Here is a 41,311-nt window from a genome sequence, read left to right as displayed (position 1 = left end):
GCTGCTGGCTCGCCGGTGGCTATGCAGAACAGACAGCCTAGTTGCGCCTTGAAAACAAGAAATGAGGGTAATAATGCAAAAAATGATGCGATTCAGGTAAAAATTGGGCAAATTATCGCAATATTACATAATCACTCGGCTTGATCTCTACTGCGCGATGAATTATTCAGCGTTTCCATAAAGTTTTTTTTAGCCAAATTTCAAAAGCCTGGTGATCCTTCAAATCGTATTGCCAGCACTGAAAACCGAGTGCTTTACCCGATGCAATATTTTGTGGCTGATCATCAATGTAAATGGTTGAAACTGGATTAAGCTGATACGTTTTGATTGCGTATTGATAGATTGCAAATTCTGGTTTAAGAAAACCGACTTTAAATGACAATATTTTATGTTTAAAGTAAGAAAATTCGGGGTATGCAGTAAATATCCAGGGGCAGTGGATTGCATTGATATTTGAAATCAGAATTAATGAGTGATTATTGCTGGCAAGTTGCCGAACACAGCGCCACATGGGTTCATTTGTGGTGAAAATTTGTTGCCAGGCCTGATAAAACTGTGGCAGTGTGGCATCGCTTTCGAAGATCTTCAGTGCCCAATTCGCATAGCTTTCCGGGTCGATTAATCCGGCTTCTAATGCATCTTTCTGCTCAAGTACTTGTAGAATCCGCTCTTTGTGGTTATTAATCCTTTCGGGTATCAACTTTAGCAGGGATGATTCAAAATCAAAATCGAGTAGAACACGGCCAATATCAAACAAGAATGTTTTATGGAAGAAGGTGAGAGGAGCCTTGATGCCTTGTCGCATGTGAAATTCATTGTTAGGAACAAGTAGTAAGCGAAAAACTAAAAAGGACAAGAAATTTTTACTAAACATTTCTTGTCCTGTGATAGCTCCCCACGTATGCCGTCAGATCTTCATCTTGAACCATGAGGTCCAAGGCGGTTGCTTCACGGATACATCAGGCACATCCAGTATATCGGTGCGCACAACAGTATCACTAAAGTCCACAACCATTTTCTAATACTTGGTTCAAAGAATATAGATCTTAACAAACACCGCAGGGATTAACTTTATTTGTACAACAATTCTAACTTTCTGTCTTGATCATTTCTTCATCAACTTTCTTTATTAACGAGTTAATTCTACGCCTAAATTCATTCATGTCAAAGCCAGTTCCATTACGTAGCATGAGTAATTCATGCGTGATGCTCAGTGCTGCAATAATTGCAATACGATCAGAATCAATAACTTTTCCTTCTGCTTTGATTTCTTGAATTTTTCTGTCTAAATAAGCAGCTGAAAGTTGAATTTCTTCTCGCTCTTCGTCGGGGCAAACAACACAAAATTCACGCCCCATGATATCAAGATTCAGCGGTTTATTGTTCATTATCTGGCATATTTAAAAGTAGTGTTTCGAGCCGACCAGCTGCAACATGTATTTTCTCATTTAGTTTTTCACATTGGGCGTGCGTGGCTGCAAGTTCTTTACGTAACTTTTTATTTTCTATGCGAGTATCCTGATACAAGCGTAAAAGCAGAAAAACTTTTTCTTCTAAAGATTTCAGTTCTGTTTCCATAGAGACACTACTTTTTGAACTATTAAAAGGCTAATGAGTAACCAAATTTTAAATTCTGTTGACGTGCCTCAGTACTTGATCGCAGTCGCGATGATTGTTTTTGTTTTATGAAAGTACAGTGCCTATTTATTATTTACAGTTTGAGATGAGTACCATCACAAAAAGGAGCATTGCCGGTTTTCTTGCAAGTACATAACCAAGCCGTTTTATTCTCACTAACGCTAAATTTTTTTGGTGTGAATTCGGTATTCTTATGTGAACCATCGCAAAAAGGCTGGGATTTGCTCCGGCCGCAAGTGCACCAATAGTAGTCTTTTCCTGATTCAAGCTTGACTTCAATGGGCGAAAAAGATTGTCCTGTATTCGAAGATTGATTCATTATTATCTCTTTATCAAAGAAGGTTATTATAGTAATTAATCATCTAATTCAAATGTGCTACTGCGATTTAAAATTAGTTCTCATGCCCAATTGATATAATTATCATTCACATAGCTTAGCATTCTACAATTTCTACTAAACAATATTTCCTAACAATTTGTTTCATAATAAATTTATTGAAACGGCTTGTTATCCTAATAGCGATTACGGATGCTTAAGTATTTATCTTTAATTTTCAGTGAAAGTTTTTTATACAAACAACCTCAAGGCACTTGGGCTACCTGCATTAATATGATTCTTTTTCATCGAAGTTTGTATCTCTATTAATTGTTGTTTACTTCTAAGGATTCCGCTATCACTTAATGGAACCCGATTATCATCGACCATAATCCCGCCAAGCGTATTGGAGAAAATCTTCGCCAAGTGTGTCATTTGGTCGAACACCCTTTCTCCAAGAGCAACTCTCGGAACATCCAACAGGAACGTTATACCGTGTGTTGTGAGTGATTTTATGTTATCGGGCAAGAATGGAGATGATTCATAATTGTTGAGTGTGAACAATACATTATTATTATCATCGCGATATTTGAAAATCCCTTCCGATTCGAGCCGGAATCCAGATGCTTCTGCCAATGCCCGAATTTTTGTGCCAACAAATGCGCCGTCATCTTTACTAATGATATTAATGCCTATCATAACATCCACTTCAGCGCAGAATTTATCAAGCATTACAGCTTTTTCATGCGTACTGACAATGTCTGGACATTCTGCTGTAGCATGTACTTGCGACGCAAAATCTAGTACCAGATCCCTGAACTTGGATAAATTAACTTCACTAATAGGGCCAGCTCTATCAGCAAGCTGCAAGCAGCCTCTCAAATGACTGTAACCATCACTGTCAACATTGGATTCATTGGTGATTTCTTCCCAAGAATCATTTTTATCGCGCTGACCCAGCCAGTAAACAGGTTTCCCGAAGTCAAATTTGCTTTGAAGCAGTTTGGCGATATAGGTATTGGCAATAACCGATTCTGATCGAACGTTGACAACGTAATTTGTATTACTGTCGTAATCTAGAATGGGTGAGATGGTAGATGAATTTGTAACGGCACTGGTTGAAATATTGACAAGGGTGTTAGCTGGTGATCTCGCCGGTGATTTCTTGGATTCAATGGGGGGGAATTCGGTTTGAATAAAAGGATCGAATGGCATATCTGGCGGCGTTTTATTGAATTTTGGTTCAATACGTTGAAAGTTTTCTTCAGAATTATGAGTATCTAAAAGAATATCATCGTGCTTGTGATCAAACGCGGCTTGTACTTTACGCCGGTAACGCAGTTGTTGTAGCCAATTGAAGACAGCAACACCGGTAATAACTAGTATACCGATGATAATCAAGCTTATTTGCAAGTCACTCATATTCAATATCTCCATAATACCTCCTTGCTATCTCCTAAAAATACCGTTATGCAAAGCACAGATATCAGATTATGTCAGTTTTATACGTTCAACTACAATCATTAGATCACAGGTTGTTCATTCCGCTTTCCCAATTTAATGGCATCAGCGAGATCAACAGCCACAATTCTTGATACTCCTTGTTCCTGCATTGTAACGCCTATTAATCGTTGTGCCATCTCCATGGTTATTTTATTATGACTAATAAACAGGAATTGGGTTTGTTGCGCCATATTTTTTACTAACTCACAAAAGCGTCCAGTATTGCTGTCATCGAGTGGTGCATCTACTTCATCCAGCAAGCAAAACGGTGCCGGATTTAACCGGAATAAAGAAAAGATCAGCGCCAATGCAGTGAGGGCTTTTTCTCCACCCGATAATAAATGAATAGAGCTGTTCTTTTTCCCTGGTGGTTGCGCCGTCAATAATAAACCGTCATCGGGCATCTTATCATCACAAAATTCGAGCCGGGCTTTCCCGCCGGTAAAAATAACCGGAAAAATATCGCTTAAATAAGTATTGACCAATGTAAAAGTTTCTTGCAATCGCAATTGAGTGTCTCGATCTATTTGCTGGATAGCATTCTCCAGCGTTGCAATGGCTGTATTGATATCCTGTAATTGATTAAGTAAACTGGTTTCACGTGCGCGAGCAATCTCCAGCTCATCTAAAGCAGCAAGATTAACCGTTCCTAGCGTGGCAATTTCTGTATTAGCTTTATGGATCTCTGATTGTAATGCAGCAATATCTTTTTTTTCTGATAAGGATAACAATTGTTTCGTGTCAACGTTAGCATTGCTGATCAGTTCATCAAATTGGCTAATTGCAATATTGGCCGCTTGTTCCTTGAGTCGGGTTTGATTGATGGCATCTCGTAATACATGCGATCTTTGTTCTGATGCCATACGGGCATTTTCAATTTCACGTAAATAGCGTGCAGTATCCTCGACTTCTTGACGCGCGTGTGAGGTTGTTTGTTCAATCGATTTGCGTTGTGTCTGAGCAGCTTCTAATTGTTTATTGAAGGGAGTTTCATCAAAACCATCTTTCTCTTTGAGCAAATCGGCATAATTTCTTGTTAATTTTTGTAAATCTTCATCGATAGATTTTACGCTAAGTTCAATTTCATTAATTTTACTCTGGCAAGTCTTGACATGAAAGGCAATCTCCTGCATTTCCTTTGTTGATTGCTGAATGTCTTGTCGTTGACTGATGAGTAAACGATCGGCTGTCTCCCAAGCTAGCTGAGCTTGCTGTACATTTTCTTTAGACGTATCAATTTGCTCCAGGTTTTTTGTTAATCTTGCTTTCGCTGATTCTTGTAACGAAACCTCGTTGACGAGTGCCTGCTTGATTTCAATCAATTCAGAATTGATCTGGTCATTGCGATGAGCGCTGCGCTCATTAATTTGTGAAAGCTTTACTATCTCAAGTTGTAACTGATGCCAACGCTGCTGTATTTTTTTGCTATTCTCTTTAATTATCTGGAGGGTACGATTAAATTCAGAACACTGCTGTTCAGCTTCTACTAGAAAACCATGCTGATGATGGAGTAGAGATTCAATCTGATCAATTTCTTTTTGTAAATTAGTAAGTTCTTGTTGTCTGGACAGAACGCCATGTAATTGAGAATCCGGCGCATAAAAAGTGAAACTATTGTGCGTAATAATATGCCCCTGCCGTGTTACCAGCATTTCGCTTGAGTTTAGCATGGATCTTTTGCTGAGACCCGCTTGAACGTCCGCTATCACATATACCTTGCTTAACCAATCCTCCAGTACATTATTGGTTTCGTGCTGATCTGCCATGATATAAGCAAGCAATCTCTCACAGTTTATCTGGTTAATGGTTGGTTGATGCTTAGTATCACATGAGGTAGTCCGGGTTTGCTCAAAAACTGTCCATTTCCCAGGTGGCACCTCATCAATCCAATTCCGAATACTATCTAATTGCTCAAATTCGATGCTATTGAGCCGCTCGCGCAAAACTGCTTCCAAAGCATTTTCCCATTCAGGCTGGATTTGTATTTTTTGCCAGAGGCGAGGTAAAACATCCCATTGCTGTTTGCTTAGCCAAGCAGTTAAACTTGGATCGTTTTCCAGTTTTTGTTGCAGATTCTGCAATGCGTTGAAGCGGGCAGTTGTCTGCGATAATGTGTGTTGCAGCTCTTGAATTTTGCTAGTTATTTGCTGTTTAAATTGGGTTGCCGCAGTGAATTGGTTTTCTATGTCCTGATGTTTGCGATTTTCTTCATTCAAAGCATGTTCAGCTTGATCCATTTCTAGCTGAAGCTTAGTTAATCCGGCTGGATCAATGGATGCAAGCTCACTCTGCTCTTTCAGTAAACGGGCGTATCGTGCTTCAAGCTGCTGGATATTTTTTTCAGCATGGGAAATGTGGCTGTATTCAAGTTGATTAGCCTGTTCGGTTAAAAGAAGATTATGCTGACATTTGTTTAATTTTGCTTGGCAAGCGAGGGAATTCGCTTCAATGACAGGAAGTTTTTTGCTTCCTTCATCATTCTTGATGATACTTTGTTGATGATTTAATTCCGCTTTCGTTCTTTCCTGACGCCAATGCGCTAGGTTTTCTAATTTAACTTTTCTTAATTCATTGTTTCTTTCCAGTTGATTTTCAGCTTCCTGAATTTGGTGTGTTAAACGGTCAATTGTGTTTCTCAGGTAATTTATCTCTTGCTTCAGGCGTCCTATTTCAGCATCGTTAGCATACAATTGCCCTTGTAATTGGAGCAGTTTGTCATTGACGGTATATTCTTTTATTCGGGTTTTCTCATATTCTCTTTCTGCATTGTGTTGATTCGTTAGCGTAATCTCCAATTCGGCTTCAAGTCCTTGAATTTCATTTTTTGCGTGCGTTCGTTGGTCAATTGCATCGGTTCTCCGCTGCAGCCACAATATGGATTGTGATCTCTGCAATTTTTCTTGCAATGACTTATATTGCTGGGCGATTTTTGCCTGAATTTCGAGATGTTGCAGCTGAAATTCTAATTCTTGACAAAGATCTGCTAAGCGTGTGAGATTTTTCCGAGTTTCTACAAGACGTAAGAAAGTTTCCTGTCTTCTCTCTCGATATTGGGAGATTCCTGCGGCTTCTTCCAGAAAACTTCTTAATTCTTGAGGTTTTGCCTCAATAATCCGTGAAATCATGCCTTGCTCAATAATTGCATAACCTCGACCTCCGACCCCAGTGCCTAGGAAAAGATCGTAAATATCACGTCGCCGTACTTGCAAGTTATTAATATAATAACTTGAGATACCATCGCGCTGAAGCACACGTTTAATAGCGATTTCTGAATAACTAGACCATTGTCCGGTTATTTTGCTTAGGTGATTGTCGAATACTATTTCAACACTGGCGCGCCCAACAGCTTTCCGGTTATCTGATCCAGCGAAAATAACATCTTGCATCGAGTCTCCTCGTAAAGCAGATGCTTTGGATTCACCCAGAACCCATCGTACCGCATCAATAATGTTTGATTTTCCACAACCATTGGGACCCACGATACCTACTAGATCTTGGGAAACAGAAATTACAGTTGGATCGACGAATGATTTGAAGCCGGCGAGTTTGATATGGGCTAAGCGCAATTTTTTTTATGAGATAAGGCAGTTATAATAGAAAAAGTACATAGCACGAACCATTTATTGTAACTGAATTAATTTAAACATGAGCATGAAGAATGACCAGTAAACCTAAGAAGAAGCTTGAGACATTTCCGAATCCATTTGTAGACCGGGATTATCATATCCATATGGAAATTCCTGAATTTACCTGTTTGTGCCCCAAAACGGGGCAGCCCGATTTTGCAACCTTAATACTGGACTATATTCCAGATAAAAAATGTGTTGAGCTGAAAAGCCTCAAGCTTTATATCTGGTCATACCGAGACGAGGGGGTATTTCATGAAGCGGTTACTAATAAAATTCTCGATGATCTCGTTGCAGCTTTAAAGCCAAGATATATTCGATTAGTCGCACGCTTTTACGTACGTGGCGGAATTTTCACCAACGTTACAGTTGATTATCGAAAAGCAGGGTGGCAGAAAAAACCAACAGTTTTACTTCAAGAATTCAATAGCCAGTCGAATATTCGGGAGTAATTCTTAATACTTTACTTGCAGTACATTATGTAACATAATAATAATATACAAAATTTAATTGATATAGATATTTTTTTATGTAAAAAATAGTTTGCAAAGATCAAAAATTTATATATCCTGTCAGTTGGTATGGATATAAAAATAGTATATATAAATGATTTTAAAAAGAAATAGCCTTTTTGTTTTACTGATACCACTACTTTTCTGGACTTGTACATTTATATCGCTGGATGCATTTGCGGAGAAATTAGTACAAGACAAGATTCAGTATCATACAAATTTGTGGAGTCGCTTACAAAACGGTTTTGTACTGGCACTACCGCCCGACAATAAAATAATTCACAGAATAGGTACCTCCTATTCGCAGAATCCGGAATTGTTTAATCGTATTATTGCGAACAGTGAACGGTATCTTTTTTATATTGTGGAGGAAGTAGAACGCCGGGGTATGCCGATGGAAATTGCGTTGATCCCGGTCATTGAAAGTACTTACAATCCTCTGATTAAGTCTAATAGCCAAACTGCCGGTTTGTGGCAATTTCAACCAGAAACAGGACGAATCTTTGGGTTAGTGCAAAACGTTTGGCATGACGATCGCCGTGACATTGTTGCATCAACTCAGGCGGCTCTTGATTATCTTCAATATCTTTATCAGAAATTTGATAATTGGAAGTTGGCCATTGCGGCATACAATTTAGGTGAAGGTGCAGTAAGTAAAGCATTATCTAGGAATATTCATAAAGGCAGATCAGAAAATTTTTATGACTTAAATCTGCCTATTGATGCAAAGCACTACGTATATAAGTTGTTGGCGGTTAAAGATATCATTGTTAATTCTAAAAAATATGGTGTGCAAATTCGACCAATAGCGAATCGACCGTATTTTGACCAAATTAAAATACATGAACCGATCGACATCTCATTAGTTACCCGTCTAGCAAACATTTCTGAGGTTGAATTTAATGCCTTAAATCCGGCCTATAATCGCTATGTCATTAAAGTGTCTGATGCACCCCGTACTTTATTATTACCGAAAATCAATAAAGAGATCTTCTTAAGAAATCTGGAAACTTATCAAGATCCGCGAGTGTCATGGCAGATCTATCGCGTCAAGAAAGGTGAGAATATAAATGAAATTGCAGACAGACATTGTACTACCGTAAGGCAATTAAAGGCAATTAACGGAATTGCCAGACATAAAAATATCACGCTTGGGCAGAAAATTCTGGTTCCGCATGATGTGACTGAGAATCAGGCCGATGATATTGCACGAAAGAAGAAACAGTTACAAAATTATCAGTCGAATGTTTATGTCGTAAAAAAAGGCGATACTCTGTATGAGATTGCAAAGCGGTATGGTACAACCGTTGATCAAATTAAATCATGGAATGATAGTGATGAGAATCTATCCATTGGCCAGAAACTGGTGATTGTGAAAAGTTAGTTGCAACAAACACTTTACCTGTTCAGACAGTTCTCAGAAATTCGACAGCCCAACTGACACCGAATCCGGTGATTTCACTGTCCACAGCGCCCAAGCCATCTTTATGACTACTGGCAGATAAATCCATGTGTAGCCAGGGTGTATCGTTAACAAATCGTCGCAGAAAACATGCGGCGAGAATATGATCGAATTCTCCGCCTATCTCACATTGTTTGATATCTGCAACATTGCTTTCAAGACTTTCTTCATAATCAACGTCCATTGGGAAAAGGCAAACACGTTCACCGCTTCTTTGGCCTGCGGAAAAAGCCTTCTGGGACAAATCGTCGCGATTACTAAAAATGCCACTATAACGTGATCCCAGAGCGGTTTTCATGCTGCCGGTTAGGGTAGCGAAATCGATGATCAGATCTGGTTTTAATTTACTCGCCAATGTTAAGGTATCTGCTAGTACCATACGTCCTTCAGCATCGGTGTGGACTATTTCAATTGATAGTCCACTCAGTGCTGAGATGATGTCATTCTGCTTATAAGCGCGTGGACTGATATGATTCTCTGCTATCGCCAGCCAACAGTCAATTTTGACTGGGATTTCAGCTCGCGTGGCAGCAAGCAGAATACCCAGTGCGACAGCAGAACCATTCATGTCCTCGTGCATGCCCTGCATATGCCGGGCTGGTTTCAAATTATGGCCACCGGTATCAAAACAGATGCCCTTTCCGACAATGGCGATATTTTTATTCTGTGTATGCTGTTTACAGTGATGTTGCAGATGAACAATGACAGCATCTTCGGAATCACTGCCTTGTGCAACAGCAACAAAAGCGCCTGCACCGATTTCCTTTAGTTTGTTTAAATCATATTCCTGATATCTCCAGCCTTCATTCTCAGCTAGTTTCTTAATTTGCTGGCGATAGGTTTTTGGTGTTAGTTCGTTTGCTGGTAATGCGGTTAAGCCACGCGCTAATAAATTTCCCTCAGCCAGTGCGCGTTGCAGGGTAAAGCTACCAGCATCTTTATAACCATATAAATAAATTTTATCCAATGGTTTTCTAATTGGCTTACTTTTACGTACGGGAAGGGCGGCGCCATTGACCCAGGTGGCGTAGACGGCCAATTCAGAAAAATCTTTTCGTTGTTGAATCGTGCCATAGACATTAATATGTATTTCGGAAGGGTTTTCTGACAGAAGCAATTTAAGCGCTTTCCGCACGCAGGTTTGTTGATCGAACACGGTCTTGCTTGTATCTAGCATGACCCAAGCACATAATTCACCCTTCTCAAGATTCGCACTCACTGGCGTATTACTTAGATCAGTCAATTGCATTTCACGTCGCAACAACAGCTTTCTCAGTGGCTCTTCACCAGTGATATCGAACTTCTTGGGGATTTTTTCTAATTTGGGGAGTATTACGAGAATATGTGATGCTTTAATAGATTGATCGATAGGTGATATATTTTGGAAAAGTGATGCCAGCATTGAAAGCTTTCCTGTTGAATATTATTTTTTGAATGACAATACCGGACGTCATTGCATAAAAATGGTTATTGATAATCTTGTTATTATATACGCCTTATACGCATTACGGCTGAGATAGCCTGTAGCGAATGGACTTTATTCTGATTCTAATGAGGAGTATCAACTAAGAATGCGCCAATATCTTGAGCTAATGCAGTATGTTATGAATCATGGGCATCAAAAATCTGATCGAACAGGTACCGGCACACTCTCAGTTTTTGGCTATCAAATGCGTTTTAATTTAGCCGATGGTTTTCCTTTAGTGACAACCAAGAAGTGCCATTTGAAATCTATTATCCACGAATTATTGTGGTTCTTGCAAGGCAATACAAATATCGGCTATCTCCGCGAGAAAGGGGTATCCATATGGGATGAGTGGGCTGATACGAATGGTGATCTTGGTCCGATATATGGTCATCAATGGCGATCCTGGACAACAGCAGATGGTCAGCATATCGATCAGCTTAAGCAGGTCATCGAACAGATTAAAAGCACACCTGATTCACGGCGCATGCTTGTTTCTTCATGGAACGTAGGGGATTTACAAAAAATGCGATTACCCCCATGCCATGCATTTTTTCAGTTTTATGTGGCGGACAATCGATTATCGTGTCAACTTTATCAACGCAGTGCTGATATTTTTCTCGGCGTGCCTTTTAATATCGCATCGTACGCATTGCTTACTTTAATGATTGCGCAAGTCTGCAACCTTGAAGCGGGGGATTTTGTGCATACCTTAGGTGATGCGCATCTATATCTGAATCATCTTGATCAAGCACGCGAGCAGTTAAAGCGTGAGCCGCGGTCATTGCCGGTTATGCAATTAAATCGAGATATCAGCGAGATATTGGATTTTAGCTATGAGGATTTTACTTTGGAAAATTATGATCCTTATCCGGCTATCAAGGCACCAGTAGCTGTATGACGTCATTGCGTCTATCCCTATTAGTAGCCATGGCAAGAAATCGCGTGATCGGCAGGAATAATAAATTACCTTGGCATTTGTCGGCCGATTTGAAGCATTTTAAGTTCCTGACGATGGGACAAACCATTTTGATGGGACGTAAAACATATGAATCTATTGGTAAACCTTTGCCCGGTAGGATTAATATTATTATCACGCGTCAGGCAGGATATGAAGTGCCCGGAGCGATTGTGGTTAATTCGATTGACGATGCGCTTCTAATGTGCGAAAAAAATAGATCGATCAATGGTGAGAATTTTATCATTGGGGGCGAAGAACTTTACCGGCAAACCCTTAAAATTTGCCAGCGCATGTATATTACCGAGATACAGAGAGATTTTGAGGGGGATGTTTGCTTTCCAGAATTTGATCCCAACGAGTGGGAGGAAACACAACGGGATAAGCATATTTCAGAAAACGACACCAATCTGGAATACCATTTTGTCATCCTTGACCGTAAGGTAAGTGCAATTTAACTGTTGCTTTGACGGATTTTTGCACTGGTAATGGAAAAAATGGTGAAGTGCGCTGAGGCTACTTCACCATTTTTATATAGGACTGCCGATCGATCAGCTATTAATAAGGAATACTTAGATCACTTTCACATCGGGTAAAGGAAACCCATTAAAATTACTGGCGTAGGCAGTCGTATAAGCACCCGCGTTGGGTATATAAATGAAATCACCTTCCTGCATGTCGTTAGGTAGCATGAGATCATGCATCAGAATATCGACTGAATCACAAGTTGGGCCAGCAACAGACCAGGGAATATCGTTACCTTTTCGATCAGTCAAGATTTCATAGCGTAACCCTTCAGTAATTTCTATGACACCACCAAACATGCCTGCATCCCAATACATCCATCGTTTTCCATTCCGGGTTGCTGTGCCCACCACTCGGCAAACAAAATAAGCTGAATCGGATACTAAATAACGGCCAGGCTCTGCCATGATACGGATATTGTCCGGTAAATCAGCAATGGCATCGTTGATGACTTCAGCAATGATTTCAATCGAAGGGATGGGTTTGATATGGCGAACCGGGTAGCCGCCACCAATATTAAGCAGCCGAGGATTTAAGCCCACATGTTTCATATCAGCAAAAACTTTTTTGGCACGTTCAATACCGACCCGCCAATTCTGCGGGTTACGACACTGTGAACCCACATGAAATGTAACGCCAGTCAAATCTGCATTAAGCTTTACCGCTTCTTGAATGATTTCATTAATGTCGGCAAGATGCGTACCGAATTTTCCCGCTAATGGCCAATCACTGCCGATATTCGGCGTGTCGATGCGTAAATACATCTTGGCATCGGGTTTGACACTGACAATTTTGCGCAATTCTTCAATGCTGTCTAGCACATACCATTCAACGCCTTTCTTCGCAGCGTATTCGAGATAGGCCCGGGATTTCATCGGGTTGCTATAAAATATTTCAGCGGCAGATACACCCAGCTTCATTAACAGATCAAGCTCGGCTATAGAGGCAATCTCAAAGCCAGCACCTTCTTCAATGAGTGTTTTCAATACACGCTCATCGGGATTGGCTTTAACTGCATAATGCGGATGGACTCGTGGCATGGCAGCTTGAAAGCGCCGGGTTTTTTGCCGGACGATGTTACGGTCAATCAGTAAAAAAGGGCGTTGATAGCCTTTCTTTAGTTCATTTTGAACGTACTTAAAATTCAGACTATTTTCAGGATGGGTGTCAAACAGGACTTCAGATTGATCGGATTTCTGAAGTGTAGAGGGAAATATATGCATGGGTGTCTTCCTTTAAAAATGGCTACGTCACAGGAATATGAACATTGACTAAATCAACTGCAGCAAAAAAGTTCTTGATACTTTTCATGATGACCTCCTTATCGGTAAGTTAGCTTGTTTTAAATTTTCACGCATTATAGTCTGCATTTCAGGCAAATCAAGTATTTTTTTATATGAGAATTAATTTTTATATAGTGCAAATTAGGTATTTTAAAACAATGCATTATGCAATTGCTTTTTATGCGGGATTGGACGGGTATTTTTCAATAAAGTTTAGGCAATTCTTTTTAAATGGACGACTGGTTTCAACACTATGAAATATGGTCTATTTTATTTTTTATATTAGAGTACTCCCTGAGTAATGATCAATTCCATTGCAACTTCAAATAACCATTTGTCTTTTCATTAAACCTGAAATGGATAAGATTTTTTCCTTGGCGGATTGACTGTTGTCTCGAATGAAGTTTGAATGGCCCAGCGGCAGAAAGCGATTTCTCAATTTTTAGCCGTCCTGCGCGGGGTGAGAAAATCGTCAATTCATAGCGGCCAGGGCTGATTTTCCGTAATAATGGAGCAAATGGCTTAGCCAGTGGTTCACCGATGAATACGCCTTGCCCCGGCCAGGCTACACTTTTCCAATATGCCTCAATGGCAGTGGCACCCAATGCATAATGAAACATGGCAACCGCGGGGGAAGGAAATTTTTGTGGATAGCTGCAAGGCTCAACAACTGTCCCATAACTCGCTGTGGCGCCAGCCTCCAGCCAACGCAAACTGCTCATTTGAGAAGAATCGGTCAGCATGCCGCCGGCCGATGTTAAATGATCCGCTAATGCGCCGGGTAGAAAACCAAGTGTCTCCAGCATGGGTACTGCAACTAATCCAGTAAAGTAAAAAAGAATGTCTTGATGATCAGAAATGAAATTGTTTTCCAGTATCTGTAGAGAAAAAACACCGGCCAGATCCTTTGCGGTCTGTGCATAACTCATTGCGCGATTATTCCGCGTTTTGTCCGAAGTGCTGAGTAAATAAGCTTGACCATTTGGAAAGCTGTGATCGGAAGCGATGCCTCGGTCTATCAATGCCTTGACATGTTCAAAGGAGATCCCTGCCAGCATCATGGCAGGCCGAAGTTTATAATCAGTGGCTGGATACTGGCTTTGCGCATTGAAATAAGGGCTAAGTGCTGTCGGTGCGCATTCTGTGGAACAATATTTTTTATCGAAACCCAGCGCCAATGCGGAAGTCAAAGACATACAGCCCACCCGGTAGGGGCTGGTCCAAGCAACCGCGTAAGCTTGTACGTGACCAGGGGTAAGCTGATCAATCGTTGCTTTCAGTTGTTGAAATTCTTTCGGTGTCATCGCACTGCGTTCGGATGAAAAGCGCAGATGAATCATGTTGCTTTCAGGGATACGCCGTGCTTTCTGGTAGTAGCTACCAATTTGCCGGGATAAGGGATCGTCATCATTGACGATGACCGCAATGTCTTCCGGCATGAACCCGGTATGGGGTAAGGAGATTCGTGTTTGCGCTTCCGCAGAAAAAGCTGCAGAAAATTGAATAAGCATTAAAAGAACGGAAAGTCGTCTGATCCGCTTTAAACTTTCGCGTAGCAACATCATAAAAGAGTCCCGCACATCCACATCAGTTGTTGACTGACACACTTTATATTTTTGGCAATGTGACACCCTGCTGGCCTTGGTATTTGCCGCCGCGATCTTTGTAAGAAGTTTCGCAGACTTCATCCGATTCAAAAAAAATAACTTGTGCGACCCCCTCGTTGGCATAAATTTTAGCAGGCAGGGGGGTTGTGTTAGAAAATTCCAGAGTGACGTACCCTTCCCATTCCGGTTCAAATGGGGTGACATTGACGATAATGCCGCAGCGGGCATAGGTTGATTTACCCAAACAGATTGTCAGCACATTGCGTGGGATGCGGAAATACTCAACGGTGCGGGCCAGCGCAAAAGAATTGGGTGGAATGATGCACACATCACTTCGGACATCAACAAATGAATTGGAGTCAAAATTCTTCGGATCGACGATAGTGGAATTGATATTGGTAAATAACTTAAATTCATCCGAGCAACGGATATCGTAACCATAGCTTGAAGTGCCATAGGAAACAATCCGTTGATCGTTTTTCTGACGAATCTGATCGGGTTCGAAGGGTTCGATCATGCCATAGGTTTGCGCCATGTGACGTATCCACTTATCTGATTTAATCGTCATTCCTTAGCCTTTTTAGTTATCTTCCATTATGATCTTGGCGAATAGTCCTGAGTGATCTTCAGCGGATGCAGCCACTTTAACGGCGATTCGCCGTGCGATCAGCCGATAGATATCGGCTATTTTACCGTCCGGTTCAGCGACCACGCTCGGTTTACCCATGTCCGTATGTTCGCGAATTTTGATATCGAGGGGTAACGCACCCAAGAATTCCACATCATAGTCTTGGCACATCCTTTCACCGCCGCCGGTTCCAAATATCGGTTCTGTGTGTCCGCATTGAGAACAGGTATGCGTGCTCATGTTTTCCACAATGCCAAAAATCGGAATCCCAACTTTTTCAAACATTTTCAATCCTTTGCGCGCGTCGAGCAAAGCGATATCTTGTGGTGTAGTAACAATGACAGCGCCGGTTACGGGTATTTTTTGTGCAAGCGTGAGTTGAATGTCGCCGGTGCCCGGTGGTAAATCCACAATCAAATAATCCAGATCTTTCCAGTTGGTGTCATTGAGTAACTGTTGCAATGCCTGTGTAACCATCGGGCCGCGCCAAACCATCGGCGTTTCAACATCAATCAGCAAGCCAATGGACATGGCTTGGATACCATGCGCCAGAACGGGTTCCATAGTTTTGCCATCGAGCGATTCCGGGTGGCTTGTGATTCCCAGCATTTGCGGTTGTGATGGGCCATAAATATCCGCATCCAGAATCCCCACGACCGCACCTTCCGCCGCCAATGCTAATGCCAGATTAACCGCAGTTGCCGATTTGCCGACACCGCCCTTGCCGGATGCCACCGCAATGATATTTTTAACGCCAGGAATTAACTTGACACCTCCTTGTACGCTGTGAGGGATGATTTTGCTGCTGACCATGACTTGGATATTTCCAATGTCCGGTATTGATTTCAGTGCATCAACAATTTGTTTTTGGATAGTATCTTTGACACTATTTGCTGGATAACCTAGTTCGACTTCCAGGGATACATTGCTTTGATCAACCTGAATATTACGTACGGTCTGCGAGGTCATGTAATCCTTGCCCGTTGTGGGATCAATCACTTGCTTGAGTACAGATTGTATTTGTTGCTCGGAAATAGTCACTACAAACTCCTTTTTACAGCCAATTAATGATTAATAATTTAATAAGGGGATGGTAACAAATATCAGGAATGCCCACACAGTTTGTTACAATTCACCTTTATCTAATCTGATTTCATGAGAGTTAATGAATAAGCGAAAAATTCTGGTTACCTCTGCGCTGCCTTATGCCAATGGCAGTATTCATTTAGGCCATTTGGTGGAATATATTCAAACGGATATCTGGGTACGATTTCAGAAAATGCGCGGGCATACGGTTTATTATGTGTGTGCGGATGATACGCATGGCACACCGATCATGTTGCGTGCGGAGAAAGAGGGCATAACACCAGAAGCATTGATCGCGCGCGTACACGATGAGCATTCGGCCGATTTTGCCGGCTTTCATATCCAATTTGATAACTATTACAGTACGCATTCGCCGGAAACACGTCATTTCTCCGAAGTCATTTACGGCAAACTCAAGGCTGCCGGATTGATCGCAATACGCGGTATCGAACAACTCTATGATCCGGTTAAAAACATGTTTTTGCCCGACCGGTTTGTCAAAGGAGAATGCCCGAAGTGCGGCGCCAAAGATCAGTACGGCGATTCCTGTGAAGCCTGCGGTGCGGCCTACACGCCAGCGGAACTGAAAAATCCCTATTCGGCTGTCTCCGGTGCCAAGCCAGTCAAGAAATCATCGGAACATCATTTCTTTAGCTTGTCCGATACGCGTTGTGCTGATTTTTTGCGGCGCTGGACCCGCGAAGCCGACCATTTGCAGCCGGAAGCAGCAAATAAAATGCGTGAATGGTTGGGCGAAGCGGGGGAGAACAAGCTATCCGATTGGGATATTTCGCGGGATGCGCCTTATTTTGGTTTTGAAATACCCGATGCGCCGGGCAAGTATTTTTATGTCTGGCTGGATGCGCCGATTGGCTACATGGGCAGCTTCAAGAATCTATGCGCTCGCGAGCGCATAGATTTTGACGAATTCTGGCAGCAACCATCGGATACCGAGCTGTATCATTTTATCGGCAAGGATATTTTGTATTTCCATGCTTTATTTTGGCCTGCGATGCTGGAAAATGCGGGTTACCGGACACCCACGAAGATTTTCGCGCATGGCTTCCTCACCGTGAACGGTGAAAAAATGAGTAAATCCCGTGGCACGTTCATTACCGCGGAAAGTTACCTGAAGCAAAGTCTGAATCCGGAATGGCTGCGCTATTATTACGCGGCCAAACTCAACAGCACGCTGGAAGATATTGACCTGAATCTGGAAGATTTTGTCGCGCGGGTCAATTCGGATTTGGTCGGTAAGTTTATTAATATCGCCAGCCGCTGCGCCGGTTTTATCAGTAAACGGTTTGACGGCAAACTTGCGGATGGTGCGCAGTATCAACAATTGCAATCCTTGGTGAATGAACGTTTTGCTACCTGGCGGCCCGATTCCATTGAAAAAGCGTTTGAAGAAAGAGAGTTTTCATCTGCGATTCGCCAGATCATGAAATTCGCCGACGAAGCAAATGAAATGATTCACGAACTGGCGCCCTGGGAAATTGCCAAGAATCCCGATCGAGGAGAAGAGTTACAGCGAGTTTGCAGTCTAGGGATACAACTTTTCTATGTGCTATCGCGTTATCTGAAACCTATCTTGCCGGAAACAGTGAAACAGATTGAGCTTTTTCTCAACTGTGGAGCACTATCCTGGCCTGAACTACGGGAAGGTCAACCGGTTTCGGATTTGTTATTGCCTGCCGGGCACACAATCAATGTTTATCAGCATTTGATGACACGTATTGACGCCAAACAAATTGATGCATTGATCGCAGCCAATATGCAAAGCCTGGCACCCGTTGCTCAAGCCCATTCTCCTGCGCGGCATGCAGAAAAACAGCAACACGCTGCGACATCGATTGCCGACACGATTTCGATTGATGACTTCAGTAAGATCGATTTACGTGTGGCAAAAATCGTCAATGCCGAACATGTGCCGGGGGCGGACAAATTACTGAAATTGACGCTGGATATTGGTAATGAACAGCGCACGGTTTTTGCCGGTATCAAATCGGCGTATGACCCGGAACAATTGAAAGGGCGCTACACAGTGATGGTTGCGAATCTTGCGCCGCGCCAAATGAAATTCGGACTATCGGAAGGCATGGTGCTGGCAGCCGGTGGTGGCAATCCGGGCGAATTGTTCATTCTTTCTCCCGACGCAGGCGCGCAACCCGGAATGCGTGTTAAATAACCGGTATCCTTTGTATGGAATTGCAAGGTATCGCGGAACACATCAAACAAAGAGAACTGGAATTATTGCAAACGAATTGGAGAGCAAATCCCGCTCTGATCAATGACTGGTTATCCGCAGACTTTGAAGAGATCGGCAGCGATGGGCAAGTCAGTCAAAGAGTTGACGTGGTCAATTGGTTGTTGAATAAGGATAACGCTATTCAATGGTCGCTCACGGATTTTAGAATTAAAGTGTTAACGAATGGCTTGATAATGGCTGTCTATTTTGCAAAAAAATGCAATGATCCGAGCAGCACCAGCAAGGGGTCGATCAGAACATCGATCTGGCAGCATCAAGGGGATCATTGGAAAATAGTATTTCATCAGGCAACTAAGCGATTAGAAGCCTAAGCGCAATGGATCAGGAGAATACATTGGAACTCAACGAAGAACAGCAATTCAACGAAATTAAAACCAGTCTTGCAATGGTTAAACAACGCATTGTCGATACCTGCCAGCGAATTGGGCGCGATCCTGCCAGTGTGCGGCTTCTGCCTGTCACCAAAACAGTACCGGCGGAAAGATTGCGCATTGCCTTTGCTGCGGGTTGTCTCGAAATGGGGGAGAACAAAATTCAGGAAGCGCGTGAAAAATCTGAAGTGATGAAAGATTTAGCGATTAAATGGTCGATCATTGGTCATTTGCAAACCAACAAAGCCAAATATCTGGCACGTTTTGCCAATGAATTCCAAGCGCTCGATAGCCTGAAAGTCGCCGAAGAACTCGACAAACGTTTGCAAAATGAAGGACGCGCGATTGACGTCTTTGTGCAGGTGAACAGCTCCGGCGAAGCCAGCAAATTCGGTTTGGCACCGGAAGATGTGCGCACTTTTGTCATGGAATTGCCCAACTTCTCATCGCTGCGCATCAAAGGACTCATGACACTGGCGATTTTTTCTGCCGATCACGACCGGGTGCGCGAATGTTTCATCAAAATGCGCGAAATCCAAGCCATGCTGCGTCAGGAAGCACCGGCCGGTTTGTCATTCGACGAACTTTCGATGGGCATGTCGGGAGACTATGAACTGGCGATCGAGGAAGGTGCGACGGTGGTGCGTGTCGGACAAGCGATTTTCGGGAAACGGCCGCTACCGGATAGTCATTACTGGCCAGGATTGGGTTAAGCGGGATCTTTCTGGACAACGATTTTGTCGCGTTCAATGATTTGCTTAAATGCTTCGCTGGTCGTTGCCCAATCCACCAAATCAACTTTATAAGGTAAATTTGATTCGGCAAAAGCTTCGGCCAGTCGTGAATTCAGATCCAACCCCATCATTAGTCACGCCTTTGACAATGCATTGGACTTTCAGTACATTTGCCCTCCATGATCAAAGTATTCATCAGCTACAGCCACGATTCCGACGAGCACCGCGAGTGGGTGCTCGGTTTATCCGAGCGTCTGCGTGCCAATGGCATTGAGACGATTCTTGATCGCTATGTCAGAAACGATTCCCCGCCGGGGGGCTGGCCACGCTGGATGTCGAATTCGCTGGATGAGACGACGCATGTGTTGTGCGTTTGTACGGAAACCTATTACCGCCGTTTCCACGGGCACGAGGTTCCAGGCAAAGGTAAGGGCGTGGATTGGGAAGGCACGATGATAGCGCAAGAGCTCTACGATGCGCGCTGTGTTTCAAACAAATTCATCCCGGTGCTGCGTAGCTCAACCGACGAACTGCACATTCCAAAACCGCTAAGGCCACGAACCCATTATGTGTTGAACACCGAAGGCAACTACCAAGTGCTTTATGATGACTTGTTGGATCAAGGCGGTGTGGAACCGGGTCCTGTCGGTCCGCCAAAAATAAAACCTCGCGCGATTGGCACGCCGATAACTTTTGATACACAACCACAAAGAACCGCATCGCAAGCGCACACGCGTGACAAAAAATCTCTTGACCATTCTGGCGATTTGGATCAAGTCGATCAAAAAAGCAAACCAATACGTAACCCAGAATACCTATTGGGTTTGTTAGATAGAAAACCACAACATGTGCATTTTGATGGCCAGATTCCTGAAAAGCGACCTATTGACGAAGGAAAAGCTTACGGATTTTGTATTTTCGGTCCCCGGAATGAATGGCCTAACGCTGTGCGATTTACACTGTCGCATTTACTTGAAGAACATAAGATTTCTTATTCCAAACAATCTCCAGAAATAAAACCACTGGAAACCAGACTAAATCTGACTGATGGAAGTGCAGAATTGTTATCAATAGGAGAAACTCATTTGTGGAAGCTTTTGGGGCGCCAATTAAACTGCCGCTCTGAAGAAACAGATATTTTGAAGACGCTTCAGAGTAAAGAAGAATCACATATTTTCTTCCGCGAATTGGCCGGGGACGAAGTTAAAAATCATAACTTTATCGCCGGAGTGCTTTTGGCATGGTCAAAGTTAACATTTGGCGTCAATTCCCACAGTCATTTTCTCCTGCTGATTTGTGAATCGGATTACCTGAGCGATTCAATGTTTGGCTGGTTATTTCATAAGCGATCATCTTCCAGATGGTATCAGGATCTACAAAAGCTATTATCCCGTCACCAGTTAGAAAATTCGTTGCTGCCAACACTATGTTCACCAACCGTTGCCGTGGATGTCGAAGATTGGTTCAAAAATCGTAATGAAATACCCGAGCAGTTACGTATCACGATTCGGAAAGCGCTGTCCAAGCATTCAGCCATCCCGCTTGGAGATTTGAAAGAAAAAATATTCCCGTTATTACAAAACCACCATTCAACTCGAGAGTAACCCACCATGTCGATCATTCTACAACCTCATTATTATTCAGGTCGCGGCAAGGATTTAAAGCCGGAAAAATGGCGTAGCCTACCCGGATTCAACCCCGACGATTTGACGCATCCAAAAGATTATCTGGCTCCGGCGGGTTTGGTTTCCGCTGTCAATGTGGCACTGGAGCTGGGTATGCCGCTGTTGCTGACCGGCGAGCCGGGTTGCGGCAAGTCGCAGCTGGCTTATAGCCTGGCTTGGGAATTGGATCATCCGCCAAATCCGGATGATGCTTGGCAAAAACCGCTGGCTTTCACCGTCAAATCGGATACGCAAAGCCGTGATTTATTTTATCACTTTGATACCTTGGGGCGATTCCGTGCCACGCGCAGGGATGGTGAAAATGACGATCCGCGGCGCTTTTTGCGTTTTGAAGCGCTCGGCATGGCGATCTTGCAAGCATTGGGGATAGACGTAGTCAGCAAGCTCGGATTGTACGATTGTCTTGACGTATCGGGCGAATCGCAACCGATTGCAGAACCGCGGCGCTCGGTGGTGTTAATCGACGAAATCGACAAAGCGCCGCGCGAGGTGCCGAATGACATTCTGAACGAAATCGAACGCATGAGTTTTGATATTCCGGAATTGTTCGAAACCGCGCGCAAGAAAACCACGATATCGTTGCAAGCGGCAGCAATGCGGCCGATCGTGATTATCACCAGTAATCGCGAACGCGAATTGCCGGACGCTTTTCTGCGCCGCTGCGTGTATTTCCACCTCGGCCTGCCCGCTTTTCGCAGCAAACCGGGCAATACGGCAGCTGGCGCCGCAGGGAATGCGGAAGGCGGCGATGTCAACATCGAAAGCATTATCGAGAAGCGCTTGAATATCAAAATCCCCAGCGAAGAGACTGTGCCGAATGCGCAGAAAAGCGTGTGGGCGGCGGGGATTTCTTTTTTCCATTATCTACGTAGCGAAGGGCAATTGGAAAAACAGCCGTCGATTGCAGAATTGTTGAATTGGATGCAATTGCTGCAGAAACGCAGCCAACGGCTGACCGAAACGCCGTACCTGAGCAATGCAGCATGGCTGGAAGTCTTTACTGCCAGTGCCGGTGTAACCTTATTTAAGCGCAAGGAAGATCAAGAACACCTCCATCAATTAATCGACCGCTGGAAAGAGCGGCCGGTCGCCTAACCTAACCTTAGCTAACCGAATTCCGTGGATAGCCGAGAATTTTATTATTCCCACATCGATGAATTGGGTGCGTTGTTGCGCGCCGAAGGCATGGCGCACGGTGTCGATGTTTGGCTGTCGGTCGCGCGCTTGCTTAATCGGTTGCAACAGCAAGATAAGCTGCCAAAAGAAGCCAGCGAATTGGCACCGCTGCTGGGGCCGCTGTTTTGCCGGAATCCGGAGGAGCAAGCGCGTTTTTCGGTGCTGTTTGAACAATGGCTGAAAGGCGAGAACAAATCATCCCTGGCAACGGAAAACCGCATCAGCTCACCAGGCCGAAGTGCCTTCGTTGCCGCGCAAGAAGCCGCGCAAAAAACGCAAAAAATCTGGATTATGGGCGGCATCGCGCTGATCGTTTGCATGATCACCGTATTCTTGGTCAAGACACCGGACTGGTTTCTGCCAAAACCACCGTCGCCGCCGATCATAGAGCCCTTCAAAGATAAGCCGTCACAACCCATCCCCCGGCGCAAACCGCAGCAGCCTACTGCAACCGTTGCCATCGTCGATCACATCGCGCCACGGCCGCAACCGGAAGCGGATTATGTGGGGTTAGAATGGGAAAGTATCGTGCGCAATATCGGCTGGGCGTTGTTTGCATTGCCGTGGTTGCCAGTGCTTTTGATTTTGGCCTGGCGCTATCAACGCAATGCAGTTTTGCGCAAACAAACGGCATCGGTTGACGACCTGCTGCACCATTTCCGCTTTGATCGCATACTGCAACCCTTTTTTGGCGGCGCCAAGGCCGAGCAGGCATTACGCGTATTGCACGCAGCGCGGCTGGTGCCGACGCACCGCCTGCATATTACCGCCACCATCGAAGCCACCGCGCGCAGCGGCGGTTATTTCCTGCCGGTGTACTGCAATCGCCGGGTTGCCCCCGAACATTTGCTGCTGGTGCGCAGCCAGCATCGCAACGACCAGCAAGCGGCATTGGCGGAAGAATTGGAAAAGCGCTTTAAAACACTCGGACTAACAATCAACACCTATCGCTTTCGCGACGATCCGCGCTGGCTGGTGCGCTGGCATGACGACGACAGCAAAGCAAGCTACTACCAACTGCAGCAACTGGTGGCGCGGCACGAAGCCGCGCGCTTGCTGATCATCAGCGAAACAGCGATTCTGTTTCATCCATACAGCGGGGAGATTCGCACCTGGCTCGATGATTTGTCGCCTTGGCAGGACAAAGTTTGGCTTCACCCGCGCGATGCCGGTACCGCACACGCAGCACTATTGGCGCAGCACCACTTTCTGATGCTGCCGCTGGCGCAAGACAACCTGCCGCAACTGGTCGAACACCTGACCACGCCGCAATCGCGCAAGCTGATGCTACAAAAAACGGATCCATCGCCGCTGCCTGCACTGATCGCTGCCGAACCCGACGGCTGGCTCGGTGAACGCCCGCCTTATGGCGCGAATCTTGCCTTGCTGGTAGAGCAATTGCAGCAATTTCTGGCTGCCGATGGTTTGCGCTTGTTACGCGCAGTGGCGGTATTTCCAAAACCGCATTGGGCCTTGACGCGCGCGTTGGATTATTTACTATTTGAAAACTTAAATACCGCCGATCCGCTACCGCAGCGCGAACAGCGGCTGGCGCGCTTGAGCCGCTTGCCCTGGTTGACGCACGCGCATTTACCGGATTGGCTGCGGGAATACCTCCTGCTCGGCATGGACCGTGACGAAAGGCAACACGTAGCCACCGCCTGGCAGCGCTTATTCAACCGGCTGACCGATAAGGGCAGCCCCAATTCGCTGAGCCTTGAAGTCAGAACACCGCCTAAGCTGCAACTCAAACTAAAGCTCGATGACTTGCGTGCGCTCTCTCAGGACGATGCGATCAACGACCCGATTTTTGCCAATATCCTGTTGGGCGGGAAACTGGGCTTGCTGGATTTCCGTATTCCGCAAGCGCTGGCTAAGCTGCTGCCCAAAACCAATCAGTCTCTGATTCTGCGCCCGGCCTTAATCCTACTGTTTTGGGCGCTGCTCGGAACCGGTACGTTATACGCCGCCTGGCATTACGTCGGTCAGCATGCATTCGTCGACTATCAGCGCAACCAAATAACACAGGAAAATACCCAGTGGCACGTCACGCTCAACCACCGCGAAGACACGCAAGCACTGATGGAAGCTTTGCAAAACAAGTTGAAAGCCGTTCAGTTTCCCGTATCCATCGAACCGGATACCCGCAATGCCACGACGATCAACACCATCCGCTTTGCGCGCGGCGGACAGGCTGCTGCTGCACGGATTGCACGCAGTTTGGCTTGGCTGACGTATGGCACAGCAATCAACGTGATCGAGTCAACGGACTTATCTGCGGGCACTATTCAAATAAAACTTAACCGCACGTATCAACACAGTGCAGGATTCAATGATGAATTACGCTCATCACAAGAATCCCGGCTTCCCTTCGAACCCGAAATGGTACGCATCCCACCCGGTAAATTCCTAATGGGTTCGCTTAAAACAGAAGCCGGTCGAGATTCTGACGAAGATCCGCAACACGAAGTCACCATCGCCTATACTTTTGAAATCAGCAAATACGAAGTGACGTTTGACGAATACGATGCGTTTGCTAACGCAACCAAGCGGCAACTGCCCAGTGATAACGGTTGGGGGCGCGGCAAACGCCCGGTAATCAATGTGAGCTTTAACGATGCGCAAGCCTATGTCAAATGGCTGTCGGATAAAACCGGCAAGCAATACCGCCTGCCAACGGAAGCGGAATGGGAATACGCCGCGCGGGCTGGCACCCAAACTCGCTATTGGTGGGGCGATGATGTCGGCAAAAATAATGCAAACTGCGCTGGTTGCGGCAGTGAATGGGATGGTAAACAGACTGCACCGGCGGATTCATTTAAACCCAATGCATTCGGCCTGCATAACTCGGCAGGTAACGTGTGGGAATGGGTGGAGGATTGCTCGCATCAGAATTATCAAGGTGCGCCAGTGGACGGCTCGGCGTGGAAAGAAGCCCATGGCGGGGATTGTGGTGGCCGGGTGGTTCGTGGCGGTTCGTGGGGCGGCTTTCCGCAGTACTTGCGATCGGCTTTCCGGTACAGGTACTTCACCGATGCTGCCAACGATGGCCTGGGTTTTCGTATTGCCAGGGCTTTTTGATCTTTTGTTCTTTGTGCTTTGACCCTCTGCGGGTTTGGTTTTTGGGGTTGTTGGATAGATGAGCGCAGCGTAATCCGTCATTGATGCGGTTTTGTTCGCCGCTGCTTGGTGCATTGCGCTGTGCTTAATGCACCCTACAATTTTTACCAACCAACGCCATTGTTGTGTTCGGCTGGCGGCGGCTTGCTACCAAGCTACCATTTTTTATGAGTGCATCCGGCAAGGATGCGTTGGCTTGGAGGTGACAGCCCTCTAATCGACCTGTAAGAGGAAGAGTTAGCTGAACGGCGGGGGCGACTTTGCCATCACCCCGATTTTTATTGAGAACCTATATTCTTTCATCATTAACTCCCAAAGCTTTGTATGCTTTGACTCAATCAGCTTGTCATAATCATTTTTTACAAAGAGATAGGTCGGAATTTCGCAGTAAGTTAGATAAAGACAACTGAGAATTTTTAAGGGATTACTGATAAAACGCTAAAAAATACTATTTCTTTCCTGAGATTTACTCTGTTTTTTGTCTTCCAATGGACGAATGGTTTTTATGCTATCAGCTTTTCCTTCTATTGAGTAATTAGCCAGTCATTTGTTCTTGAATTCACCTGAATTTTTTTTCATTTCCCCCCCGGTTGTACCACTGTTCGAGTGACGCAAGGTTGTGGGCTGGGTGTCTAAAGTTGAGTGAAGTTAGACTGGATTCTGTTTTTAAAGGCTTAATCGGGTATACTGAACGACTTTTATAATTCTGATTGATTAAACTATGAGCGAATATCTTTTTACTTCTGAGTCTGTTTCTGAGGGTCATCCGGATAAGGTTGCTGATCAAATTTCAGATGCTGTTTTGGATGCGATTTTAAGTCAAGATGCCAATGCGCGCGTTGCTTGCGAAACATTATGTAGTACGGGCTTAATTGTGTTGTCGGGTGAGATAACTACACATGCTTCGGTTGATTACAACATAATTGCACGTGAAACAGTTAAGAATATTGGTTATACCAATTCTAATATTGGTTTTGATTCTACAACTTGCGCGGTTTTAACAGCTTTCAACAAACAGTCGCCCGATATTGCGCAAGGGGTTGACCGTACCAAAGAAGAAGAAATGGAGCAGGGGGCTGGTGATCAGGGGCTCATGTTCGGGTATGCGTGCGATGAAACTCCACAATTGATGCCAATGCCAATTTTTTACGCGCATCGTTTGGTAGAACGTCAAGCTGAACTGCGGAAAAAAGGAAAATTGGCATGGTTGCGTCCTGATGCCAAGTCACAAGTTTCGGTGCGCTACCAGAATGGTAAACCGCAAAGCATTGAAACTGTCGTCATCTCAACACAGCATGATCCTGATATTTCTCATCACGCATTGACCGAAGCAGTGATTGAAGAGATTATTAAGCCAGTATTACCTTCTGAACTCATCAGTGATCACATTAAATATCTGGTCAATCCAACGGGGCGTTTTGTTGTGGGTGGGCCGATGGGTGATTGTGGTTTAACCGGACGTAAAATTATTGTCGATAGTTATGGCGGTTCCGCGCATCATGGTGGCGGGGCTTTTTCTGGTAAAGATCCTTCTAAAGTTGATCGATCGGCGACTTATGCCGGACGCTATGTTGCAAAGAATATTGTGGCGGCTGGGATTGCCAGTAGATGTGAGGTGCAAGTTGCCTATGCCATTGGTGTTGCAAGACCTGTTTCATTGATGGTTAACACATTTGGGACAGGGAAAATTGCTGACGAAAAGATTGCCGAATTAATTGAAAGACATTTTGATTTACGTCCCCGCGGTATCATTCATGCACTGAATCTGTTACGCCCTATTTACGGAAAAACTGCAGCCTATGGACATTTTGGACGTGAGCTCCCTGAATTTACCTGGGAATTTACGGATAAAGCTGCTCAATTACGTGCCGATGCGGGTCTATAAATTATTATTAGCATTCCCGCTATTAGTAAATTCTAATTGATTTTTCCCCTATGTTGAGGAGCGCTGCAGCGGTTTGTTCCGTGAGGCTCAGCATAAGAGGGTATTGTTACAACGGCGCTCGTTCATATTTTAGGAGAAGACTATGAACGCTGTGCCTAATCCAAATGGTGGTTTCTTTACTGACTTTAAGGTTGCTGATATTTCATTGGCAGAATGGGGACGTAAAGAAATAGCAATCGCCGAAACAGAAATGCCAGGTTTGATGGCCCTGCGCAAAGAATATGCAAATCAGAAACCACTAGCAGGTGCACGCATTGCAGGTTCTTTGCATATGACAATTCAAACAGCTGTGCTGATTGAAACATTAGTGGCTTTAGGCGCAGAAGTGCGCTGGGCTTCGTGTAATATTTTCTCTACTCAGGACCACGCCGCTTCAGCCATAGCAGCTAAGAATATACCGGTATTTGCCTATAAGGGAGAATCCCTGGAAGATTACTGGGTATATGCTCACCAGATATTCGAATGGACAGTTTCCGGACAACCCAGTGGCGCCAATATGATCCTGGATGATGGTGGGGATGCTACATTGTTGCTTATTCTTGGCACTAAAGCTGAGAAAGATCTTTCAGTTATTGCCAACCCTACCAACGAAGAAGAAACCGTATTGTTTGCTTCAATCAAAAGCAAATTGTCATCCGAACCTAACTGGTATTCAAAAAATCTTGCCAGGATACGTGGGGTCACTGAAGAAACCACGACAGGGGTTCATCGTTTATATGAAATGCATAAAAATGGAGAACTTCCTTTTCCAGCGTTTAATGTTAATGATTCGGTGACCAAGTCAAAGTTTGACAATCTTTATGGCTGTAGGGAGTCACTGGTTGACGGTATCAAACGTGCTACTGATGTCATGATTGCTGGAAAGATTGCATTGGTTTGTGGATATGGTGATGTAGGCAAAGGTTGTGCACAATCATTACGTGGTTTAGGCGCTACCGTCTGGATTACCGAAATTGACCCAATCTGCGCGCTTCAAGCAGCGATGGAAGGGTATCGTGTGGTTACGATGAATGATGCTTGTGATCAAGCGGATATTTTTGTTACCGCGACCGGTAATCTGAGGGTAATAACGCATGATCACATGGTAAAAATGAAGGATCAAGCGATTGTTTGTAATATTGGACACTTCGACTCAGAAATTGATATCGCATCGATTCAGAAATATCAATGGGAAAATATCAAACCACAAGTTGATCATGTCATATTTCCGACAGGACGACGTATCATAGTTCTAGCGCAAGGTAGATTGGTTAACCTAGGATGTGCTACGGGTCATCCTTCTTTTGTGATGTCCAGTTCCTTTACCAATCAAGTATTGGCACAAATGGAGTTATGGCAAAATGGGGAAAATTACCAGAAAAACGTTTATGTATTACCAAAGCAACTGGATGAAAAAGTAGCACGTCTACATATTGGAAAGTTAGGGGTAAAACTCACCGAATTAACGGATGAGCAGGCATTATATTTAAGTCTCGATAAGAACGGACCCTATAAGCCAGCGATGTATCGATATTAATCATTTAATCTTTCTGAACGGGAGAGTCGTTTGAATTTACATAGATTCGAATGATTCTTTCATTTAGAAATAGCTTGTTATAAAAAAGAGCTGATTGGTATTAATGTGAATTGAAATAATTCTGACTCTATAAACTCGCAGAGATGAAATCACAAAAGAAATTCTCCCCGGCTTTCAGCTTTGAGCTTTTCCCTCCTCAAACCCCACAGGGTATTGAAAAACTCAGACTAACACGCAGGCAATTGGCTCAATATAATCCTAAATTCTTTTCTGTAACTTTTGGTGCAGGTGGCTCAACTCGTGAACGAACACTGGAAACAGTATTAGAAGCTCAAGCAGAAGGACACATTGTCGCTCCTCACCTTTCTTGTATTGGCTCGACTCAGCAGAATATTCGAGCTATCCTTGAGAAGTACTATCAAGCAGGCATACGGCATATTGTCGCGCTCCGTGGCGACTTGCCATCGGGTATGGCACAAGCTGGTGAATTTCGTTATGCCAGTGAATTGGTTGCTTTTATTCGGCAGGAATTTGGATCTTCGTTTCATATCGATGTGGCTGCTTACCCAGAGTACCACCCACAAGCACGTTCTGCGCAAGCAGATTTCGAGAATTTTAAGCGTAAAATTGAAACCGGCGCCAATTCTGCGATTACTCAATATTTCTATAATGCGGATGCCTATTATCATTTCGTCGAATCCTGTGATTCTGCAGGTTTGAATATCCCTATTGTTCCGGGCATCATGCCAATTAATAAGTTTTCCCAACTAGTTCGATTTTCAGATACTTGCGGAGCTGAAATTCCTCGCTGGATTCGTAAAAAACTGGAAGGTTATAGTGATGATAGTGCATCCATTCAAGCTTTTGGGTTGGATATTGTCACTGATCTTTGCGAACGTTTATTACAAGCAGGTGCGCCCGGATTACATTTCTACACACTAAATTCAGCCGACCTGACATCGATCATATGGCAACGCCTCAATCTTAAAGGGAATGCTGTTTAATCTCTACGGGTTCAATTCCCCGCCCCTTGGGATGAAAGCTGGTTGAAAACCAGTAGATTGAAGAGCGCTTTATTTTTAGATTCCCTTGCTTTTATTTGTTATCCTGATCAAATATAAACAGTATCATCGGTAGATGATATGATCTTTTTCCTCAATTCTTCAGCCGGTATATAATACGCATCACTATTCTGATTAAAATAATAAAGCATGGGGTTTCAAAATGAAAGAAGTAACAATTGATCCAGATAAATCCACAACCGAAGCAACAATTCCGGAGATAGCCGCTTCAGATGTTTCAACAATGGATGCTTGTGTTGCGCACGCAAAAGAAATACTGACGGCTCAGCTTGAGCGCATCAAAAGTAAAGATTATGACTTTGCGCCTGAATTTAAAGACATGACCATTCAGCTTTATTTATTGGGCGTTATGTGGAAATTTTCTGAGAATTTGGGAAATGTAAATGAAGCACGTGAATTGGCTTTTGTCGCCTTGAGAGCCATGCTAATTCAAGATGGGCTGCATAAAAAGAAAGCGCCCAAACGAATTGAATTTCTGAGAAAAATGTCAAAAATTGAAGATGATCACAATGCTTTGGCCGTAGCTATCGGATATGAATCTGAACCTGGTGATAATAGTCTGGCAGAAGTTTTTGATCATTACATCGATGATACGCAAGTTTCAGGTGCTTTCTGGCGATTATATGATCGCGGTAGAAAGATTATGTTGTATGGTGGTTTATTTATCGCCTTTGCCGTGATCTGGTTTGTAACATTGTTTATGCCAGGAAATAGTGCGATTGCAGTTCTTGCTGCCGGATTGATCTCGGCGGCTCTTTTTGTAATACCGGTATTTCTTATTGGTGTATTTATATATCGCAAAAAAATAAAGAAAAATAAACTAGCTGGTTGATCTTCGAAATTGAATCCGCGGAAATTAATATTAACTGATCAAACCGATTATTGGCGTAAAAATGGACGCTTATATTATAGATGGCAAGAAAATAGCCGAGTCGGTACGTGCCGAATGGAAATTACGGACTGAGAAACTGATCCAATCCGGTATTAAACCTGGATTGGCAGTGATTATCGTTGGAGACAATGCTGCATCGGGTATTTATGTCAGGAATAAAGTTAAAGCTTGTAGTGAAATTGGCATTTACTCGGAAGTGCATAGTTTTACAGGGAATACGCAGCAAAGTGAGGTATTAAACTGTATTCAATCACTCAATGAAAATCCACATATTCACGGTATTCTGGTTCAATTACCATTACCCCCGAATTTTGAGAATAATCGTGTAATTACATCCATTGCCGTAGAGAAAGATGTGGATGGTTTTCATCTTTACAACATCGGTGCATTGGTTACCGGAAATACAGTATTCTCACCTTGCACACCTAATGGTGTTATGGTGATGCTGGAAAAAAATCATATTCCGATTGAAGGTAAACATGCCGTGGTGATTGGACGTAGCAACATCGTGGGTAAACCGATGGCATTGATGTTGTTGGAGCGGGGAGCCACTGTCACCATTTGCACTTCAAAGACACGTGATTTACCTCAATTTACAAAAAATGCTGATATCCTGGTGGTGGCAATAGGAAAACCGCGCATGATTACAGCAGAAATGGTAAAGCCTGGTGCGGTAGTAATTGATGTGGGTATTAATCGATTACCGGATGGGAAACTCTGCGGTGATGTTGATTATGAGTCTGTTAAAAGTGTTGCAGGTTATATTACTCCAGTTCCTGGCGGGGTAGGGCCGATGACCATTTCCATGTTGCTATGTAATACCATTTTGGCGGCTGAACGTGTACAAACCGGTATTAATAATAGATAAGCAAGTTAAATTTTGATGAGTGTGGCAGAACATGGAATTGCAACCTGATATCGATCCACAGGAAACACAAGAATGGCTGGATGCTCTGGATTCGGTCATCATCAGTATGGGTGGAGAGCGTGCGCATTTTCTATTGGAAAAGCTCATTGAAAAAACTCGCCGCTCAGGTGCTTACCTGCCTTATAGCGCCACAACTGCTTATATCAATACAATTCCGCCTGGTAAAGAAGAACGCTCACCTGGAAATAATGCGATAGAGCACCGTATTCGTTCCTATGTGCGATGGAACGCGATGGCCATGGTGTTGCGCGCCAATAGAAATACCAATGTGGGCGGTCACATAGCCAGTTTCGCATCGGCTGCAACACTTTATGACGTAGGCTATCATCATTTCTGGCATGCACCCTGTGAAACACACGGCGGGGATTTGGTCTATATTCAGGGTCATTCTTCTCCGGGTGTCTATGCCTATGCATTTCTTTTTGGGCACTTAAGCCAAGAACAACTTGATAATTTCCGTCAAGAAACTGGCGGTAATGGTCTGTCTTCTTATCCGCATCCGTGGTTGATGCCAACCTTCTGGAAATTTCCTACAGTTTCAATGGGGTTGGGGCCTCTTATGGCCATTTATCAAGCGCGATTTATGAAGTATTTAGATTGTCGCGGGCTCGTCAATACTGAAGGCCGAAAAATCTGGGCATTTATGGGCGATGGCGAGATGGACGAGCCAGAGTCATTGGGTGCAATTTCATTGGCATCTCGCGAGAATCTCGATAATTTAATCTTTGTTGTTAATTGTAATCTTCAGCGCTTGGATGGCCCGGTACGGGGAAATGGAAAAATTATTCAGGAACTAGAAGGCGCCTTTCGTGGCGCTGGATGGAATGTGATCAAGGTGATCTGGGGTTCTTATTGGGATCCTTTGTTGGCTAAAGATACCAAAGGATTACTACAAAAACGCATGATGGAATGTGTTGATGGTGAATACCAAAATTTTAAAGCCAGAGATGGGGCATATGTACGTGAACACTTTTTTGGCAAATATCCTGAGTTATTGGAAATGGTTGCCAATATGTCTGATGATGATATCTGGCGGTTAAACCGGGGCGGGCATGATCCTTATAAAGTTTATGCCGCCTATGCTGCTGCGGTAAAACATACCGGTCAGCCGACAGTAATACTGGCCAAAACTATCAAAGGTTATGGTATGGGAGAAGCCGGTGAAGCACAGAATATTACTCATCAGCAAAAAAAGATGGGGACAACTTCATTAAAAGCCTTCCGGAATCGCTTTGGTCTGGAGATACCGGATGACAAGATCGACGAAGTGCCTTACCTTACTTTAACCGAAGATTCCCCAGAATTTATCTATATGCAAGAGCGGCGTAAAGCTTTGGGCGGTACTTTTCATAGCCGAAAAACCAGTGCTCAAGCATTGCAAATACCACCTTTATCAGCTTTTGAGTCTTTGCTGAAAGCCAGCGGAGAAGGGCGTGAATCCTCAACAACCATGGCTTTTGTGCGTATTCTTAATATCCTAGTTAAAGATAAACAGATCGGTAAGCATATTGTCCCGATTGTCGCTGATGAATCGCGCACTTTTGGTATGGAAGGCATGTTCCGTCAATTGGGAATCTGGTCATCCGTAGGGCAACTGTATACACCGCAGGATGCTGATCAGCTGATGTATTACAAGGAAGACAAGCACGGACAGATTCTGCAGGAAGGTATCAATGAAGCAGGTGCCATGTCATCCTGGATAGCTGCAGCGACATCCTATAGCACTCATGGGATTCAGATGATTCCATTCTTTATATTCTATTCGATGTTTGGTTTTCAGCGTATCGGAGATTTAGCTTGGGCTGCCGGGGATATGCGTTGTCGTGGCTTTTTGCTGGGAGGAACGGCCGGACGCACGACTTTGAACGGGGAGGGGCTCCAGCATGAAGATGGACACAGCCATATTGTTGCTTCAACGATTCCCAATTGCGTATCGTATGATCCGGCATTTGCATATGAATTGGCTGTCATTATCCAGGATGGATTGCGACGCATGTATCTGGAACAAGAGGATGTCTACTATTACATCACTGTAATGAATGAAAACTACTCGCATCCTGAAATGCCGGATGGCGTTGAAAATGACATACTGAAGGGTATGTATTTATTTAGCGAAGGAAATAAGAACAGTAAGGAATTGCATGTGCAGTTGCTGGGTGCTGGCACTATCCTTCGTGAAGTGATTGCAGCGGCAGAAATTCTCAAGAATGAATATAACATTAATGCTGATATCTGGAGCGCGACCAGCTTTAATGAATTAAGGCGTGAAGCATTAAGTGTGACACGCTGGAATATGCTGCACCCCGCTCAGCCAGCGAAAGTATCCCATGTAGAAAGTTGCTTTAAAGGTCGGGAAGGGCCTGTTGTGGCAGCCACTGATTACATGAAAATTTATGCGGACCAGATTCGTGAATTTATTCCTGGAAAATATCGTGTTTTGGGAACGGATGGATTCGGCCGTTCGGATACGCGCGAAAAATTGCGCCATTTCTTTGAAGTCGATCGATTCTATATTACGGTTGCAGCACTTAAAGCATTATCTGAAGATGGGAAAATCTCAAAACAACAGATTATTCAAGCGATAGAAAAATACGGCATTGATCCAGAAAGACCTGATCCAGCAATCAGTTAAATCAGAAATTGATTTATAAAACGTAAGAATCGATAACATAAGTAAAATGACTGCATCATAGTCTTTTCGGAGTGAGGCAATTTGAGGAAAGCATGTGATTGAATTGAGAAAAATATTAATTCCTGATATCGGTGATTTCAAAGATGTTCCAGTTATTGAAGTTCTGATAAAAGCTGGTGATGAAGTTAAAGCTGAAGATTCATTAATCACACTGGAGTCCGACAAAGCCACTATAGAGATTCCATCTCCATACTGCGGCATAATTAAAGAAATTTATGTCAAAGCAGGTGATAAAGTATCCGAAGGGACAGCGGTTCTAACCATTGAAGTTTCAGATAGTGACCATGCGGTAGATCCTAATCTAGTTTCTGAAATTGCGCTGGTTAAGAAAACTGTTGCAGCACTACCTGAAATAGCAGTCAAGCAAGTTGCCATTCAGCAAATTCAGAAATTACCACTGCAAAAAGAATCATCAGTCAGTAGTACTTTTTCTAAAGCACATGCCAGTCCATCAATACGCCGCTTCGCACGGGAATTGGGGGTGAATCTCGATTTAATCACAGGCAGTGGTCCTAAATATCGAATACTCAAAGAAGATGTGCAGGCCTATGTAAAAACCGAACTATCAAAAGCTCGTAGCAGTGGAACCGGACTGGCACTTAATTTACTGCCGTGGCCACAAGTTAATTTTGCCAAATTCGGCCCGATTGAGCTAAAACCGTTAACGCGGATTAAACAAATTTCTGGTGCCAATTTGCACCGGAATTGGGTAATGATTCCGCATGTGACCCAGTTTGATGAAGCTGATATTACTGATTTAGAGACTTTACGAAAAGAATCCAATGAAAGTGATAAGGAAAATAAAGTAAAATTAACATTATTGGCTTTTTTGATGAAGGCATTAATTGCGCCTTTGAAAAAATTTCCAGAATTCAATGCATCCCTCGATAATACTGTAGATGGCGAAGCTAATCTGATCATTAAGCATTTTTATCATATCGGTTTTGCCGTCGATACGATCAATGGATTAGTTGTTCCTGTCATTAAGGATGTCGATCAGAAGGGAATCATAACTATCGCCGAAGAATTGACAAAACTATCTTTGCTGGCACGGGAAGGTAAATTAAAGCCAACTGATATGCAAGGCGCAAGTTTTACCATTTCCAGCTTGGGTGGAATTGGCGGCACTGCGTTTACACCGATTATCAATGCACCTGAAGTTGCCATTTTGGGTATTTCAAAGGCAAGTATTAAGCCTGTTTATCGTGACAACCAATTTATTCCACGCTTAATGCTTCCCTTGTCACTCTCCTATGATCACCGAGTTATTGATGGAGCAACTGCTGCGCGTTTTACGACTCATTTATCAGAAGTATTGACGGATATGCGTTTGGCTTTATTATAAGCAGATATGAGGGATATTTGATAAAAAAAGAATTTGATATCAATGGGTTTTCATACTGACACAGGTGGCGGCTATCGATAAATTTCCTCTCATTGGTATTTATGGTGGAACATTTGATCCTATCCATTATGGCCATCTACGTATTGCTGAAGAATTGCTCGATATGATCAATCTGAAGCGTATCATCTTTGTTCCTTCTGGTGCCCCCCGTTTACGTGCGGCTCCTATTGCAGCAAGAAATCATCGCTCTAATATGGTACATCTGGCCATCCGGGATAACAGTATGTTTTCGCTTGATGAACGGGAAGTCAATCGTCCCGGAGTAAGTACAACGATCGAGTCACTCCGAGAATATCAATGCGAATTGGGAGATAGCGCAGCACTTTGCTTTATCCTTGGGATGGATGCATTTGTAAAAATAAATCAGTGGCATAATTGGCATGAGTTGTTCAGTCTATGCCATATGATAATTGTCGCACGTCCAGGTTATACATCCCCCAATGATTATCAAATTCTACCAGTAGATATCAAGAAGGAATTTATTTCCCGTCATGTTTTGAATGCCAATGATCTAGGGCTCCAAACCAGCGGTTTTATCTATACGGCACAAACATCATTGTTGGAAATTTCTGCTTCACATATACGATCATTGATAAATGCCGGGAAAAGCATACGTTATTTGCTTCCAGAAAACGTCTCTGATTATATTAAATCTAACTGTTTATATACCGGGAACATATGAATTCAGAAAAGCTGGTTAATATCGTTGTCGATGCACTTGAAGATATTAAGTCCTATGATATTGATGTGATTAATGTTTCAAAAATAACATCAATGTTTGAATATATCGTTATTGCGAGTGCAGATTCTTCGCGCCAGACAAAATCTCTGGCTAACAATGTGCAAGAAAGAGTTAAAGCTGCTGGGGGAAGAGTTTATAGTATGGAAGGCGAGCAGACAGGAGAATGGCTGCTCGTTGATTTAGGAGACGTGATTGTGCATATCATGCTACCGGTTGCACGCGAATACTATAATTTGAAGGCATTATGGTCTGGACAAAATTAAAACAAGCTACCCCTGGCGCAACAGAGTGTGAACTGTCTGTCTTCTGATTTATCCCAATCATGAAATTTTTTATACTCGCGGTTGGAAACAAAATGCCGGATTGGGTCAGGACAGGCTATTTTGAGTATATCAAACGTTTGCCGCGTGAAATAACAATTAATTTAATTGAGATTAAGCCCGAAAAGCGTGTCAGTGGAAAACAAACCGGGCAACTGTTACTGGCCGAGTGTCAGCGGATTCGTGCAGTTCTGCCACCCGACTGCCATATTGTGGTTCTTGATGAAGGCGGCCAACAATGGGCAACAGTAAAATTTGCAAATGTAATAAAAGAATGGACGACTAATGGGAGTTCTGTTGCATTTGTTATTGGGAGTGCGGATGGGTTGCATGCCGATATCAAGCAGACAGCAAGTGAAATGCTCGCTTTATCAAAGCTTACCTTACCACATGGTCTTGTACGCGTTTTGCTGGCGGAACAACTGTATCGCGCCGTATCGATTATCAAGAATCATCCATATCATAGAAGTTAAGTGAAATCATGAAGTCATGACTAGCATCACTTTCCATTTCTCTTTTAAGATACGATGGATAAAACAATAGGGATAAAAATTAAGCGTATTTGAATTATAGAGTATTGATTACGATGTTTTCAGAAAACCAAATATATCTTGCTTCAAGAAGTCCAAGAAGACGTGAATTGTTAAGGCAAATCGGTGTGAAGTGTAATCTATTAATGATGCGGGAAACGCTTGGCCGTGAAATTGATGTTGATGAACAACCGCTTGTTGACGAGTCACCGACTGATTATATCTATCGTATTACTCAATCTAAAGCTGATGAAGGCTGGAGGCGAGTGATCCAGCGCCGATTGCCAATACTACCCGTATTGGTGGCTGATACGATTGTTACTATTGATGGTTGTATTTTAGGTAAGCCACAAGATGATAAACATGCAGAAGAAATGCTAAAAACATTGTCAGGCCGCTCACATCAAGTTTTAACAGCCATTGGTGTTGGGGTCAAGGATAAAATACAAGTTAGATTATCGACATCAACAGTAAGATTTCGTGAGATCAGCGAGCGAGAGATTCGTAATTACCTGGCAAATAACAATATCCTGGATAAAGCAGGTGCTTACGCTATTCAAGGCATGGCTGCTGCGTTTATTGTTGAGATATCCGGCAGCTATAGCGGAATCATGGGGTTGCCTCTCTATGAAACAGCACAATTATTAGAAGAAATTGGTATAGGGATTTTTCAATAACTGTCAGTCAATTAGGGCTCTAAGCTATTGAAATTAGAATGTAGTATTGCACAAATTTCTATAGCGCAAGTATTGTCTTATGCATGCTTAGCTTTCAAATCCAGAGATCAGACTTACTATATGTATAGTTCATACTCAAATGAGCAATGAAATTCTTGTAAATATCACCCCGCAAGAAACCAGAGTAGCCATACTAGAACAAGGTGTGACACAAGAGTTGCATATTGAACGGACGAGCGGCCGTGGCATTGTGGGCAATATTTATAATGGACGTGTCAGTCGCGTTCTGCCGGGGATGCAATCGGCTTTTGTCGATATAGGCCTTGACCGGGCAGCATTTTTACATGTGGCGGACATAAGGACTTCCAGTCAAGAGGGAGATACCACCAAACCAATTGAGAAGCTATTATACGAGGGTAATAGCATCTTGGTGCAAGTGATCAAGGATGCGATTGGTACAAAAGGTGCGCGACTGTCCACACAAATCAGCTTGGCGGGCCGCCTATTGGTTTATCTACCTCATCAAGAGTCTCACATCGGTATCTCTCAACGCATTGAAGATGACAGTGAGCGTGAGTTGTTGCGCGAGAAATTACAACAAATTCTACCTGCAGATGAAAAGGGTGGCTACATTATCAGAACAATGGCTGAAACTGCGGATGAAAGTAATTTACGTGCCGATTTCGAGTATCTGCACAAGTTGTGGCATGACATCCAGCAACAATCTGTGACTATTGCCGCACCTATTTTGCTTTATCAAGATCTGGATTTAAGTCACCGGGTATTGCGAGATTATGTGAATGAAGATACTGAGCGGATACTAATAGATTCCCGTGAAAATTATCAAAAACTTGTGAAATTCGCGCAAAGCTATATGACGTATATCGCTGAGCGCATAATTCTGTATACCGGGGATCGTCCATTATTTGATCTGTATGGCGTTGAGGATGAAATTGAAAGATCTCTGGCTAAGCGCGTTAATCTGAAATCTGGCGGATATCTGATTATTGATCAAACGGAAGCGCTTACTACCATGGATGTCAACACAGGCGGATTTGTCGGTGTAAGAAATTTCGACGACACCATCTTTAAAACAAATCTTGAAGCCGCTCAGGTAATCGCAAGGCAGCTTCGGTTACGCAATTTGGGTGGAATAATCATTATTGATTTTATCGATATGGATTCTGAAGAACATAAGAATTCGGTATTGACTGAATTTAATAGAGCTTTGCTAAAGGATCGTACGCGTATCACGGTCAATGGGTTTAGCACACTTGGATTGGTTGAGATGACGCGTAAACGTACTCGGGAGAGTCTTGCACATGTATTGTGTGAATCCTGTCCGACCTGTCAAGGGCGAGGAGAAATCAGAACAGCACAAACCATTTGCTATGAAATCCTCCGTGAACTACTACGAGAATCCAGGCAGTTTGAAGCCAACGAATTCCGTATTCTTGCTTCACAGCAAGTGATTGATTTATTTCTTGATGAGGAATCTCAAAGCTTGGCGCAATTGGGTGACTTTATAGCTAAACCGATAAGCTTGCAGGTTGAAGAATCCTATACACAAGAACAATATGATGTCATATTGATGTAGTGTATTTCTTTTAAGTCTTGTCCTTAAGATCTAGAAAGATAACAGGTAACCAATAGAGAAAAAAGATAACACTGCAAGATATTTGCCCAGTTTTATATTCATGATCTTCATGATCGTAATAACTCCAAGTAGAACAACACAAGTGCGCATTCTACTGAATCAATCTCTCAGATGTATATCAGGAAAAACTATGGTTATTACTAAGGGAAACCATTAGCAGGCATTGAGAAGCTATCTGCATGACCACTGTGCCGGTACTAAAACAGACTCGGGATGCTCCTTTATTAGATGTAGGCTACATTTCTTCCTGTTTTTCATGCAGCCTGTGCTTTAATAGTCCATCCTGAAAAACGCTTGGAAACCGAATAAATGTTCGAATGCATGCGAATTAGCAAACGCTGAAATCCCTGGGAAATTATAATATAGGCATCAAAACCTGAGGGAATTAGGGAAACTTAAATGCCGACCGATGATTTTTTTCATGCTCGTCTCGACCAGATGATCGATCTGCACCATCCCTTGGTGGTATTAGCAAATCGACTGCCGTGGCTCCAGATCGAAGCAGCGCTTGCGCCAGCTTTTGAGCGCAAGAATCGTCAAAGCCAAGTGGTAGAGTTCAGCGATTTTTCGGCACAGCGTTAGCGACTGTGGGCACAGGAGTGAGTGCTGCGGGCCGACCTCGTTTGCTGATTCGGTTAATGGCTTCGCTGCTGTATCTGAAACACGCATTCAACCTCAGTGACGAAGAACTGGTGATCCGCTAGTCCGAGAATGTGGTCTGGCAGTATTTCAGTGGACAGGCGTACTACACACCGAAGTTACTCTGTGACGCTACTCTGCGCTCCATGCTGTGTGCGGCGGGATACAACCTGGCTGATGAGGGCAGTACTCCGCTTGGGGCTAAAGGGTGTTTTGTTGCGCTTTGCGTTGCTTCAGTTGATCAACCGCTTCCGCGCAAAACAACCATATATCGGCGAAGCTTGCTTGCATACAAAGCCACCGCCACGGTTAAGTGAATTTT

34 protein-coding genes, 1 other RNA gene, 1 pseudogene and 1 riboswitch are annotated in these 41,311 nt (G+C 43.6%); of the genes and pseudogenes, 23 read left to right on the top strand and 13 right to left on the bottom strand.

Going from position 1 to position 41,311, the window contains the following annotated elements:
• Positions 1-166: 166 nt before the first annotated feature.
• The 7 genes from ACH10T_RS06450 to smc form a co-directional block, all read right to left on the bottom strand.
• Entirely contained in the window at positions 167-874 is a 708-nt protein-coding gene (locus ACH10T_RS06450) for an HAD-IA family hydrolase (protein ID WP_394808493.1), read from the bottom strand.
• A 14-nt stretch (positions 875-888) separates the two neighbouring features.
• Positions 889-1,068, bottom strand: a non-coding RNA gene (gene ssrS / locus ACH10T_RS06445) — 6S RNA.
• 20 nt (positions 1,069-1,088) lie between these two features.
• Complete coding sequence (locus tag ACH10T_RS06440; RefSeq protein WP_394808492.1) at positions 1,089-1,388, bottom strand: cell division protein ZapA; 300 nt, start codon at positions 1,386-1,388, stop codon at positions 1,089-1,091.
• Positions 1,378-1,578: a hypothetical protein gene (locus ACH10T_RS06435; RefSeq protein WP_394808491.1), complete on the bottom strand. Its 201-nt coding sequence runs from the start codon at positions 1,576-1,578 to the stop codon at positions 1,378-1,380. The genes ACH10T_RS06440 and ACH10T_RS06435 overlap by 11 nt, the downstream gene beginning before the upstream one ends.
• Before the next feature lie 133 nt (positions 1,579-1,711).
• A complete protein-coding gene (locus ACH10T_RS06430) occupies positions 1,712-1,957 on the bottom strand; it encodes a CDGSH iron-sulfur domain-containing protein (RefSeq protein ID WP_394808490.1) in 246 nt (81 codons plus the stop codon).
• 249 nt (positions 1,958-2,206) lie between these two features.
• Positions 2,207-3,391, bottom strand: coding sequence for a cell division protein ZipA C-terminal FtsZ-binding domain-containing protein (locus ACH10T_RS06425; RefSeq protein ID WP_394808489.1), 1,185 nt, complete (start codon positions 3,389-3,391; stop codon positions 2,207-2,209).
• Between the two features lie 86 nt (positions 3,392-3,477).
• The gene (smc, locus tag ACH10T_RS06420; RefSeq protein WP_394808488.1) at positions 3,478-7,023 is read right to left on the bottom strand and encodes a chromosome segregation protein SMC; all 3,546 of its coding nucleotides are present in this window, start codon (positions 7,021-7,023) and stop codon (positions 3,478-3,480) included.
• 92 nt (positions 7,024-7,115) lie between these two features.
• On the opposite strand from smc, the gene queF reads away from it, so the two are divergent.
• Positions 7,116-7,535: a preQ(1) synthase gene (gene queF, locus ACH10T_RS06415; RefSeq protein ID WP_394808487.1), complete on the top strand. Its 420-nt coding sequence runs from the start codon at positions 7,116-7,118 to the stop codon at positions 7,533-7,535.
• 376 nt (positions 7,536-7,911) lie between these two features.
• Entirely contained in the window at positions 7,912-8,979 is a 1,068-nt protein-coding gene (locus tag ACH10T_RS06410) for a LysM peptidoglycan-binding domain-containing protein (protein WP_394808486.1), read from the top strand.
• A gap of 22 nt (positions 8,980-9,001) precedes the next feature.
• On the opposite strand, the gene ACH10T_RS06405 is transcribed toward ACH10T_RS06410, so the two are convergent.
• Entirely contained in the window at positions 9,002-10,459 is a 1,458-nt protein-coding gene (locus tag ACH10T_RS06405; RefSeq protein WP_394808485.1) for a M17 family metallopeptidase, read from the bottom strand.
• A gap of 169 nt (positions 10,460-10,628) precedes the next feature.
• On the opposite strand from ACH10T_RS06405, the gene ACH10T_RS06400 reads away from it, so the two are divergent.
• Both ACH10T_RS06400 and ACH10T_RS06395 read left to right on the top strand, forming a co-directional pair.
• A complete protein-coding gene (locus ACH10T_RS06400) occupies positions 10,629-11,423 on the top strand; it encodes a thymidylate synthase (RefSeq protein WP_394808484.1) in 795 nt (264 codons plus the stop codon).
• On the top strand, positions 11,420-11,938 hold the full coding sequence (locus ACH10T_RS06395) for a dihydrofolate reductase (protein ID WP_394808483.1): 519 nt from the start codon (positions 11,420-11,422) through the stop codon (positions 11,936-11,938). The genes ACH10T_RS06400 and ACH10T_RS06395 overlap by 4 nt, the downstream gene beginning before the upstream one ends.
• Positions 11,939-12,052: 114 nt before the next feature.
• Here the strand turns inward: ACH10T_RS06395 and ACH10T_RS06390 are convergent, their stop codons facing one another.
• From ACH10T_RS06390 to apbC, 4 genes are all read right to left on the bottom strand, one after another.
• Positions 12,053-13,228, bottom strand: a complete 1,176-nt coding sequence (locus ACH10T_RS06390) for a type III PLP-dependent enzyme (protein WP_394808482.1) — start codon at positions 13,226-13,228, stop codon at positions 12,053-12,055.
• A 365-nt stretch (positions 13,229-13,593) separates the two neighbouring features.
• Positions 13,594-14,799: a TIGR03790 family protein gene (locus ACH10T_RS06385; protein WP_394808481.1), complete on the bottom strand. Its 1,206-nt coding sequence runs from the start codon at positions 14,797-14,799 to the stop codon at positions 13,594-13,596.
• 97 nt (positions 14,800-14,896) lie between these two features.
• Entirely contained in the window at positions 14,897-15,463 is a 567-nt protein-coding gene (gene dcd, locus ACH10T_RS06380; protein WP_394808480.1) for a dCTP deaminase, read from the bottom strand.
• A gap of 12 nt (positions 15,464-15,475) precedes the next feature.
• Entirely contained in the window at positions 15,476-16,564 is a 1,089-nt protein-coding gene (gene apbC / locus ACH10T_RS06375; RefSeq protein ID WP_394808479.1) for an iron-sulfur cluster carrier protein ApbC, read from the bottom strand.
• Between the two features lie 124 nt (positions 16,565-16,688).
• Between apbC and metG the strand changes: the two genes are divergently transcribed.
• The 3 genes from metG to ACH10T_RS06360 are packed head-to-tail and all read left to right on the top strand — an operon-like array spanning position 16,689 to position 19,962.
• Positions 16,689-18,797, top strand: a complete 2,109-nt coding sequence (gene metG / locus ACH10T_RS06370; protein ID WP_394808478.1) for a methionine--tRNA ligase — start codon at positions 16,689-16,691, stop codon at positions 18,795-18,797.
• A gap of 14 nt (positions 18,798-18,811) precedes the next feature.
• Positions 18,812-19,189 (top strand): DUF4440 domain-containing protein, encoded by a 378-nt coding sequence (locus ACH10T_RS06365; RefSeq protein ID WP_394808477.1) that lies wholly within the window; start codon positions 18,812-18,814, stop codon positions 19,187-19,189.
• A 5-nt stretch (positions 19,190-19,194) separates the two neighbouring features.
• Positions 19,195-19,962 carry a YggS family pyridoxal phosphate-dependent enzyme gene (locus tag ACH10T_RS06360; RefSeq protein ID WP_394808476.1) on the top strand — a complete coding sequence of 256 codons (768 nt, stop codon included), beginning with the start codon at positions 19,195-19,197 and terminating at the stop codon, positions 19,960-19,962.
• Here ACH10T_RS06360 and ACH10T_RS06355 read toward each other — a convergent pair.
• Positions 19,959-20,114 carry a hypothetical protein gene (locus ACH10T_RS06355; RefSeq protein ID WP_394808475.1) on the bottom strand — a complete coding sequence of 52 codons (156 nt, stop codon included), beginning with the start codon at positions 20,112-20,114 and terminating at the stop codon, positions 19,959-19,961. The genes ACH10T_RS06360 and ACH10T_RS06355 overlap by 4 nt on opposite strands.
• Positions 20,115-20,162: 48 nt before the next feature.
• On the opposite strand from ACH10T_RS06355, the gene ACH10T_RS06350 reads away from it, so the two are divergent.
• The 16 genes and pseudogenes from ACH10T_RS06350 to ACH10T_RS06275 form a co-directional block, all read left to right on the top strand.
• A complete protein-coding gene (locus tag ACH10T_RS06350) occupies positions 20,163-21,587 on the top strand; it encodes an SEFIR domain-containing protein (RefSeq protein WP_394808474.1) in 1,425 nt (474 codons plus the stop codon).
• A gap of 6 nt (positions 21,588-21,593) precedes the next feature.
• On the top strand, positions 21,594-22,763 hold the full coding sequence (locus tag ACH10T_RS06345; protein WP_394808473.1) for an AAA family ATPase: 1,170 nt from the start codon (positions 21,594-21,596) through the stop codon (positions 22,761-22,763).
• Between the two features lie 24 nt (positions 22,764-22,787).
• Positions 22,788-25,925 (top strand): formylglycine-generating enzyme family protein, encoded by a 3,138-nt coding sequence (locus tag ACH10T_RS06340; protein WP_394808472.1) that lies wholly within the window; start codon positions 22,788-22,790, stop codon positions 25,923-25,925.
• A 760-nt stretch (positions 25,926-26,685) separates the two neighbouring features.
• Positions 26,686-27,849, top strand: a complete 1,164-nt coding sequence (gene metK, locus ACH10T_RS06335; RefSeq protein WP_394808471.1) for a methionine adenosyltransferase — start codon at positions 26,686-26,688, stop codon at positions 27,847-27,849.
• Positions 27,850-27,898: 49 nt separating this feature from the next.
• Positions 27,899-27,976, top strand: a riboswitch (S-adenosyl-L-homocysteine riboswitch).
• A 15-nt stretch (positions 27,977-27,991) separates the two neighbouring features.
• Positions 27,992-29,425, top strand: a complete 1,434-nt coding sequence (gene ahcY / locus ACH10T_RS06330; protein WP_394808470.1) for an adenosylhomocysteinase — start codon at positions 27,992-27,994, stop codon at positions 29,423-29,425.
• Between the two features lie 143 nt (positions 29,426-29,568).
• Positions 29,569-30,429, top strand: coding sequence for a methylenetetrahydrofolate reductase [NAD(P)H] (gene metF / locus ACH10T_RS06325; protein ID WP_394808469.1), 861 nt, complete (start codon positions 29,569-29,571; stop codon positions 30,427-30,429).
• Between the two features lie 220 nt (positions 30,430-30,649).
• A complete protein-coding gene (locus tag ACH10T_RS06320) occupies positions 30,650-31,339 on the top strand; it encodes a hypothetical protein (RefSeq protein WP_394808468.1) in 690 nt (229 codons plus the stop codon).
• Between the two features lie 61 nt (positions 31,340-31,400).
• Positions 31,401-32,267, top strand: coding sequence for a bifunctional methylenetetrahydrofolate dehydrogenase/methenyltetrahydrofolate cyclohydrolase FolD (folD, locus tag ACH10T_RS06315; protein WP_394808467.1), 867 nt, complete (start codon positions 31,401-31,403; stop codon positions 32,265-32,267).
• Between the two features lie 31 nt (positions 32,268-32,298).
• Positions 32,299-34,959, top strand: a complete 2,661-nt coding sequence (gene aceE / locus ACH10T_RS06310) for a pyruvate dehydrogenase (acetyl-transferring), homodimeric type (RefSeq protein WP_394808466.1) — start codon at positions 32,299-32,301, stop codon at positions 34,957-34,959.
• A gap of 94 nt (positions 34,960-35,053) precedes the next feature.
• Positions 35,054-36,364: a dihydrolipoyllysine-residue acetyltransferase gene (aceF, locus tag ACH10T_RS06305; RefSeq protein WP_394808465.1), complete on the top strand. Its 1,311-nt coding sequence runs from the start codon at positions 35,054-35,056 to the stop codon at positions 36,362-36,364.
• A gap of 64 nt (positions 36,365-36,428) precedes the next feature.
• Positions 36,429-37,106 (top strand): nicotinate-nucleotide adenylyltransferase, encoded by a 678-nt coding sequence (gene nadD / locus ACH10T_RS06300; RefSeq protein ID WP_394808464.1) that lies wholly within the window; start codon positions 36,429-36,431, stop codon positions 37,104-37,106.
• Complete coding sequence (gene rsfS, locus ACH10T_RS06295; protein ID WP_394808463.1) at positions 37,103-37,429, top strand: ribosome silencing factor; 327 nt, start codon at positions 37,103-37,105, stop codon at positions 37,427-37,429. The genes nadD and rsfS overlap by 4 nt, the downstream gene beginning before the upstream one ends.
• Positions 37,430-37,488: 59 nt before the next feature.
• Complete coding sequence (gene rlmH / locus ACH10T_RS06290; protein ID WP_394808462.1) at positions 37,489-37,959, top strand: 23S rRNA (pseudouridine(1915)-N(3))-methyltransferase RlmH; 471 nt, start codon at positions 37,489-37,491, stop codon at positions 37,957-37,959.
• Between the two features lie 113 nt (positions 37,960-38,072).
• Positions 38,073-38,693, top strand: a complete 621-nt coding sequence (locus tag ACH10T_RS06285) for a Maf family protein (protein ID WP_394808461.1) — start codon at positions 38,073-38,075, stop codon at positions 38,691-38,693.
• A gap of 139 nt (positions 38,694-38,832) precedes the next feature.
• Positions 38,833-40,290, top strand: a complete 1,458-nt coding sequence (rng, locus tag ACH10T_RS06280; RefSeq protein WP_394808460.1) for a ribonuclease G — start codon at positions 38,833-38,835, stop codon at positions 40,288-40,290.
• A 459-nt stretch (positions 40,291-40,749) separates the two neighbouring features.
• Positions 40,750-41,153 (top strand): annotated as a pseudogene (locus ACH10T_RS06275) (transposase); the annotation flags it as partial.
• Between the last annotated feature and the right edge of the window lie 158 nt (positions 41,154-41,311).

It is taken from the genome of Nitrosomonas sp., from assembly GCF_043753625.1.
Lineage (GTDB): Bacteria > Pseudomonadota > Gammaproteobacteria > Burkholderiales > Nitrosomonadaceae > Nitrosomonas.
The sequence above is the reverse complement of the archived record's forward strand: the minus strand, read 5'-3'. Positions and strand labels throughout refer to the sequence as shown.

Excerpts from the sequence above, each read along its gene's own strand:
- ACH10T_RS06450 (WP_394808493.1), bottom strand. The coding sequence starts at position 874 with ATGTTTAGTAAAAATTTCTTGTCCTTTTTAGTTTTTCGCTTACTACTT.
- ACH10T_RS06440 (WP_394808492.1), bottom strand. The coding sequence starts at position 1,388 with ATGAACAATAAACCGCTGAATCTTGATATCATGGGGCGTGAATTTTGT.
- ACH10T_RS06435 (WP_394808491.1), bottom strand. The coding sequence starts at position 1,578 with ATGGAAACAGAACTGAAATCTTTAGAAGAAAAAGTTTTTCTGCTTTTA.
- ACH10T_RS06430 (WP_394808490.1), bottom strand. The coding sequence starts at position 1,957 with ATGAATCAATCTTCGAATACAGGACAATCTTTTTCGCCCATTGAAGTC.
- ACH10T_RS06425 (WP_394808489.1), bottom strand. The coding sequence starts at position 3,391 with ATGGAGATATTGAATATGAGTGACTTGCAAATAAGCTTGATTATCATC.
- queF (WP_394808487.1), top strand. The coding sequence starts at position 7,116 with ATGACCAGTAAACCTAAGAAGAAGCTTGAGACATTTCCGAATCCATTT.
- ACH10T_RS06405 (WP_394808485.1), bottom strand. The coding sequence starts at position 10,459 with ATGCTGGCATCACTTTTCCAAAATATATCACCTATCGATCAATCTATT.
- ACH10T_RS06400 (WP_394808484.1), top strand. The coding sequence starts at position 10,629 with ATGCGCCAATATCTTGAGCTAATGCAGTATGTTATGAATCATGGGCAT.
- ACH10T_RS06395 (WP_394808483.1), top strand. The coding sequence starts at position 11,420 with ATGACGTCATTGCGTCTATCCCTATTAGTAGCCATGGCAAGAAATCGC.
- ACH10T_RS06390 (WP_394808482.1), bottom strand. The coding sequence starts at position 13,228 with ATGCATATATTTCCCTCTACACTTCAGAAATCCGATCAATCTGAAGTC.
- ACH10T_RS06385 (WP_394808481.1), bottom strand. The coding sequence starts at position 14,799 with ATGCTTATTCAATTTTCTGCAGCTTTTTCTGCGGAAGCGCAAACACGA.
- dcd (WP_394808480.1), bottom strand. The coding sequence starts at position 15,463 with ATGACGATTAAATCAGATAAGTGGATACGTCACATGGCGCAAACCTAT.
- metG (WP_394808478.1), top strand. The coding sequence starts at position 16,689 with ATGAATAAGCGAAAAATTCTGGTTACCTCTGCGCTGCCTTATGCCAAT.
- ACH10T_RS06365 (WP_394808477.1), top strand. The coding sequence starts at position 18,812 with ATGGAATTGCAAGGTATCGCGGAACACATCAAACAAAGAGAACTGGAA.
- ACH10T_RS06360 (WP_394808476.1), top strand. The coding sequence starts at position 19,195 with ATGGATCAGGAGAATACATTGGAACTCAACGAAGAACAGCAATTCAAC.
- ACH10T_RS06355 (WP_394808475.1), bottom strand. The coding sequence starts at position 20,114 with ATGATGGGGTTGGATCTGAATTCACGACTGGCCGAAGCTTTTGCCGAA.
- ACH10T_RS06350 (WP_394808474.1), top strand. The coding sequence starts at position 20,163 with ATGATCAAAGTATTCATCAGCTACAGCCACGATTCCGACGAGCACCGC.
- ACH10T_RS06345 (WP_394808473.1), top strand. The coding sequence starts at position 21,594 with ATGTCGATCATTCTACAACCTCATTATTATTCAGGTCGCGGCAAGGAT.
- metK (WP_394808471.1), top strand. The coding sequence starts at position 26,686 with ATGAGCGAATATCTTTTTACTTCTGAGTCTGTTTCTGAGGGTCATCCG.
- ahcY (WP_394808470.1), top strand. The coding sequence starts at position 27,992 with ATGAACGCTGTGCCTAATCCAAATGGTGGTTTCTTTACTGACTTTAAG.
- metF (WP_394808469.1), top strand. The coding sequence starts at position 29,569 with ATGAAATCACAAAAGAAATTCTCCCCGGCTTTCAGCTTTGAGCTTTTC.
- ACH10T_RS06320 (WP_394808468.1), top strand. The coding sequence starts at position 30,650 with ATGAAAGAAGTAACAATTGATCCAGATAAATCCACAACCGAAGCAACA.
- folD (WP_394808467.1), top strand. The coding sequence starts at position 31,401 with ATGGACGCTTATATTATAGATGGCAAGAAAATAGCCGAGTCGGTACGT.
- aceE (WP_394808466.1), top strand. The coding sequence starts at position 32,299 with ATGGAATTGCAACCTGATATCGATCCACAGGAAACACAAGAATGGCTG.
- rsfS (WP_394808463.1), top strand. The coding sequence starts at position 37,103 with ATGAATTCAGAAAAGCTGGTTAATATCGTTGTCGATGCACTTGAAGAT.
- rlmH (WP_394808462.1), top strand. The coding sequence starts at position 37,489 with ATGAAATTTTTTATACTCGCGGTTGGAAACAAAATGCCGGATTGGGTC.
- ACH10T_RS06285 (WP_394808461.1), top strand. The coding sequence starts at position 38,073 with ATGTTTTCAGAAAACCAAATATATCTTGCTTCAAGAAGTCCAAGAAGA.
- rng (WP_394808460.1), top strand. The coding sequence starts at position 38,833 with ATGAGCAATGAAATTCTTGTAAATATCACCCCGCAAGAAACCAGAGTA.